The organism is Streptomyces sp. NPDC053432, from assembly GCF_055585365.1.
Map to the genome: position 1 here is coordinate 121313 of NZ_JBVJKF010000010.1, position 57671 is coordinate 178983.

The 57671-nt window shown below is 71.9% G+C and carries 38 protein-coding genes, 2 tRNA genes and 2 pseudogenes (1 of these 42 cut by a window edge); 37 read left to right on the forward strand and 5 right to left on the reverse strand.

What is annotated here, in order from left to right:
- From ACZ6Y1_RS18675 to galE, 12 genes and pseudogenes are all read left to right on the forward strand, one after another.
- Nucleotides 1–726, forward strand: a pseudogene (locus ACZ6Y1_RS18675) (hypothetical protein); the annotation flags it as partial.
- A gap of 110 nt (nt 727–836) precedes the next feature.
- On the forward strand, nt 837–1616 hold the full coding sequence (locus ACZ6Y1_RS18680; RefSeq protein ID WP_469630327.1) for a TIGR03936 family radical SAM-associated protein: 780 nt from the start codon (nt 837–839) through the stop codon (nt 1614–1616).
- A gap of 232 nt (nt 1617–1848) precedes the next feature.
- Nucleotides 1849–5934, forward strand: a complete 4086-nt coding sequence (locus ACZ6Y1_RS18685; protein WP_469630330.1) for an Rne/Rng family ribonuclease — start codon at nt 1849–1851, stop codon at nt 5932–5934.
- A gap of 346 nt (nt 5935–6280) precedes the next feature.
- Nucleotides 6281–7855, forward strand: coding sequence for a VCBS repeat-containing protein (locus ACZ6Y1_RS18690; protein WP_469630333.1), 1575 nt, complete (start codon nt 6281–6283; stop codon nt 7853–7855).
- A complete protein-coding gene (locus ACZ6Y1_RS18695; RefSeq protein WP_469630336.1) occupies nt 7852–11469 on the forward strand; it encodes a LamG domain-containing protein in 3618 nt (1205 codons plus the stop codon). Before ACZ6Y1_RS18690 ends, ACZ6Y1_RS18695 begins: the two co-directional genes overlap by 4 nt.
- A 93-nt stretch (nt 11470–11562) precedes the next feature.
- Nucleotides 11563–18060: an RHS repeat domain-containing protein gene (locus ACZ6Y1_RS18700; protein ID WP_469630341.1), complete on the forward strand. Its 6498-nt coding sequence runs from the start codon at nt 11563–11565 to the stop codon at nt 18058–18060.
- A 4-nt stretch (nt 18061–18064) separates the two neighbouring features.
- Nucleotides 18065–18592 carry a hypothetical protein gene (locus ACZ6Y1_RS18705; RefSeq protein WP_469630344.1) on the forward strand — a complete coding sequence of 176 codons (528 nt, stop codon included), beginning with the start codon at nt 18065–18067 and terminating at the stop codon, nt 18590–18592.
- 188 nt (nt 18593–18780) lie between these two features.
- Complete coding sequence (gene rplU / locus ACZ6Y1_RS18710; RefSeq protein ID WP_015033583.1) at nt 18781–19101, forward strand: 50S ribosomal protein L21; 321 nt, start codon at nt 18781–18783, stop codon at nt 19099–19101.
- Nucleotides 19102–19114: 13 nt separating this feature from the next.
- A complete protein-coding gene (gene rpmA, locus ACZ6Y1_RS18715; protein ID WP_030840805.1) occupies nt 19115–19369 on the forward strand; it encodes a 50S ribosomal protein L27 in 255 nt (84 codons plus the stop codon).
- A 195-nt stretch (nt 19370–19564) separates the two neighbouring features.
- Entirely contained in the window at nt 19565–21010 is a 1446-nt protein-coding gene (gene obgE, locus ACZ6Y1_RS18720) for a GTPase ObgE (protein WP_469630347.1), read from the forward strand.
- A 66-nt stretch (nt 21011–21076) separates the two neighbouring features.
- Entirely contained in the window at nt 21077–22693 is a 1617-nt protein-coding gene (locus tag ACZ6Y1_RS18725; RefSeq protein WP_469630352.1) for a glycosyltransferase family 2 protein, read from the forward strand.
- 37 nt (nt 22694–22730) lie between these two features.
- The gene (gene galE / locus ACZ6Y1_RS18730; RefSeq protein WP_469630356.1) at nt 22731–23756 is read left to right on the forward strand and encodes a UDP-glucose 4-epimerase GalE; all 1026 of its coding nucleotides are present in this window, start codon (nt 22731–22733) and stop codon (nt 23754–23756) included.
- Nucleotides 23757–23872: 116 nt separating this feature from the next.
- Here galE and ACZ6Y1_RS18735 read toward each other — a convergent pair whose 3' ends face one another.
- Together ACZ6Y1_RS18735 and ACZ6Y1_RS18740 are read right to left on the reverse strand one after the other, a co-directional pair.
- Nucleotides 23873–25021, reverse strand: coding sequence for a glycosyltransferase (locus ACZ6Y1_RS18735; protein WP_469630359.1), 1149 nt, complete (start codon nt 25019–25021; stop codon nt 23873–23875).
- Entirely contained in the window at nt 25018–27897 is a 2880-nt protein-coding gene (locus ACZ6Y1_RS18740; RefSeq protein ID WP_469630362.1) for a bifunctional glycosyltransferase/CDP-glycerol:glycerophosphate glycerophosphotransferase, read from the reverse strand. Before ACZ6Y1_RS18740 ends, ACZ6Y1_RS18735 begins: the two co-directional genes overlap by 4 nt.
- 200 nt (nt 27898–28097) lie before the next feature.
- Between ACZ6Y1_RS18740 and ACZ6Y1_RS18745 the strand changes: the two genes are divergently transcribed.
- The 7 genes from ACZ6Y1_RS18745 to ACZ6Y1_RS18775 all read left to right on the forward strand — a co-directional run bounded on the left by ACZ6Y1_RS18745 (nt 28098) and on the right by ACZ6Y1_RS18775 (nt 34634).
- A complete protein-coding gene (locus tag ACZ6Y1_RS18745) occupies nt 28098–29102 on the forward strand; it encodes a glycosyltransferase family 2 protein (RefSeq protein WP_469630366.1) in 1005 nt (334 codons plus the stop codon).
- A complete protein-coding gene (locus tag ACZ6Y1_RS18750; RefSeq protein WP_469630369.1) occupies nt 29099–29527 on the forward strand; it encodes a GtrA family protein in 429 nt (142 codons plus the stop codon). Before ACZ6Y1_RS18745 ends, ACZ6Y1_RS18750 begins: the two co-directional genes overlap by 4 nt.
- A gap of 77 nt (nt 29528–29604) precedes the next feature.
- The gene (proB, locus tag ACZ6Y1_RS18755; protein WP_469630374.1) at nt 29605–30732 is read left to right on the forward strand and encodes a glutamate 5-kinase; all 1128 of its coding nucleotides are present in this window, start codon (nt 29605–29607) and stop codon (nt 30730–30732) included.
- Between the two features lie 44 nt (nt 30733–30776).
- Nucleotides 30777–31238 (forward strand): hypothetical protein, encoded by a 462-nt coding sequence (locus tag ACZ6Y1_RS18760; RefSeq protein WP_469630377.1) that lies wholly within the window; start codon nt 30777–30779, stop codon nt 31236–31238.
- Nucleotides 31239–31505: 267 nt separating this feature from the next.
- Nucleotides 31506–32789 (forward strand): glutamate-5-semialdehyde dehydrogenase, encoded by a 1284-nt coding sequence (locus ACZ6Y1_RS18765; protein ID WP_469630380.1) that lies wholly within the window; start codon nt 31506–31508, stop codon nt 32787–32789.
- Nucleotides 32790–32866: 77 nt separating this feature from the next.
- A complete protein-coding gene (locus tag ACZ6Y1_RS18770; protein ID WP_469630383.1) occupies nt 32867–33421 on the forward strand; it encodes an SCO2584 family spore wall biosynthesis protein in 555 nt (184 codons plus the stop codon).
- A 67-nt stretch (nt 33422–33488) separates the two neighbouring features.
- Nucleotides 33489–34634 carry an SCO2583 family membrane protein gene (locus tag ACZ6Y1_RS18775; RefSeq protein WP_469630386.1) on the forward strand — a complete coding sequence of 382 codons (1146 nt, stop codon included), beginning with the start codon at nt 33489–33491 and terminating at the stop codon, nt 34632–34634.
- On the opposite strand, the gene ACZ6Y1_RS18780 is transcribed toward ACZ6Y1_RS18775, so the two are convergent.
- Entirely contained in the window at nt 34618–35751 is a 1134-nt protein-coding gene (locus ACZ6Y1_RS18780; RefSeq protein WP_469630391.1) for a M48 family metallopeptidase, read from the reverse strand. The two genes, ACZ6Y1_RS18775 and ACZ6Y1_RS18780, sit on opposite strands and share 17 nt — an antisense overlap.
- A gap of 139 nt (nt 35752–35890) precedes the next feature.
- Between ACZ6Y1_RS18780 and ACZ6Y1_RS18785 the strand changes: the two genes are divergently transcribed.
- From ACZ6Y1_RS18785 to ACZ6Y1_RS18850, 14 genes and pseudogenes are all read left to right on the forward strand, one after another.
- A complete protein-coding gene (locus ACZ6Y1_RS18785) occupies nt 35891–36058 on the forward strand; it encodes a hypothetical protein (RefSeq protein WP_376660699.1) in 168 nt (55 codons plus the stop codon).
- 41 nt (nt 36059–36099) lie between these two features.
- Nucleotides 36100–36717, forward strand: coding sequence for a nicotinate-nucleotide adenylyltransferase (gene nadD, locus ACZ6Y1_RS18790; protein WP_469630394.1), 618 nt, complete (start codon nt 36100–36102; stop codon nt 36715–36717).
- A gap of 24 nt (nt 36718–36741) precedes the next feature.
- Nucleotides 36742–38454 (forward strand): LCP family protein, encoded by a 1713-nt coding sequence (locus ACZ6Y1_RS18795; RefSeq protein ID WP_469630397.1) that lies wholly within the window; start codon nt 36742–36744, stop codon nt 38452–38454.
- 108 nt (nt 38455–38562) lie between these two features.
- Complete coding sequence (rsfS, locus tag ACZ6Y1_RS18800) at nt 38563–39009, forward strand: ribosome silencing factor (protein ID WP_328925687.1); 447 nt, start codon at nt 38563–38565, stop codon at nt 39007–39009.
- Nucleotides 39006–39662, forward strand: coding sequence for a histidine phosphatase family protein (locus ACZ6Y1_RS18805; RefSeq protein WP_469630694.1), 657 nt, complete (start codon nt 39006–39008; stop codon nt 39660–39662). Before rsfS ends, ACZ6Y1_RS18805 begins: the two co-directional genes overlap by 4 nt.
- A 125-nt stretch (nt 39663–39787) precedes the next feature.
- A tRNA-Ala gene (locus ACZ6Y1_RS18810) sits at nt 39788–39860 on the forward strand.
- A gap of 142 nt (nt 39861–40002) precedes the next feature.
- On the forward strand, nt 40003–40236 hold the full coding sequence (locus ACZ6Y1_RS18815) for a hypothetical protein (protein WP_344156087.1): 234 nt from the start codon (nt 40003–40005) through the stop codon (nt 40234–40236).
- A 131-nt stretch (nt 40237–40367) separates the two neighbouring features.
- Nucleotides 40368–40440 (forward strand) — tRNA-Ala (locus tag ACZ6Y1_RS18820).
- Between the two features lie 262 nt (nt 40441–40702).
- Nucleotides 40703–43567 carry a leucine--tRNA ligase gene (gene leuS / locus ACZ6Y1_RS18825; protein ID WP_469630403.1) on the forward strand — a complete coding sequence of 955 codons (2865 nt, stop codon included), beginning with the start codon at nt 40703–40705 and terminating at the stop codon, nt 43565–43567.
- A 116-nt stretch (nt 43568–43683) separates the two neighbouring features.
- Nucleotides 43684–44388 (forward strand): hypothetical protein, encoded by a 705-nt coding sequence (locus ACZ6Y1_RS18830; RefSeq protein ID WP_469630406.1) that lies wholly within the window; start codon nt 43684–43686, stop codon nt 44386–44388.
- Between the two features lie 289 nt (nt 44389–44677).
- Nucleotides 44678–45523 carry a DegV family protein gene (locus ACZ6Y1_RS18835; RefSeq protein WP_469630409.1) on the forward strand — a complete coding sequence of 282 codons (846 nt, stop codon included), beginning with the start codon at nt 44678–44680 and terminating at the stop codon, nt 45521–45523.
- 281 nt (nt 45524–45804) lie between these two features.
- Nucleotides 45805–46644, forward strand: coding sequence for a ComEA family DNA-binding protein (locus ACZ6Y1_RS18840; RefSeq protein WP_469630413.1), 840 nt, complete (start codon nt 45805–45807; stop codon nt 46642–46644).
- Nucleotides 46645–46952: 308 nt separating this feature from the next.
- A pseudogene (locus ACZ6Y1_RS18845) lies at nt 46953–49136 on the forward strand (ComEC/Rec2 family competence protein); the annotation flags it as partial.
- A 136-nt stretch (nt 49137–49272) separates the two neighbouring features.
- A complete protein-coding gene (locus ACZ6Y1_RS18850) occupies nt 49273–50154 on the forward strand; it encodes a YceI family protein (protein ID WP_469630417.1) in 882 nt (293 codons plus the stop codon).
- A 68-nt stretch (nt 50155–50222) separates the two neighbouring features.
- Here the strand turns inward: ACZ6Y1_RS18850 and ACZ6Y1_RS18855 are convergent, their stop codons facing one another.
- Nucleotides 50223–50465, reverse strand: coding sequence for a hypothetical protein (locus ACZ6Y1_RS18855; protein WP_469630420.1), 243 nt, complete (start codon nt 50463–50465; stop codon nt 50223–50225).
- A gap of 76 nt (nt 50466–50541) precedes the next feature.
- Here ACZ6Y1_RS18855 and holA point away from each other — a divergent pair, with 76 nt between their 5' ends.
- Complete coding sequence (gene holA / locus ACZ6Y1_RS18860) at nt 50542–51537, forward strand: DNA polymerase III subunit delta (RefSeq protein WP_469630423.1); 996 nt, start codon at nt 50542–50544, stop codon at nt 51535–51537.
- Nucleotides 51538–51728: 191 nt separating this feature from the next.
- Here the strand turns inward: holA and rpsT are convergent, their stop codons facing one another.
- Nucleotides 51729–51995 carry a 30S ribosomal protein S20 gene (gene rpsT, locus ACZ6Y1_RS18865; protein WP_361596746.1) on the reverse strand — a complete coding sequence of 89 codons (267 nt, stop codon included), beginning with the start codon at nt 51993–51995 and terminating at the stop codon, nt 51729–51731.
- Between the two features lie 198 nt (nt 51996–52193).
- On the opposite strand from rpsT, the gene lepA reads away from it, so the two are divergent.
- The 3 genes from lepA to hemW all read left to right on the forward strand — a co-directional run.
- A complete protein-coding gene (gene lepA, locus ACZ6Y1_RS18870; protein ID WP_469630427.1) occupies nt 52194–54059 on the forward strand; it encodes a translation elongation factor 4 in 1866 nt (621 codons plus the stop codon).
- A gap of 203 nt (nt 54060–54262) precedes the next feature.
- Entirely contained in the window at nt 54263–56152 is a 1890-nt protein-coding gene (locus ACZ6Y1_RS18875) for an AMP-dependent synthetase/ligase (RefSeq protein WP_469630432.1), read from the forward strand.
- A gap of 356 nt (nt 56153–56508) precedes the next feature.
- Nucleotides 56509–57671 carry the 5' portion of a radical SAM family heme chaperone HemW gene (hemW, locus tag ACZ6Y1_RS18880; RefSeq protein WP_469630434.1) on the forward strand. Its footprint extends 70 nt past the window's final position, so the window shows 1163 of its 1233 coding nt (coding positions 1–1163); its start codon is at nt 56509–56511; the stop codon falls past the right edge of the window.

Here is a 57671-nt window from a genome sequence, read left to right on the forward strand (position 1 = left end):
ACGTCCCTGCTCGCACCGCTCGCCAAGGGGGGCATGTGGTTCGGCTGGGCCCTGGGCATGGTGCTGTTCGTGTGGCCGTGGGTCGGTCTGTGGCGGTACGTGCTCGTGCCCGTCGGCCAGGGCACCGGATGGCTGGCCGGGGCGGTGTACCGGTACATGCTGACGCCGGTCGGGCGCGGTTTCCTCTGGGTGGTGGCGGCCTGCTACCGGTACGTGCTGACGCCCGTCGGCCACGGTTTCCTGTGGCTGGCCGAGGCGGGTTACCGGTACGTGCTCACCCCCGCCGGGCACGGGCTCGTGTGGCTGCTGGTGGCGGGGTTCCGGTACGGCCTGCGGCCCCTCGGGCTGGGGGTCGCGTGGGTGGCCGGAATCCTGTACCGGTACGTGCTCACCCCGCTGGGGCAGGTCCTCGCGTGGGCCTGGCACGTGGCCGGGGTGATCGCCGGTGCCCTGTGGCGCGGGCTCAAGTGGGTCGGCTGGGCGCTCGTCGGATGGCCCGCTTCCTGGGCGTACCGGCACGTGCTCACCCCCGTCGGCCACGCCGCGCGCGAGGTGTGGCGGACGGGGCGGGAAGCGGTCCGCGAGGCGCGGGCCGCCGTACGGCAGGTGCTCTTCGGTGCTCCTCCCCGGGAACCGGCGAGGTCACGGGCGCGTACTCTGGGTAGTACGACAGCCGCCGACGCGGCACCCGCTGCCGAGATCTCCCTGAGCGAACGCCAGGGGTGAGCCGCAGCGGGTCGACAGACCTCAGGGCGACGCGCGAGCCGCGGAGCCCCGCACAAGGAGAAGAACCACTGGGCAAGCGACAGCCCGAAGGCCCGCCCCCCGCACCGGTGGTGCAGCGCATCCGACTGCGCTACACCAAGCGCGGCCGCCTCCGGTTCACCAGCCACCGTGACTTCCAGCGAGCGTTCGAGCGGGCCCTGCGCCGCGCCGAGGTGCCGATGGCGTACTCGGCCGGCTTCACCCCGCACCCGCGCGTCTCGTACGCGAACGCCGCGCCCACCGGCACCGGCAGCGAGGCCGAGTACCTCGAGATCGGCCTCGCCGAGCCCCGCGACCCCGAGAAGCTCCGTGAGCTGCTCGACGAGTCGATGCCGGTCGGCCTCGACATCATCGACGCCGTCGAGGCCCGTACCTCCGGCCTCGCCGACCGTCTGACCGCCTCCGTGTGGGAGCTGCGCCTGGACGGCGTGGAGCCCGCCGACGCCGAGCGGGCCGTGGAGGCCTTCCTCGCCGCCGACACGGTGGAGGTGCAGCGCCGCACCAAGAACGGCATGCGGACGTTCGACACCCGTGGTGCCGTGGTGAGTCTTGAGATGGTTCCCGCCGCTGGTGATAGGCCGCGCGACAATGCCTGTGCGATACTGCGGCTGGTTGTTCGGCATTTGACACCTGCCGTGCGACCCGACGACGTCCTGTCCGGTCTCCGAGCTGTGGCCGACCTGGCGCCGCCGGTCCCCTCTGCGGTGACCAGGCTGGCGCAGGGGCTCTTCGACGAGGAGTCCGGCACGGTGACCGACCCGCTCGCGCCCGACCGCGAGGCTGTCACGGCCGCCCCACCCACGGCCGCCGTAGCCGCCGACGCGAAGGCGCCGGAAGGTCCCGCCGCGTAGGGATCGTCGTCGTAGCGCAGCCCTGGCACTCGGGAGCCACCTGGGTCGGGCCGCGCACTCACCTGAAGACTTCCGCCAGGCCGTACGGAGAACACGTGCGGAACCGGCGGCCATGAACTGAGCTCCCGTGTGGCGAACGCGCCCCGGAGGCCGGCTCCGCGTACACCGCGGAGCCGTGCTGGACCGGATGTCAGCCGCGGCGCCCGGGAGCGTGACGGGAGAACCGCCCGCAATGCTCAACAACGAGAACGACACCACCAACAACAGCCCCAGCGACAACCTGCCCCCGCGCAGGCGTCGCCGCGCCGCTTCCCGGCCCGCCGGTCCCCCCGGTGGGACCGTCGCCGAGACGACCCCGGTGACCGAGGCCGCCCCGGCCGCCCCCGCGCCCGAGGCCACTGCGGACGCCGCACCCGCCCGTCCCCGCCGCCGCGCGACCCGCGCCGTGGCCGCCACGGCCACCGAGGCCGCGCCGATCGTGGTGGAGGCTCCGGCCGCCGCCCCCGTGGCCGAGGAGCCCGCCGCTCCCGCACCGCGCACCCGCCGCCGTGCCACCCGGGCCGCCGCCGCGCCCGAGGCCCCGGCCGCTCCCGCCGCCGAGGCCGCTCCGGCCGCCGAGGCCGCGCCCGTGGTCGAGGAAGAGGCCCCGGCCGCTCCCGCCCCGCGCTCCCGCCGCCGTGCGACCCGCGCCGTGGCCGCCCCGGCGGCCGAGGCCGTGGAGGCCGTGGAGGCCGTGGAGCCCGCCGCCGAGGCGGAGCCGGTCGCCGCTCCTGCCGTCGAGGAGCCCGCCGCTCCCGCGCCGCGTGCCCGCCGCCGTGCGACCCGCGCCGTGGCCGCCCCGGCGGCCGAGGCCGCGGAGGCCGTCGAGGCCGCGGAGGCCGTGGAGGCCGTGGAGCCCGCCGCCGAGGCGGAGCCGGCCGCCGCTCCTGCCGTCGAGGAGCCCGCCGCTCCCGCGCCGCGTGCCCGCCGCCGTGCCACCCGCGCCGTGGCCGCCCCGGCGGCTTCCGCCGCAGAGGCCGAGCCCGCCGCCGAAGCCGCGCCCGTCGCGGAGGAGGCCCCCAGGGCCGCCGCCCGGACCTTCACCGTGGCCGACGCGCTGGACTCCCCGAAGCGCGGCGGCCGCCGTCGCGCCACCCGGTCCACCACCGCGGCCGCCCCCGCGCAGCCCGCCGTCCAGCCCGCGCAGCCCGCCGAGCCGGCCGCGCCGGCCCGCCGCGCCGCGCGTCCCGCCGTGCCCACTTTCCAGGCCCCGGTCTTCGCCGAGCCGATGTTCCAGACGCCGGAGACCGCCGCCATGGCCGCGGCCGCCGCGCGTGCCGCCGCCCCGGCCGAGGAGGTCGAGGAGGAGGAGCTCGAAGCCGAGGCCGTCGCCGAGGCCCCCGCCGCCCCGCAGCCGGCCGGCCGTCGTCGCCGCCGCGGCCGTGGCACCGCCGAGGCCGCGCCCGTCGCCGAGGCCGCGCCGGTCTCCGTCGCCGACGTGCTCGCCGAGGAGGAGCCGGAGGCGGAGCTGGAGGAGGAGTCCGCCGACTTCGAAGAGGGCGACGAGTCGGGCGAGCGCCCGTCGCGCCGCCGCCGTCGCGGTGGCCGTCGTCGCCGTCGTGGTGAGGCCGCGGAGCTCGACGAGGCCGCCGAGGAGGAGGCCGAGGCCGAGGCCGCCGAGCAGGAGGCCGAGACCGAGGAGGAGGCCGCCGACTTCGACGAGGCCGACGAGTCCGCCCTCGGTTCCAGCTCCAGCCGTCGCCGTCGCCGCCGTCGCCGCCGCAGCGGTGAGCCGGGCGACGTCACCGCCGAGGCGGGCGACGAGGAGGGCGTGCGTACGGTCGTCAAGGTCCGCGAGCCGCGCCCGGCCCGCAAGGAGGCCGAGCCGTCCGACGAGGTCCAGTCCATCAAGGGCTCGACCCGCCTGGAGGCGAAGAAGCAGCGCCGCCGCGAGGGGCGTGAGCAGGGCCGCCGCCGTGTGCCGATCATCACGGAGGCCGAGTTCCTGGCCCGCCGTGAGGCCGTCGAGCGCGTGATGGTCGTCCGCCAGTCCGGTGAGCGCACCCAGATCGGCGTCCTCGAGGACAACGTGCTCGTCGAGCACTACGTCAACAAGGAGGAGGCCACCTCCTACGTCGGCAACGTCTACCTGGGCAAGGTCCAGAACGTGCTGCCGTCCATGGAGGCCGCCTTCATCGACATCGGCAAGGGCCGCAACGCTGTCCTGTACGCCGGTGAGGTCAACTTCGAGGCGCTCGGCATGGCCAACGGGCCGCGCCGCATCGAGTCCGCCCTGAAGTCCGGCCAGTCCGTGCTGGTCCAGGTCACCAAGGACCCGATCGGTCACAAGGGCGCCCGCCTGACCTCGCAGGTCTCGCTGCCCGGCCGCTACCTGGTCTACGTGCCCGAGGGCTCGATGACCGGCATCAGCCGCAAGCTGCCCGACACCGAACGCGCGCGTCTGAAGACCATCCTCAAGAAGATCGTCCCCGAGGACGCGGGCGTCATCGTGCGCACCGCCGCCGAGGGTGCGAGCGAGGACGAGCTGCGCCGCGACGTCGAGCGTCTGCAGGCCCAGTGGGAGGACATCCAGAAGAAGTCGAAGCAGATCACGACCTCTTCGCCGAGCCTGCTGTACGGCGAGCCGGACATGACCGTCCGCGTCGTGCGCGACATCTTCAACGAGGACTTCTCGAAGGTCATCGTCAGTGGTGACGGTGCCTGGGAGACCATCCACGGTTACGTCTCGCACGTGGCCCCGGACCTGGCCGACCGGCTCCAGCGCTGGACCTCCGAGGTCGACGTCTTCGCGACGTACCGGATCGACGAGCAGCTCGCCAAGGCGCTCGACCGCAAGGTGTGGCTGCCCTCGGGCGGCTCGCTTGTGATCGACAAGACCGAGGCGATGATCGTCATCGACGTCAACACCGGCAAGTTCACCGGTCAGGGCGGCAACCTCGAGGAGACCGTCACCAGGAACAACCTGGAGGCGGCCGAGGAGATCGTGCGCCAGCTGCGGCTGCGTGACCTCGGCGGCATCGTCGTCATCGACTTCATCGACATGGTCCTGGAGTCCAACCGCGACCTGGTCCTGCGGCGCATGCTGGAGTGCCTGGGCCGTGACCGCACGAAGCACCAGGTCGCCGAGGTGACCTCGCTGGGCCTGGTCCAGATGACCCGCAAGCGGGTGGGCCAGGGGCTGCTGGAGTCCTTCTCCGAGACCTGCGTCCACTGCAACGGCCGCGGTGTCATCGTGCACATGGAGAGCCCGACCTCGGTCGGCGGCGGTGGCAACGGCGGCAAGCGCGCCAAGCGCCGCGGCGGCCGGGCGGAGTCCGACCACCACGAGCACGAGCACGAGGCCGTCGAGGCGGAGGGCTTCGAGACCGAGACCGAGGCCGAGGTGGCCGCCGAGGTCGCGGCGCCGGTGGCGCTGCCCGAGCCGGAGTTCGTCGCGGGCGAGGAGCTGTACAGCAGCCCGGCCGAGGCCGAGGCGGCTGCGGGCCTGAGCGGCCGTCGCAACCGGCGCCGTGCCACCCGTAAGGCGACCGCCTCGGCGGGCGCCCCGCGGGGTGCGGCCGTTGCCGCCCCGGCTCCCGTTGCCGAGGAGGCCCCGGTGGCCGAGGCCGAGCCGGTGACCGAGCCGGCCGACACCGTCCTGGAGCCGGCCGCCGAGGTCGTCGCGCAGGCCGAGGTCGAGGCCGAGGTCGTCGCGGAGCCGGTGGTGGACGAGGCCCCCAAGGGCCGGACCCGCCGTCGTGCGACCCGTAAGGCCACCGCCCCGGCGGGTGCCCCGGCCCCGGCGGCCGAGGTGGCCCCGGAGCCCGAGCCCGAGCCGGAGCCGGCCGTCGAGGCCGTCGCCGAGCCGGAGCCGGCCGCCGTCGAGCCGGAGCCGGCCGCCGTCGAGCCGGAGCCGGCCGCCGTCGAGCCGGAGCCGGTCGTCGCCGAGCCCGTGGCCGAGGCTCCCGTGGCCGAGGCCGCGCCGGCCCGTCCGCGCCGCCGTGCCACCCGTAAGGCCACCGCACCCGCCGGATCTCCGGCAGGCGCGGCCGAGGCCGCTGTGGTGGTCGTCGAGGCCCCGGTGACCGAGGCGCAGCCGGAGCCGGAGGCCCCGGCCGAGGAGGCCGCCCCGGCGAAGAAGGCCGCCAGGAAGGCTCCGGCCAAGAAGGCGACCGCGGCGAAGAAGGCCACCACCGCCAAGAAGGCGACGGCGGCCAAGAAGACCGTGGCCAAGAAGGCCGCCACGACCAAGAAGACCGTGGCGAAGCGGGCGACGAAGAAGACCGCGGCGGCGGAACAGCAGACGCCGCCGTCCGTCTCCGCTCCGACCGAAGGCTGACCTGCGGTTTCCGCTCCAAAACGGCCCCGCCCGGCACCGAGAGGTGCCGGGCGGGGCCGTTTTTTTGGAAGTTACCACTCCGTTAAGAAGCGACATCACCCGATGTCGGACATCGGCTCTTGTCTTATCAGGCGTGATCAAGCCACTGTGTCCCAACGCTTTCTGTCTGGCGGCTTGTCACGGGTGGGGATCCATGGCGAGCGGGGGGATGGGCTGACGGCTGCGCTCTGACCCGGCGCACGGCCGTCGCTCTGTGTTGCACATCTTTCACGTTCCGTTGTTCGTTCCTGCCTGATTCTCGACTGCCGCTCAGAGGCTTCGGAATCGACGAAAACGGAACGACCACGTGAGCAGAACGACAACCGCGCCGCACGGCGCGGCCAGGCGGCGTGCCGCCAGAGGAGCCTGGGCCCTGACGGCCACGGCCCTCACCCTGGCCCTGACAGCAGGACCGACACCCCTCGCGAACACGGCCGTGGCGGCCACCGGGTGCGCCGGGGCCGAGTCGGACTTCAACGGCGACGGCATCCGGGACACCGCGATCGCGGACCCCGACGCGACCGCCGGCGGAGTGTCCAAGGCCGGTGTGGTGCACATCGTGTACGGCGGCGGCAAGGGCGTCCTCGAACTGACCCAGGAGGCCGCGAAGGCCGGCCCCTCCGAGGCGGGTGACCTCTTCGGCGAAGCCATGGCGGTCTACGACGCCGACCTCGACGGCTGCAGCGACCTCGCGATCGGCACGCCCCACGAGGACATCGGAGCCCAGGTCGACGCCGGCCGGGCCGTCGTCGTATACGGCTCGCCCACCGGCCTGGGCGCCGGCAGGGCGACCGTCGAGTACGTCCAGGGCTCCGGCCCGGTGACCGGTGTCGGCCCCGAGTCCTACGACTGGATGGGCTACTCCATCGCCGCCGGCAAGTCCGCCGCGGGTGTTCCGTTCCTCGCCGTGGGTGTGCCCGGCGAGGACGTCGGCACCACCGTCGACGCGGGCGCATTCCACTACATCTCCGGCACGACCACGGTGACGGCCGCCTTCGTCACCCAGGACTCGGCCACCGCGGGAGCGGTGCCCGACGCCGTGGAGGAGTACGACCGCTTCGGCTCGTCCCTCACGGCCACGGCCACCCACCTCGCGGTCGGCGCCCCGGGAGAGGCGCAGGGCACCCTCGCCGGATCCGGGTCGGTGACGGTCTTCAGCCACGCCCTCACGTCGGGCTCGCCCAAGCCGCTGAGCGTGATCAACCAGGACAGCGCCGGTGTGACCGGTGCCTGCGAGAGCGGCGACGGGTTCGCCACGTCGCTGGCCGCGGTGCCCTACCGCGCCGCCGGAGCCACCGGCATCACCGAATCGCTCCTCGCCGTCGGCATCCCGGGCGAGGACCTGTCGACCACCGTCGACGCGGGCGCCGTCCAGGTGTTCAAGCTCGACGCGGCGGGGGCGTTCACCGAGATCAGCTGGATCGACCAGAACGTGACCAACGTCGGCGGCGAGGCCGAGGCGGGCGACTACTTCGGGCAGCGCGTCGCCGCCTTCAACACCGACACCAACAGCACGAGCACCGGGGCCAACGTGCGCCTCGCCGTCGGCGTTCCGGGTGAGGACTCGCTCGCCGGCGTCGTCGACCGCGGCTTCGTCCACATGTTCGGCATGGTCGGACCGCCCGGCGACTCGGACAAGCTCCTGGAGCCGGGCTCCGAGATCCCGACCCCCACGGCTCCGCGCCTGTACGGCGGAATGAGCATCGGCGGCGGTTCGGCGGGCGTCTACATCGGCATGCCGTACGGCCCGGCCGAAGGCCGCGGGGTGTACCTGTTCCCGTGGACCATCGGCGGCTCGGGCGGGGCACCCATCGAGACCTTCAAGCCCGGCGAGGGCGGTCTGCCCGCCGACGCCAACACCTTCGGAACGGTGGTCCGATGATGCAGACCCAGCCCACGGGGCTGCGCCGCACCGTGCTGCGCCGCGCCTCGCTCGCGGCCGTCACCGCCGGAGCCCTCGTCGCCACCACCCTCGGACTGGACCTGTGGGCCGGCGCGGACAAGCCGGCCTCCGGCCCGCAGCCCGTCGCCGTCGGCAGCCCGGTACAGACGGAGGCCGAGGCGCGGGTCGCCGCCCGCAAGAGCGGCAAGCAGATCGAGGTCCTCGGCCTGCGCACCGAACAGCGGGAGATCTTCGCCGCGCCGGACGGCTCGTACACGGCCCGCGAGTACACCGAACCGGTGCACGCCGTCCAGAACGGCAAGTGGACCGCCATCGACAAGACGCTGGTCAAGCGCGCGGACGGCAGCGTCGTACCGAAGGCGACCACCGTCGCCCTGACCTTCTCCGACGGCGCGGCGGGCAAGCCGTTCGTCACGATGCGCCGCAACACCCACGAGATGGCGCTGACCTGGCCCTACGGCAAGCTCCCCGCGCCCGTGCTCGACGGCGACACCGCCACCTACCCCGACGCCCTGCCGGGCGTCGACCTCAAGGTGCGAGCCGAGGCCAACGGCTTCGGCCACCTCCTCGTCGTCAAGACGCCGCAGGCCGCCGCAGATCCGCGCCTGGCGCGCCTGGACCTGGGCCTCAAGGCCAAGGGCCTGACGTACAAGAAGGACGCGAACGGCGCGGTCAGCGCCGAGGACAGCACCGTCGGCGGCACTGTCTTCCAGTCCGGCGCCCCGTCCATGTGGGACTCGGCCTCCTCCCAGGAGACCGCGGCCCGCGCCAAGGGCGCCAAGGCCGTCGCGCAGTCGCTGTCCGCGGCCCGCGCCGACGCCCCCACCGGCCCGCAAGCCTCGGCTGCGCTCGCTCCGGCCCTCGAAGGTCCGGGCGGCGGCGGCAAGGCCGCCCCGCTCGGCCTGGAAGTGTCCAAGGACAAGCTGACCCTGGTCCCCGACCAGAAGCTGCTGCGTGACGGCGCGACGGTCTTCCCCGTGGTCATCGACCCGATCCAGAAGACCGCCGACCGTTCCGGCTGGCTCGGCGTCATGTCCGGCAAGCCCACGGTGGGCGAGTGGCAGTACTCCGGCAGCGCGGGCGTCGGCAAGTGCCCGACGGACTACAGCGCCGCCTCGTGCGCCGGTGTCGGCGTGCGCCGTGTCGCCTTCCAGATCCCGCTGTCCTTCTACGGCGGCAAGCAGATCCTCGGCGCCACCTTCAGCGCGCGCGTCCAGCACGTGTACTGGGCCGACGCCCGGGCCGAACCCGTCCAGCTCCAGCGGATCGGCGGCAGCACCGCCCACATCGACAGCGGCAGCAACTGGAACAACACCCAGACCGCGACGCTGACGACGCTAGAGACCCTCGACCAGAAGATCCAGCCCACCAGCTGTACGTCCCAGGCCAACATGCACTTCAAGTCCGGTGCCACCGGCGGCCTGACCAACGCCGTGCGCACCGCGGCGACCGAGCGCTGGCCCTCGATCCTCCTCAACCTCCGGGCCCAGGACGAGGGCTCCTTCGGTGGCTGGAAGCGGGTCTGCGGCAACGCGTACCTGAGCATCAGCTACAACACGCTGCCGGGCGCCATCGGCACCGGCTCCATGTCGTCCAACCCCGGCGGCGCGTGCGTCACCGGCACGGGCCGCCCCTACACCGACGTGCCCCCGGTGCTGCGGGTCATCGCGAACGACTCCGACGCGGGCGATCAGGTCAAGGTCCGTTTCAAGGTGGAGTGGAAGGACGCGGCGGGCGCCGCCAAGTCCTACGAGGAGGACACGCTCTACAAGGCGCCGACCACCTCGACCCCGTTCGAGCACACCGTCCGGTCCACGATCCCCGAGAACACGCCGATCTCCTGGAGCGTCGCCGCTCACGACGGTGACGGATGGGGGCCGTGGAGCGGCAAGTGCGAGTTCACGTACGACAAGTCCTTCCCGGGCAAGCCGAACGTGTTCACCACGCAGTACCCGGCCGGCAACGACTACCACGACGGCGTCGGCGCAGCCGGCACGTTCACCTTCTCGCCCAACCCGAACGACTCCGTGCCCGACACGGACGTGGTCAGGTACCGCTACTCCTTCGACGGTGAGCCCAACAAGGAAGTCACCAACACCGTGGGCGGCGGCCCCGCCTCGGTGACGTGGACGCCCACCCGCCCCGGTCCGCACTGGGTCGACGTGGTCGCGGTCGACAAGGCGGCGCACCCCAGCGCCCTCGCCCGTCATTCCTTCTACGTGGCTGCGGGCGCGGCCGCGGCCGCCCAGTGGAACCTCGCCGACGACGTGGGCGGGGACGCGGCCGAGGAGGAGCAGGGCAAGTACCCGGCCGGCTTCGGCCCGGGCGTCACCTTCGGCGTGCCCGGACCGGGCGGGACCATCGACCGCGCGGCCCACTTCGACGGCACCGCGGACAGCTGGGTCGACGCGGGCAGCACGGTGCTGGACACCCTCAAGGGCTTCAGCGTCAGCGCATGGGTCAGGCCCACGGACCTGAGCCGGAACATGACGATGGTCAGCCAGGACGGCACCGGTGAGCCGGGCTTCGTCCTCGGCTACGACGCCACGGCCAAGGCCTGGAAGTTCTCCGTGCCGGCCGGCGACGTCGAGTCCCTCGGAGAGTGGAAGGCCCTGTCCACCGGGGTCACCCCGGTCAAGGACCAGTGGGTGCTGCTCACCGGCATCTACGACGGCGCCGCGGGCAAGGTCCAGCTGTACGTCGACAAGGACCTGAAGGGCGAGACGGTCCGCCGCTCGACGTGGAAGTCCTACGGCGCGCTGCAGATCGGCCGCCACATCGACAAGACGGGCTACGAGGACGCCTTCACCGGCGACCTCGCGGAGGTCCGGGTCTTCAGCCGGCCGCTGCTGCCCGCCCAGATCACCGACATCAAGACGGTGAAGCCGGAGCGCAAGGGCTACTGGCAGCTCAACTCGCACACGTCCGGGGTCTCCCCCGAGACCGGCGGCGGTCAGGGCCTGACGCTGGCGGGCGACGCCACGGTCTACGCCCCGGACCTCTCCGACCCGCTGGCCGACCCGCAGCCCGCGTCCCCCCTGGTCGGGGCGGGCCACCTGGCTCTGGACGGCAACGGGGACTACGCCTACTCGGCGACCGCCCCGGTCACCGGAGCGGCGAGCTTCACCCTCACGGCGCGGGTCCAGCTGCGCTCGCTCGACGCGACCAGCTCGCAGACGGTGTTCTCACTGCCCGGCGCCAATGCCAACCGGGTCCAGGTCCGCTACCAGGCCGCCACCAAGCGCTGGGAACTGGCCGTGGCCGGCTCGGACACCGCCGGAGCCGCTGTGAAGACGTTCTCCGACGACCAGGCGCTGCCGGACACCAACCCCAACGGCCAGCACCTGGCCGTGGTCTACGACGCCTTCGCGGGCCAGATCCGGCTGTACGTCAACGGCCAGCAGGCGGCTTCCGCCCAGGGCGTGGACAACACCACCTGGGCGGCCACCGGCGGTCTGCAGGTCGGCCGTTCGGCGCGCGGCAACGCCGAGTACTTCGCCGGAGCCATCGACGAGGTCCGCGCATACAACGGAGCCGTCGACCCGATGGGCGTCGTCCAGCTCGCCTCCGCCATCGAACTGGCGGACAGCTAGACCCCCCGGACAGGTGTGCCCCGCCCGCGCAGGGCGGGGCACACCTGTCCCCTCCCGCAGTACCTTCCTGACCCTTTTCTGTGGAGTGCACTGATGTCTCTACGCGGCCGATTGCTCAATCGGCGCATACCCCGGCGGACACTGGGCTCGGTCGTCATCGGCCTGAGCCTGGCCCTGTCCGCCACCTCGGTCCAGGCCCTGGAACTGGCCCCCGGCGGCACCAAGCGCCCCGGCGTCCAGAACTTCGGCGACCCCGTCAAGGGAACGACCGCCAAGTCCAAGGGCCGCCCGGCGAACGCCACCGCCAAGGCGGCCGTCAAGAAGCTCGACAAGCCCGTCTGGCCCCGCAGCGGCAGCGCCGAACTGGGCGTCTCCGCGGCCCAGGTGAAGGTGGGCGGCCTGCCCGTCACCGTCACGGCCCCGAAGGAGGCCGGTGCGAAGGCCCCGGCCGGCTCCTTCCGGGCCGCCGCGGTCTCCGGCGGCAAGCAGCCCGGCAAGGTCCAGGTCGACGTCGTGGCCCCCGAGCGGGCCGCGAAGCTCGGCGCGGGCGCGCTGCTGCGCGTCCAGCGGGCCGACCAGGCCGCGGAGGGCGGCCAGGTCCGGGTGAACGTCGACTACTCGGCCTTCGCCGAAGGCTTCGGCGGCACCTGGGGATCCCGCCTCCGGCTCGTCGAGCTGCCGGCCTGTGCCGCGGTCGCCGACCCCGGCACCGCCGCCTGCCCCGAACTGCCCAAGCCCCTCAAGACGGTCAACAACCCGAAGACGAAGACGGTCTCGGCGGACGTGACGGCGCCCGCGCGCACGGCGGGCATGTCCGCCATGGCCGCCGGCCCGGCCGCGAGCGGCACCATGCTCGCCCTCACCGCCGGTGACTCGTCCTCCCAGGGCAACTACGCGGCCACCCCGCTGGCCCCCTCGGCCAAGTGGAACGTGGCCACCTCCTCGGGCGGCTTCTCCTGGTCCTACCCGCTGCGCACCCCGCCCGCCCCCGGCGGCCTGGTGCCCACGGTCGGCCTCGGCTACTCCTCGCAGTCCGCCGACGGCCGTACCTCCGACACCAACAACCAGGGCTCCTGGGTGGGTGAAGGCTTCTCGTACGAGCCCGGGTACATCGAGCGCCACTACAAGCCCTGTGCGAAGGACGGCCAGTCGTCCTCCGCCGAGCAGTGCTGGGCCTTCGACAACGCCACCGTGATGCTCAACGGCTCGTCCACCGAGCTGATCAAGGGCGACGCCGACGGCAAGTGGCGGCTCGCCGCCGATGACGGCTCCAAGGTCGACCAGGTCACCGGCGCCGTCAACGGCGACAACGACGGTGAACACTGGAAGATCACCACGACCGACGGCACCGAGTACTGGTTCGGCAAGAACCGGCTGCCCGGCTGGGCCAGCGGCAACGAGGAGACCGCCTCCGTCTGGACCACCCCGGTCTTCGGCAACAACAGCGGCGAGCCCTGCTACAACGCGACCTTCGCGAACGCCTCCTGCCAGCAGGCCTGGCGCTGGAACCTCGACTACGTCAAGGACCGCCAGGGCAACGTCATGTCGTACTTCTACGGCAAGGAGACGAACCACTACGCCCTGAACGGCAAGACCGACGTCAACGGCACGCCGTACACGGCGGGCGGCTACCTCAAGCGCATCGACTACGGCCAGCGCGAGGCCACCGTCTACTCGGCCAAGGCCCCGGCCCGCGTCGTCTTCACGACGCAGGAGCGCTGCCTGCCGACCGACACCTTCAAGTGCCTCCCGGCGGACTTCAAGACGGCGAACGCGGCCTACTGGCCGGACGTCCCGATGGACCGCTACTGCGCGCCGAGCACCAAGTGCAACGCCACGCAGGTCGCGGCCTCCTTCTGGACCCGCCAGCGGCTGGCCGGCGTCACCACCCAGATCCGCAAGGACGCCACGACCTACGAGGACGTGGACGCCTGGACCTTCACGCACCAGTTCACCGACAACGGTGACCAGTCCAAGACCCTGTGGCTCTCCAAGATCGACCACGAGGGCCGCAAGGGCGGCAGCGCCAAGGTCCCCTCGGTCGAACTGATGGGCACCCAGCTGGCGAACCGCGTGGACGGCCTCGGCGAGTCCATCGCCCCCTTCCACCGCTTCCGCCTCTCCACCGTCCTGAGCGAGACCGGCGCCCAGCTGGACGTCAACTACGCCCCGGCGGAGTGCACCAAGGACGCCCTGCCCAAGCCGGGCGAGTCGACCAAGCGCTGCTATCCGGTGGTCTGGTCCCCGCCGGGGTTCCTGGACCCCATCACCGACTGGTTCCACAAGTACGTGGTGGCGCAGGTCATCGAGACCGACCGCACCGGCGGCTCGCCCGAGCAGGTCACGCAGTACGACTACCAGGGCCCGGCGGCCTGGCGTAAGGCCGAGCCGGACGGCATGACCGAAGCCAAGTACCTCACCTGGGGCGGCTGGCAGGGCTACGGCAAGGTCAAGGTGACCACCGGCGGCGCGACCGTCAAGCAGACCCGCATCGACTACACGTACCTCCAGGGCATGGACGGCGACAAGGACTCCGCCGGCGACACCCGGTCCGTCCAGGTCACCGACTCCGAGGGCGGCACCTACACCGACCACAAGGAGTTCACCGGCCACGAGCTGGAGGCCGCGACCTACGACGGCGACAAGCTCGTCTCCAAGGTCATCAAGACCCCGATGCGGCACTACACCGCGACGGACACCAACACCTGGGGCACCAGCCACGCCTCGCTCACCAAGACCGTCAAGACGCGCGGCTACACGGTGACCGAGGGCGGCGACGGCCGCCGCGAGACCGAGTCGAACACCACGTACGACCTGGCCAACGGCACCGGCCGGATCCTCACCTCCGAGGACCTCGGCGACCTGTCCACCACGGCGGACGACACCTGTACCCGTACGTCCTACGCGGACAACACGGCCACCAACGTCCTCAGCCTCACCTCACGCGTCGAGACCGTCTCGGTCAAGTGCGCCACGACCCCCGACCGCAGGACGCAGGTGCTCTCGGACGAGCGCACCTCCTACGACAACCTGGCCTTCGGGGCCGCGCCCACCGTGGGCAACGCGACGAAGACCGAGCGGATGACCTCCCACAACGGGACCACCGCCACCTACCAGGTCACCGGCACGACGGCCTACGACGGCTTCGGCCGCCCGACCTCCCAGACCGACGCCTCGGGCGCCGAGACCAAGACCGAGTACACCGACGTCAACGGCCTCATCTCCCAGGCGAAGGTCACCAACGCCCTCGGCCACGTCACGACCACGGACTACGCCCCGGCATGGGGCCAGTCCCTCGGCCAGACCGACCCGAACGGCAAGCGGACCGACCTCGCGCTCGACCCGCTGGGCCGCCTGGTCTCGGTGTGGCTGCCGGACCGCTCGAAGGCGGCCGCGCAGACCCCCAGCATCAAGTACGGCTACAACTTCCGCCTCGACAAGCCGGTCTCCGTCAAGACGGAGAAGATCGAGATCGACGGCTCGTACGGCGCGGAGTACCAGCTCTATGACAGCCTGCTGCGCCCGCGGCAGAAGCAGACCGAGGGCCCGTCCGGCACCCGCATGGTGGCGGACACCTTCTACACGCCGACGGGCAAGGTCGCGAAGGCCAACGCCACGTACAACGCGGCGGGCGCTGCTTCGGACGAACTGCTGATCGTCCGTAACGGTGACGTCGGCGCGCAGACCCAATACCAGTACGACGGCCTCGGCCGCACCACCGCCGAGATCTTCGCGGTGGCCGGCGGCGAGCAGTGGCGTACGACGTACGTCCACGGCGGCGACCGGGTCCACATCGACCCGCCGGTCGGCGGCACTCCGACGACCACGCTGATGGACGCGCAGGACCGTACGACGGAGGTACGCCACTACAAGGGCGCGGCCCCCGTTCCGGCCGGACCCACGTCCGGGTACGACACCACGAAGTACGCGTACGACTCCGCGGGCAGGCTGTCGCAGCTCACGGACGCCGCGGGCAACATCTGGACGTACAAGTACGACCAGCTCGGCCGTATGACGGAAGCCGTGGACCCGGACTCGGGCAAGCGGTCCACCGCGTACGACGAGGTGGACCGGCCGGTCTCCGTGACCGACGCGCGCGGCAAGACCGTCTCGACGGTCTACGACAAGCTCGGGCGGACACTGACGACGTGGGACGGTCCGGCCACCACCGGCACCAAGCTCACCGAGAACCGGTACGACAAGGCGGGTTGGCTCGGCCGGAGCTGGGCGTCGCTGCGCTACATCAACGCGACGGAGTACTTCGCCACGGTCGTCCAGGCGATGGACGAGTTCTACCAGCCGCTGAAGACGGCCTACACGGTTCCGGCCTCCTCGGGCACGGGCCTGGCGGGCACCTACGTCTACAGCACCGCCTACAACCGGGACGGCACGACGCAGAGCGACGGTCTCCCGGCGGCCGGCGGGCTGCCCGCCGAGGCGCTGACCTATGGCTACGACGACCTCCAGCGACTGAAGTCCATGACGGGCACGACGTCGTATGTCACCAACGCCATCTGGTCCGGCCGGACGCTGCTCCAGCAGCTGGAGCTGAACAACGGCGGCAAGAAGGTCTGGGAGACCTTCCAGTACGAGACCGGCACCGACCGGCTGATGCAGTCGAAGGTGGACGTCTACGGCTCGACCACCGGTCCGGCCAAGGAATCGAACTACTCCTACGACCAGATCGGCAACGTCAGGTCCATCGCGGACACGGCCGGTTCGGGCACGCCCGACCTGCAGTGCTTCGCGTACGACCACCAGAGCCGGATGACGGAGTCCTGGACCCCGGCGACCACGAAGACGGCGGCCGCGGCTGCCGGCACGGTCGGCAGCCAGGTCCCGGTCTCCGGCTCGGGCCCGGCGGCCTGCGACCAGGCTCCCGGATCGGCGGCCCTGGGCGGTCCGGCGCCGTACTGGAACTCGTACACCTTCGACGCCGTCGGCAACCGGCTCTCGGAGACGGCCCACGACTCCGCGCTGAACGCGGCGAAGGACGTCAAGCGCACCTTCACCTACAAGGCGGGCACCCACCGGGTCGAGAAGGTGGTGGAGAACAGCCCGGCCGGCGACCGCCAGTACACCTACGGCTATGACGCGGCGGGCAACACCGAGAAGCGCACGATCGGAGGCACCACCCAGACCATCGAGTACGACGTCCTGGGCAACGCCGTACGCAACAGCCAGCCCGACGACGTCACGACGACGGGCAAGAACGAGGCGTCGGAGACGACGTTCCTCTACGGGGCCGACGGCAGCCGCATCCAGCGCAAGGACGCCACCGGCACGACCGTGTACCTGCCGGGCATGGAGCTGCGCCTGGACGCGGGGGCGACGACGGCGAAGGCCACGCGCTACTACTCCTTCGCGGGCCAGAGCATCGCCATCCGCACCCCGGACAACAAGCTGTCCTTCATCGCCTCGGACCACCACGGCACGGGCGAGCTGGCCATCGACGCGACGACCGGAGCGGTCACGCAGCGTCGGATGGACCCGTACGGCAACAAGCGCGGCACACCGCAGGGCACCTGGCCTGCGGAGAAGGGCTTTGTCGGCGGCACGATCGACGCGTCCACCGGTTTGACGACGATCGGCGCCCGTGAGTACGACCCGTTCCTCGGCAAGTTCATCACCCCGGACCCGGTCGTCGACACGAACGACGCCCAGCAGCTCAACGCCTACGCGTACGCCCACAACCGCCCGGTCTCGGCGAGCGACCCGACGGGCCTGTACGACCCGGACGAGCGCGCGTACTGCTCGAAGCACCCGAGCAGCTGCACCAGCGGCAAGGTCAACACGAACACGACGCCGGAGCAGCAGGACGTCAATGACGCCACCGACGACCTGAACCAGGCGGAGGGCAACCTCAACAGCGCCAAGGGCAAGGTCAAGCAGGCCGTCAAGCAGATCACCAAGATCCTCATGGACGAGCTCGGTGTGACGGCCGCGCTCGACTGTTTTTCCAGTGGTGATCTGGGCTCCTGCGGCGAGACCGCGCTGAACATCGCGGGCAGCTTTGCCGGTGGCCTGGCGGGCAAGGTGCTCGCCAAGTACGGCGCTCCGTGGAAGTGGGAGAAGGCCGCCAAGCTGATCAAGCGGCTGGCCGGTCTCGCGGGCGACCTGATCGACGGGGCCAAGGCCTGGTGGAAGGCCGCGGACGCCGTCGGCAAGGCCAAGAAGACCCTGGCGAGCGCCAAGGAGGCACTGAGCAGAGCCCCGAAGTTCAACGAGGACGAGCTGCTGCAGGAAGCGAACCGGCTGCGGGACGGGAAGGTGGCAGAGCTGTCCGCAGGGCCGTCGAAGATGCGCTCGGAGCACTCCGTCGTCGTCGGCGCCTACAACGTCAAGACGGGCAAGACGGCCTGGGGCGTCAGCTCCAAGCAGCTGAAGGAGTGCGCGGAGGCCTGCGCCGCGCGCAACGTGGGCGGCGACCTCAAGGACGTTCGCTTCACCCGGGCCCAGCGCCCGCGCGGCTCTGGCCGGCCGCCGTCCGACCAGCCCGTCTGCTCGGCCTATTGTGAGCCGACGTACGGAAGGGGCGCGTTCCCCGACCCGGAGACCACCTACCAGTCCGACCTCCAGGGAGGGAACTGACGCCATGCAGAACGAGGAGGCCGTGCGGGCCCTGGCCGGGGCACCGGACACGGACACCGCCGAACGCTGGATGCAGACGGTCGAGGAGCTTGCCGTCCCCGTGAACGGTCCTCTCCGTCCGGAGGCGGAACGGGTGGCCGCGGCACTGGTGCGGGAGCTCCCCGCCGCCACCGAGGCCGCACGGCCGGAGATGCTCTCCGTTCTGGTGCAACTCGCCCACGGCGCCGTGGACGCGGAGGACCCGGTGGTGGCAGCGGCGCTGGGCCGTGAGATCGAGGGCGGTCTGACCGCCTTCGAGCGGATCGCACGCAGCGGCTCCCGCGAGGAGCAGTTCGTGTGCGTGGACCTGTTCTCTGCCTGTGCGCGGCTCAGCAGAGCGGCCTTCGACCGGGCGCTGCCCGTGCTCGACTTCCTGGCCGCGGCCGGGCCGGACCTGGGCCGGGCGGTCGCCGTGGAACGCGACGACCTCGCCGACTCCGGCTACCCGTCCCTGTTCGGTGCCCCGCCCGACGGAGAACCGGCAGGTCACTGACCGACGGGGGCCCGGTTTGACCTCTCAAACCGGGCCCCGTAACCTTGACCGTCGGCGTGTCTACGTGCACGCCATCCACTGAGCACCTCACCTCCCGTACCGCCTCGCGGCGCGGGGGAGGCCGGTCTGCGGGTTCCCGCGGGGCCGGCTGGCTTCAGGGGTTCCCATCGAGTGAGAGAGAGATCCGCGTGTACGCCATCGTGCGCAGCGGTGGTCGCCAGCACAAGGTTGCTGTCGGCGACATCGTTGAGGTTGACAAGATTTCCACTGCCAAGGTTGGCGACACGGTCGAGCTCTCGACCCTGCTCGTTGTCGACGGCGACGCCGTGACCAGCGACCCGTGGGTCCTGGCCGGCATCAAGGTCACGGCCGAGGTCGTGGACCACCACAAGGGCGCCAAGATCGACATCCTGCGCTACAAGAACAAGACCGGCTACCGCCGTCGCCAGGGTCACCGCCAGCAGTACACGGCGATCAAGGTCACCGGTATCCCCGCGGCTGCGAAGTAAGAGGGACTGAGACATGGCACACAAGAAGGGCGCATCGTCCACCCGGAACGGGCGCGACTCCAATGCCCAGCGGCTCGGCGTGAAGCGCTTCGGCGGTCAGGTCGTCTCCGCCGGCGAGATCCTCGTCCGCCAGCGCGGCACCCACTTCCACCCGGGCTCGGGTGTCGGTCGTGGTGGCGACGACACGCTGTTCGCGCTGCAGGCCGGTTCGGTCCAGTTCGGCACGCACCGTGGCCGCAAGGTCGTGAACATCGTTCCGGCCGCCTGATCCAGCTTCTGCTGATCGAGCGTTCGTAACTTCCCGAGGGCGGATCTCAGCTCTTCCCGGCGCCAGCCGGGAAGAGAGGTCCGCCCTCGGCGCGTTGTCACAGAGACACGCCCCGCCCCACCGGGCACGTTTAATGGGCAGCAAGGTCTGCCACCGGACATTCCGGACCATCCCGCTGTATCTGGAGGAACAACCATGACCACCTTCGTGGACCGCGTCGAGCTGCACGTCGCCGCGGGTAACGGAGGCCACGGCTGCGCCTCCGTTCACCGGGAGAAGTTCAAGCCGCTCGGCGGCCCCGACGGCGGCAACGGCGGCCGTGGCGGTGACGTGATCCTCGTGGTGGAGCAGGCGGTCACCACCCTGCTGGACTACCACCACAGCCCGCACCGCAAGGCCACCAACGGCAAGCCCGGCGAGGGCGGCAACCGCTCCGGCAAGGACGGCCAGGACCTGATCCTGCCCGTGCCGGACGGCACCGTCGTCCTCGACAAGGAGGGCAACGTCCTCGCCGACCTCGTCGGCCAGGGCACCACCTACGTCGCCGCCGAGGGCGGCCGCGGCGGCCTCGGCAACGCCGCGCTCGCCTCCGCCCGCCGCAAGGCGCCCGGCTTCGCGCTCCTCGGTGTCCCCGGCACCACCGGCGACATCGTCCTGGAGCTCAAGACCGTCGCCGACGTGGCGCTGGTCGGCTTCCCGAGCGCCGGCAAGTCCTCGCTGATCTCGGTGCTCTCCGCCGCCAAGCCGAAGATCGCGGACTACCCCTTCACCACGCTGGTCCCGAACCTGGGCGTCGTCACCGCCGGCTCCACGGTCTACACGATCGCCGACGTCCCCGGCCTGATCCCCGGCGCCAGCCAGGGCAAGGGCCTCGGCCTGGAGTTCCTGCGCCACGTCGAGCGCTGCTCGGTCCTGGTGCACGTCCTGGACACCGCCACCCTGGAGTCCGACCGCGACCCCGTCGCCGACCTCGACGTCATCGAGGAAGAGCTCAAGATCTACGGCGGCGGCCTGGAGAAGCGCCCCCGCCTCGTTGTGCTCAACAAGGTCGACATCCCCGACGGCCAGGACCTCGCCGAGATGGTCCGCCCTGACCTGGAGGCCCGCGGCTACAAGGTCTTCGAGGTCTCCGCGGTCGCCCGCACCGGCCTGAAGGAACTCTCCTACTTCCTCGCCGAGGTCGTCGCCAAGGCCCGCGCCCGCAAGCCCAAGCAGGAGGCGACCCGCATCGTCATCCGCCCCAAGGCCGTGGACGACGCCGGCTTCACCGTCACCTACGACGAGGCCGAGGACGTGTACGTGGTGCGCGGCGAGAAGCCGGAGCGCTGGGTCCGCCAGACCGACTTCAACAACGACGAGGCCGTCGGCTACCTCGCAGACCGCCTCAACCGCCTCGGTGTCGAGGACGCGCTGAGGAAGGCCGGCGCCCGTGCCGGCGACGGCGTGGCCATCGGCTCCGACGACAACGCGGTCGTCTTCGACTGGGAGCCGACCATGATGGCCGGCGCCGAGATGCTGGGCCGCCGCGGCGAGGACCACCGCATGGAGGCCCCGCGCCCCGCCACGCAGCGCCGCAAGGAGAAGGAAGCCCGTCGCGGGGACGCGGCGCAGCAGGAGTACGACGAGTTCCGGCCCTTCTGATCCACCCCACGGGAACGGAGGGCGGCTTTGAAGTGATGTTTACCCGGGTCGGCTAGTGTCCACCGGGTGAGCAGCACGTACCCCCCCTCCGTTTCCGTTGTGGTGATCGCGTACAACGACGCCGGGCTCGTGGCCGAAGCCGTGGAATCGGCTCTCGCCCAGGGCCCGGTGGTCGCCGAGGTCATCGCCGTGAACGACGCCTCCTCCGACGGCACCGCCCGGGTGCTCGACGAGCTGGCCGCCCGCCACCCGCGCCTGAAGGCCGTGCACCGCACGGAGAACAGCGGCGGCTGCGGCACCCCGCGCAACGACGGGATCGCCGCCGCGACCTCCCCGTACGTCCTGTTCCTGGACAGCGACGACGTACTGCCCCCCGGCGCGGCCGAAGCCCTGGTGGGCGCGGCGGAGAAGCACCGGGCCCCGGTCACGGTCGGCGCGTGCGTGCGCCGCGAGCTTCCGCTCCACCACGACGTGCCGTGGATGCCGGGGCTGTACACCGCCGGCGACGTCATCGAGCGGCCCGCGGACCGGCCCGAACTGGTCCGCGACACGCTCTGCGTCAACAAGCTGTACGCCAAGTCCTTCCTGGACGAGCATGCGATCCGATTTCCCGACGGTCGCTTCATCTACGAGGACTTCGTCTTCACCGCGCGCGTCCTGGCCGCCGCCCCCCGCGTCGCCGTGATCGACGACCTCGTCTACATCTGGCACGTGCGCCGCGACGCCGCGCAGGTTTCGATCTCCCTGGACCGCAAGGACGTCGGCAACTGGCGCGCCCGCATCGAGGCCCACCGCACCGCCGCCCGCACGCTCGCCGCCGCCTCCCCGGCGCTGGGCCACGCCTGCCACGTCAAGTTCCTCGAGTACGACCTGCGCATGTACCTGCGCGAGCTCGGCAAGGACCCCGAGTACCAGGCCGCCTGGTGGACGACGACCCGCGAGTACCTCGCCACCTTCGACGAGGCCGCCGTCGAGGCCGCCGCCCCGCACGCGCGCTGGATCGTACGCGTGCTCCGCGCCACCGACACCCCGCCCGCCGACGTGGAGCGGCTGACCCGCTTCGCCGCCGAGCCGCCGCGGCTGCTGCCCCCGTACGCCACCGGCCCCGACGGGGCGCCGGTGTGGAGCGAGGAGCTCCCGGTCGAGCTGGACGGCCTGCGCGAGCTGCCGATCGCCGCGCTGCCGGTGACCATGGACGCCGAACCCGCGGGCAACGGCTCGGTACGGCTGCGGCTGCACGACCTGTACGGGCGGCTGGCCGAGGCGGGCCCGCGGACCGTGCGGCTGCGCTTCCTGCCCCGGGCCGGCGGGGATCCCGTACTGGCCAAGGCGATGGACCTGGCCCCGGACGGGGACGGCGGCTGGTCGGTGGTGCTTCCGTTCCGCCTCGGTGACCTGGCCGCCACCGGCCGCAGGATGGGCCTGCGCCGACTGCAGGCCTGGCACGTCGAAGCGGTCGTCGAGTGCGCCGACGGGAGCTCCCTGAAGACCTCCCTGCGCCCCCGCGGCGGCCTCCTGCGCCGCCGCGCCCTGCCCAGCAGCCGGTACGGTGTCCTGCTGACGCAGCCGTACCGCACGGGTTCGGGCTCGCTCGCCCTGCGCCTCGCGCCGGGCGCCGCAGGCGCGATGTACCTCGTACGGAACCGGATCGACCGCGCCAGGGCAGCGTGCGCGTCGCACTGAACACAGCAAGACAAAACGACAGGACCAGGAGTTACACATGACCTTTCTGATCACCGGTGGAGCCGGATACATCGGGTCGCACGTCGTCCGCTCGATGGTGCTCGCGGGGCAGAAGGTCGTCGTCTTCGACGACCTCTCCACGGGCGACGAGGACCGTGTGCCGGAGGGTGTCCCGCTGGTGGTCGGTTCGGTCCTGGACCGCCTGGCCGTGGACGCGGTCATCCGCGCACACAAGATCACCGGCGTGGTGCACCTGGCGGGCAAGAAGCAGGTCGGCGAGTCCGTCGAGAAGCCGCTGTACTACTACCACGAGAACGTGCAGGGCCTCACGGTCCTGCTGCAGGCCGTGGCCGACGCGGGCGTCCGCAACTTCCTATTCTCCTCCTCCGCCTCCGTCTACGGCATGCCCGACGTGGACCTGGTCACCGAGGACACCCCGTGCCTGCCGCTGAGCCCCTACGGCGAGACGAAGCTGGCCGGCGAGTGGCTGGTGCGCGCCGCGGGCAGGGCGCACGGCATCTCCACCGCCTGCCTGCGCTACTTCAACGTGGCGGGAGCCGCGACCCCCGAGCTCGCCGACACGGGCGTGTTCAACCTCGTCCCGATGGTCTTCGAGCGGTTCGACCAAGGTGAGGGCGCGCGCATCTTCGGCGACGACTACCCGACGCCGGACGGCACCTGCATCCGCGACTACATCCACGTCGAGGACCTCGCCGAGGCCCACGTGGCGGCGGCCCGCAAGCTCGCCGAGTGGGCCGCGGCCGGGGAGTACAAGGACCTGACCGTCAACATCGGCCGCGGTGAGGGCGTCTCCGTCGCCGAGATGGTCGACCTCCTGAACAAGGGCACCGGGCACACCTACGCCCCGGTGATCAGCCCCCGCCGCCCCGGCGACCCGGCGAAGGTCGTGGCCTCGGCCGACAAGATCACCAGCGTGCTGGGCTGGAAGGCGCGGCACGACGTCCAGGAGATGGTCACCTCCGCCTGGGCCGGCTGGCAGGCCAACAAGGCGGCGAAGGCCGCCGGGCACAAGGACCGCCACAAGGACGTCCACGAGGTCTGACCGGGCCCGGCACCGCCCGGCACCGCCCGGCACCGCCCTGTGCCGTCCCGTACGCACGAAAGCCGCCCGCTCCGGATTCCTCCGGGGCGGGCGGCTTTCGTTCCCGCGTGGCGGGATCAGCGCTCCAGGAAGGAGAACAGCTCCTCCCACCGGTCGGTGATCTCGGCGCTGGAGTAGCGCTGCACCGAACGGAACGCCGTGTCCCCGAGCCGGTCGCGGAACGCGCCGTCGCTCATCAGCGCGTCCAGATGACCGGCCAGCTCCATCGTGTTGCCCAGCCGCGCGAGCAGTCCGTCCTCACCGTGCCGGACGATCTCCCGTACGCCCGGCGCGCAGTCGAAGGCCGCGACCGGCAGGCCGGCCGCCATCGCCTCCAGCAGGGTGATCGGGAAGCCCTCGGCCCGCGACGCCTGGGCGAAGACCGAGGCCCCGCGCAGCGCGCCCAGCACGTCGTCGGTGCTGCCCATCCACTCCACGGACTCGTCCAGCCCCAGCGAGGTGCAGTGCGCCCGCAGCGCCGGCTCCTCCACGCCCGCCCCGTAGATCCGCAAGGTCCAGTCGGGGTGGTGCGGAGAGGCCTCCGCCCAGGCGTCGAGCAGCAGGTCGACGCCCTTCTCGAACGCGAGGCGGCCGACGCACGCAACGACCTTCCCGGTGCGCGGAGCGGGGGAGTCCGGCATGAACGGCAGCGGGTTCGGCATGCTGCCCACGTTCTCCATGCCCGACCGGATCCAGAGGTCCGCGTCCTCCGGGGTCAGCACCAGCAGCCGGTCGACCTCCGGGTAGTACCGGCGCACCCGCGCACCGCGGGTGGACTTCTGGCTGGCCTCGTAGGACTCGTGGCTCATCCCGACGACGGTGTGCCCCTTGGTGTCGGCGAGGGCCACCCACTCCATCGCCCAGACCTGGGTGACGATGACCACGCCGCCCGGGCGCGCCGCCCGGAACAGCTCGCTGAGCCGCTCCGCCTTGACCCGCATCTTCGCCCGCCGGGCCGCCTGCCGGCGCCGCTCGGGCGCGTTCAGCCGGCCCTTGATCCCGTGCAGCCTGCGCGCCGCCGGCGGGTGGGCCTCGTACAGGGTGGTCATCTCGTACGGCAGGTCCTGCGGCAGCTTCTGGCGGATCTCCTCGGCGACCGGGGCGATGCCGACGATGTGGACCTTGTGGCCGCGCTCGGTGAACAGCCGGGCCATCTGGTGGGACCAGGTGGTCACGCCGCCGAGCTCGTCGACGCTGTTGGAGACGATGAAGATGTCCCGGCTCACTTGCCGCTCCCGGTGAAGAACTTCTCGACGATCTGGCGGGCGGCGTCCCCGCGGTCGTACTCGCCGAACTCGGTCAGGAAACGCTGCCGGGCCTCAGCGAACTTGGCGTCGGCCTCCTCGAAAGCCGACAGCGCCTGCATGAGCTCGTCCGCCGTGGCGACCACCGGGCCCGGCGCCTTCTCCTTCAGGTCGAAGTAGGTGCCCCGGATGTCGTTGGCGTACTTCTCGTAGTCGTACGCGAAGAACACCATCGGCCGGTCCAGCACGGAGTAGTCGAACATCACGGACGAGTAGTCCGTGATCAGCCCGTCCGCGAGGGCCAGCAGCGGAGTGATGTCGTGGTGCCGGGACACGTCGATGACGCGGCCCTCGACCGACGGCGGCAGCGAGACGCTGTTGAGGTAGTGCGTGCGCACCAGCAGCGTGAAGCGGTCGCCGAGCCGCTCCGCGAACTCCTCCACGTCGAAGGGGAACACGAAGCCCTCGACCGTGCCGTCGGCCGCAGCCCGGAAGGTCGGCGCGTACAGCAGCACCTTCTTCTCCGGGTCGATGCCGAGCTCGGCCGCCAGCGGCCCGCGCACCCGCTCACCGCTCTCCGCCTCGCTCAGCTGCGCCTCGACGAGGGCGTCGTTGCGCGGGTAGCCGCTGCGCAGCAGCACCTCGTCGCGCAGCCGGAAGCCCTTGGCGAGGGTGCGGGCGTCGTGCTCCGACCGGATCAGGAAGTGGTCGAAGCGGTCGACGGCCGCCTGGAACTTGGCCTGCCCGGCCTTGCCCTGCGCCTTGGTGCGCGGCTCGTGGAAGCCCATCCGCTTGAGCGCGGAGCCGTGCCAGGTCTGGATGTACGTGGTCCCCGGCCGCTTGGCCAGCGCCAGCGGGAAGCCCTGGTTGTCCACCCAGTACTCGGCCTGGGCGAGCGCCCGCAGGTACGCCCAGCTCCAGCGGCGCACCAGGGTGGCCTCCTTGGGGAAGCCGGTGGGCTTGCCGCCCGCGTACGACCAGATCGCCTCGAACGGCACGCCCTGGCGCACCATCTCCTCGTAGATCGCCTTCGGGCTGTCGCTGTACTGCTTGCCCATGTGGCTCTCGAAGACGACCGTGCCCTTCTTGACGGGCAGCTTCGAGAAGACCTCGTGGTAGACCTTCACCTTCTGCTCGCCGGAGCCGATGTTCCGGCGCACCCGCAGGGCCTTGCGCAGGCCCCGCTTGACCACGTTGGCCGCCTTGCCCTGTATGGCGTTGTCGATCAGCGACCGGGTGCGGACCGCGGCGGCGCCCTCGGCGGTGAGGACGTAGGACAGGTTGCCCTTCTTGGTCACCTCCGGCTCGAAGCGGTCGGAGACCAGCCGGGTCAGCCGCGGCCGCACGCGCAGCCGGGCCGCCTTCTCCAGGTCGACCCCGCCGACCGAGACCCGGGTGGTGATCTTCTCGCCCCCGGCGGTCAGCTTGAGACGGACGTCCCAGACGGCGTCGATGATGCCGAGCGGGCGGACGGTCGAAGCGATGTCGGCGCTGCCGCTCCACTCGATCGTGTCACCCGCGTGGCGCACGGTTGCCACCGGGAAGCTGAAGGAGCGCACGCCGATCTGCCGGCGGGCCCGGAACTCCAGGGACGCCTTCAGCTCCGCGTCGGCCGGGATCCGGCACAGCGGGTTCACGACGGCGCCGGACAGCGTGACGGTGCCGCGCCCGTCGTCCTCGTACGAGGTGAGGCGGTTGCCCAGCTGGAGGGAGGGGAGCGGGGTGGTGTGGAAGCCCTGCTCGGTGACGTCCAGTATCCGCCGGGCCTCGGCGGCGTCCGCCCCGTCGAGGTGGTCGCCGCACCAGTAGACGCGGCCGTCGCGCTCGGCGAGCGGGGAGGAGAGCCGGCCCTTGTTGGTCATGGCGTCGGCGGCCGGGAGCAGGTTGTCCCAGTCCTCCTTGCCCAGCAGGTAGGCGCAGATCGCCTGGAGGTAGGTGACGTTCTCGTACGCCGCCGGGTCGATGCCGGCCAGGTAGCCGTTGGCGAGGCGGGCGAACTCCTGCCGGTACTCGTCGCCGAGCAGGGGCAGGTCGCGCAGGTGCAGGACCAGGTCGTGCTTGAGGAACTTGGCGTCCTTCGCGGACTTGATGTCCGCGTGGCCCTTCGAGGCGAGCAGCTCGTCGACGCGGCGGTGGATCTCCATCCGGTGGACGAAGTTCGCGATCTCGTGGCGCCGGTTGCTGATCGACTTCGCCGCGGCCCCCTCGGTCACGTTCCAGAAGTAGACGTGGTTGGGGATCAGCGTGATGCGGCGGGCCGCCACGTAGGCCTGGGCGGAGAACAGCAGGTCCTCGTAGTGGATCCCGACGGGGAACTCCAGGCCCTGCTCCAGCAGGAACGCCCGCCGGTAGCACTTGTTCGTGGAGAGCGTGTCGTAGACCAGCAGGTCCGGGAAGTCGGTGATCGATTCCAGGGTGCGGGTGCGCGAGTAGATCCAGGGGTACCACTCGGTGGTCTTGCCCCACCGGTTGTCGAGGTGCACGCGGACGCACATGCCCGAGACCAGGTCGGAACCGGTGCGCTCGGCCGCGTCCAGCATGTTCCGGCAGGCGTTGCGCTCCAGCACGTCGTCGCTGTCCAGGAACATGACGTACGTGCCGGCGGCCTGCTGGATACCGTGGTTGCGGGGCGCACCGCATCCGCCGCTGTTCTCCGGCAGCCGGAAGGCGCGCACTCTCCCCGGATGCGCCGCTTCCAGTTCCTGGGCGACCGCGTACGAGCGGTCCTTGCTGCAGTCGTCGACGATCACGACTTCGACCCCGTGCAGGGTCTGGTCCAAAACCGACTGGACTGCTGTCGGCAGACGCTCTGCGTCGTTGTAGACGATGACGACCACGGAGACGTCGGGCACGTGCACCTCGATCCCTTCGTTTCGTTTCGTTTCGTTCAGCTCATTCCGCTTATCTCGTCAAAGCTACCGTGTGCCGCCCTCCACTCCCGCAGGCCGACCCGGCGGCCGGCCGCCGGCCGACCGTCGCCGTGCATACTTCTAAGGAAGAGGTGAGTGGCGGGTCCGGTCGCCCACAATCACCCGTTCGGAGCCAGCAGGAAGTGTCCATGACGAAGCTGTCCGTAGTTGTCCCCTGCTACAACGAAGAAGCCGTCATCGACAGCTTCGACGCCGAGATCCGCAGGGTCCTGGACTCCCTCCCCGTCGAGTACGAGGTCTGCTACGTCGACGACGGCAGCCGCGACGGCACCCTCGGCAAGCTCCGGAAGATCGCCGCCGAGCACGGGGAGCGGACCCGGTACGTCTCCTTCAGCCGCAACTTCGGCAAGGAGGCCGGCATGCTCGCCGGCCTGCGCGAGACCACCGGCGACGCCGTCGTGATCATGGACGCGGACCTCCAGCACCCGCCGGAGCTCATCGCGACCATGCTCGAATACCACCGGCAGGGCCACGACCAGATCATCGCCCGCCGCACCCGCGAGGGCGACAAGAAGGTCCGCAGCGCGCTCAGCCGCCTCTACTACCGGGGCGTGAACCGCTGGGTCGACGTCGAGCTCACCGACGGGGTCGGCGACTTCCGCATGCTGTCGCGCCCGGCCGTGGACGCCCTGCTGTCGCTGCCCGAGTACAACCGCTTCTCCAAGGGCCTCTTCTCCTGGATCGGATTCGACACCGTCCACTTCGACTACCGCAACGCCCAGCGCGAGGCCGGCGAGACCAAGTGGAAGTTCGGCTCCCTGCTGAACTACGCCATGGACGGCCTGATCTCCTTCAACAACCGGCCGCTGCGCATCGGGATCTGGCTCGGCGTCTCGCTCGTCGCGCTGACCTGCCTGTACGCGCTGTGGATCACGGTGATGGCGATCACCAACGGGGTCGAGTCGCCGGGCTACGTCACCCTCGTCGCCATAATCACGGGCCTGGGCGGCGTACAGATGATCATGCTGGGCTTGATCGGCGAGTACATCGGACGCATCTACTACGAGACCAAGCGCAGGCCGCACTTCCTGGTGAAGGAGTCCCACGGGGTGGACGCGCTCGGCCGGCCCGCCGCCGCGGCGGCGCAGCCCGAGGCCGTGGAGCCGACGATCGTGGAGCGCAGCTCCCGATGAGCGGACGAGAAAAGCTGGGGCAGGTGTTCCGCTTCGCCCTCGTCGGCGGGGTCAACACCGGCACCTTCTTCGGGCTCTACCTGCTGCTGCACCCGTGGATGCCGTACTTCGCCGCCTACTCGCTGGCCTTCGTGCTGGCGATGGTCGGCTCCTTCTTCATGAACACGTACTTCACGTACCGCACCCGGCCGACGTGGAAGAAGTTCCTCCTCTTCCCGCTGACGAACGTCACGAACTACGTGATCCAGTCGGTCGGCCTCTACGCCCTGGTGGCCTGGGCCGGGATGGACACGCGCATCGCCCCGCTGGTCGCGGCGGTCGTGGCCATCCCGTTCACCTTCGTCATCTCCCGCAAGATCCTCATCCCGGGGGCCGCCGGACCGGCCGGGGAACGCGAGCCGGTCGGGACCTCGTCCACGGTCTGAAACCGCTGCGCGGCCGCCCGGCGCGACACCGTAGATTGAGACGGCATGCATTCCGCCAAGGGGCAAGGGGACAAGACGTGTCAGCGGCTAGGCAAGGTGTCGTGGACGCCCGCAGGATCGTGGTCAAGGTCGGCTCCTCCTCCCTGACCACGGCGGCCGGCGGACTCGACGCCGACCGGGTGGACGCGCTCGTCGACGTCCTGGCCAAGTCCCGCAGCGGCGGCGAGAAGGAGATCGTCCTGGTCTCCTCCGGCGCCATCGCCGCCGGGCTCTCCCCGCTCGGCCTGGCCCGCCGCCCCAAGGACCTGGCCCGCCAGCAGGCCGCCGCCAGCGTCGGCCAGGGCCTGCTCGTCGCCCGCTACACCGCCTCCTTCGCCCGCTACGGCGTCCGCGTCGGCCAGGTCCTGCTCACCACCGACGACACCAGCCGCCGCGCCCACTACCGCAACGCCTACCGCACCCTCGACCAGCTCCTCGCGATGGGCGCGCTGCCCGTCGTCAACGAGAACGACACGGTCGCCACGGACGAGATCCGCTTCGGCGACAACGACCGGCTGGCCGCCCTCGTCGCCCACCTCGTGCGCGCGGACCTCCTCGTCCTCCTCTCGGACGTGGACGGCCTCTACGACGGGGACCCGTCCCTGCCCGGCACCACCCGCATCGACGAGGTCCGCGGGCCCGAGGACATCGCCCACGTCTCCATCGGCAGCGCCGGCAAGGCGGGCGTGGGCACCGGCGGCATGGTCACCAAGGTCGAGGCCGCCCGGATCGCCGCCGCGGCCGGCATCCCCGTCGTCCTCACCTCCGCCAGCCAGGCCGCGGACGCCCTGGCCGGACGGACCACGGGCACCCTCTTCCACGCCACCGGACGCCGCTCCGCGGACCGGCTGCTGTGGCTCCAGCACGCGTCCACCCCCCAGGGCCACCTCGTCCTCGACGAGGGCGCCGTCCGCGCGGTCACCGAACGCGGCAGCTCGCTGCTGCCCGCGGGCATCGCGGCCGTCGAGGGCGACTTCGCGGCCGGAGACCCGGTCGAACTGCGGTCCGCCGACGGCCGGCCGATCGCGCGGGGCCTGGTCAACTTCGACGCCAAGGAGCTCCCGCAGCTCCTCGGCCGCTCCACCCGCGAGCTCGCGGCCGAACTCGGACCCGAGTACGAACGGGAGGTCGTCCACCGGGACGATCTGGTCCTGCTGCAGGGCTGAGCTTCGGTAAAACCGCCGCGCGGCGGGCCGGGGACTGGTCAACTGTGAGAGCCCGGGCGGACACGCGTAGCGGAGACAGGAGGCGGCTGGTGAGACGAGCGCTGACCAGCGTCGGCACAGGGGACGGTGACGGCGGAGCCGGCAACAACGACGTGCGGAACGAACCGTCCCGCCTCTGGCACGTCACCCTGAGCGTCTCCGGCAAGCCGGCGCCGCTGTCGGAGGTCCGGCGCGGGCTGGAACAACTGGCCCACGACCACCCCTTCCTCCTGACCAGCCGCTACGCCGACGACCATGCGGAGATCCGCTACTGGGAGGAGGCCCGCGACCTCCACGACGCGGCGGCCGTGGCCCTGCGGCTCTGGGGCGAACACCGCTCCTCGGCGCAGCTCCCGCCGTGGGAGATCGTCGGCCTGGAGGTCATCGACCGCGCCACCTACCACCAGCGGGTCGCGGAAGGCTACGGCCCGCCCCCGGCCCACCCGGTGGGCGTGCACCCGTACTAGCCGCTCTCGATCCAGCCACGCCGGCGTTTGAGGCGCGGGTCCGGGCGGAGCCCCCACCCTAGCGTCGCCGGCGTTTGAGGCGCGGGGTCCGGGGCGGAGCCCCGGGGAACGGTGGAAGGGCGGGTAGGGGACCGGCCCGCGCGGCCGCAGCCGCAGCCGCAGCCGCAGGCGCTGCCGGGGCCGGGTCCGCCGGGCCGGAGGCCGGAGGCCGTCTCGCGGGGTGGAAAGGCCATCGGCGAGGGGCGGCCCGGGGACTACCCTGGGCGCATGACCTCGCTCGACGACGCCACCGCCACCTCGCCCGTCCTCACCACCGCGGCAGCGGCCCGCACCGCCGCCGCCACCATCGCCCCACTCCCGCGGTCCGCCAAGGACACGGCCCTGCTGGCGATCGCGGACGCGCTGGAGGCCCGTACGGCCGAGATCATCGCCGCCAACGCCGTCGACACCGACAAGGCCCGCGCCGCCGGCACCAGCGAGACGGTCATCGACCGCCTCACCCTCACCCCCGAGCGCGTCGCTGCCATCGCCTCCGACGTGCGCGACGTCGCGGCCCTGCCCGACCCCGTCGGCGAGGTCGTCCGCGGCAGCACCCTCCCCAACGGCATCGACCTCCGCCAGATCCGCGTCCCCCTCGGCGTCGTCGGCATCATCTACGAGGCCCGCCCCAACGTCACCGTCGACGCCGCCGCGCTCTGCCTCAAGTCCGGCAACGCGGTCCTCCTGCGCGGCAGCTCCTCCGCCTACGCCTCCAACACCGCCCTGGTCGGCATCCTCCGCGACGCCGTCGTGAGCGCCGGCCTGCCCGCCGACGCGGTCCAGCTCGTCCCCGGCGAGTCCCGCGACTCCGTCCGCGAGCTGATGCGCGCCCGCGGCCTCGTCGACGTGCTCATCCCGCGCGGCGGCGCCTCCCTCATCAAGACCGTCGTCGAGGAGTCCACCGTCCCGGTCATCGAGACCGGTACCGGCAACTGCCACGTCTACGTGGACGCCCAGGCCGACCTGGACATGGCCGTGGACATCCTCATCAACTCCAAGGCCCAGCGCCCCTCCGTCTGCAACGCCGCCGAGACCCTCCTCGTGCACCGCGACATCGCCGACGCCTTCCTGCCCCGCGCCCTGGACGCCCTCGCCGACGCCGGCGTGACCGTCCACGCGGACGACCGCGTCCTCGCCGCCGCCGCGAACACCAAGGCCAAGACCCTTCCCGCCACCGACGAGGACTGGGCCGCCGAGTACCTGTCCTACGACATCGCCGCCGGCGTCGTGGACTCCCTCGACGACGCCGTCGCCCACATCCGCCGCTGGACCTCCGGCCACACCGAGGCGATCGTCACCACCTCGCAGGCCGCGGCCCGCCGCTTCACCCAGCTGGTCGACTCGACCACGGTTGCCGTGAATGCCTCCACCCGGTTCACCGACGGTGGTCAGTTCGGTTTCGGCGCCGAGATCGGGATCTCCACGCAGAAGCTGCACGCCCGGGGCCCCATGGGGCTCCCCGAGCTCACCTCCACCAAGTACATCGTCACCGGCGACGGTCACATCCGGTAACCGCACGGCCAACTCGGTGTGGCCGGATTTCGGCGCACACACTGCCCAAAGGTGCCCCCCAGGTCTAGGCTGTTCCTGTGCCGGACGACGTGGGGGGCAAGCCGTTCCCGGACGACGGGGAGCCCGACGACGACCGCGGAGGCGCGGATCAGGACTTCGCCTCCGTGGTGTTCGACGAGGCCTTCGTCCGGAACGCCGAGATCCATGAACCGAGTGCCGCCGAGCGCCAGCGGGCGGCCGACCGGGCGCGCGCGGAGGCCGAAGCGGCCCGAGCCGTCGCCGGCGGCTGGACGGGCGACGACGACTACGACGGGTACGGCTACGGCCGGCCCGACGGGTACGACGCCGACGAGCCGGGCTGGGACGACGAGCGGGGCCGGTACCACTACGACGGCCCGTACGGGGCCTACGGCGGCAGCCTGCGCCCGTACCGTGGCCGCTCGCCGTGGCTGCGCCCGGTCGCCTGGGTGCTCGCCTTCGTGATGGGCCTCGGCATGATCGCGCTCGCGTTCAGCGCCGTGTACCGCAGCGCCTCCGGCGAGGCGGACCCGGCCCCGGCGCCCGCCAGCACCCCGCTCAAGGAAGTCACCGGCGTCGGCGCGTTTACGTACCCCTCCGGCCGCCAACCCTGAAGGTACGACCCCACTCGCATCTGCCGGAGCTGGGGGCTTCTCTGAAGCGGGGACAGCGGGAGAAGCGATGGCCGTTCCAGGAGATCCACCCAACGGCACCCCCGACGGCATGGGCGGGGGCGACGACGAGTTCCGCGCGGACGAATACCGGTCCGTCGTGTTCGACGAGGACTTCGTACGGGCCGCCAGGCTCCAGGAGTACTCGGCCCAGGAACGCATGGGCGAGCACGCCCGGGCCGTGCGCAGCCGCTCCATCTGGTCGGGCGGCGGCTCCGCCTCGGGCACCGGCACGCCCGGCCGGGGCGCCCGGCAGGGCATGCTCCTCGTGCTGCTCATCGCCTGCGCCTTCGCGGCCGCGGTCTACATGGGGCTGCGCAATCCGTACGTCCCGCCGGCCGGCGGGGCCGCGGCGGCCCTCAGCAGCACCGTCGTTCCGCTGGCGCCCGCGGCGGCCGTGCGCGGCGGCCGTCCGGCGGACCTGTACGCGAGCAGCCCCGCGGCCGACTACCGCGTCGGGGCGGCCGGGATCACTCTCCCGGCCGTGCGCCGCACGGATCATTTCACCGAGAGCGAGGTCGTCGCCGCGCTGTCCGTCGCCAAGGACTACCTGGTGCAGTCCTCGCTGGACCCGGACATCCTCTCCGGTTCCGCCTCCCGGCCCGTGCGGGTGCTGCTCGACCCCGACCAGCTGGACCAGTTCGACCGCAGCATGAGCTCACCCTCCGGGGACGGCCGCCACGCGGCCACCGGCTGGTTGGTCCGCTTCGACCCGGGCACCGCCGTCATGGCCGACTCCAGGGTCCGGGTGAACGGAACCCTCGCCTTCGAGGAGGTCGCCCCCGACGTGCTGGAGGTGACCACCGACCACACCTTCGTCTACGCCGTCCGACCCGCCACCGGAGCCCCGGCCGCCGCCGACGGCGCCTCGCTCTTCACCGTCCGCCGCGAGCTGCGGCTGCGCTTCGACCGGGAGGACCTCACGGCCCGCCGGGCGGAGCTGCTGACGGCCTATGTGATGGCCGGACCCCAGGACTGCTCCCAGGACCCGGCGGCCGCCTTCCGCCCGGTCCTCGCCGGAGCCGGCCCCACCACGGTGGGGCCGGCCGCCACCGACCCGTACGCCAGCGGCAGTCCGAGGCGCTCCGCCGGGCTGTGCGGCGTACTGGCGCAGCCCTCACCCCCGGCGGCCACCCCGGTCAGCCCCGGCCCGTAGCCCCCGGCCCGTCCTTCCCCCCGGTGTCCTTTCCGGCGCCCTCGCCCCCGGCCGGCCCGCCGGCGGCACCCGTGCCCGCGGACGATCCGCCGCCGGCGGCCGCGGCGAACTTGTCGCGCAGCTTGCCGCCCAGCTCGTTCGCCCCGCCCGCGAGGTCCCCGACCAGCTTCATCAGAGGGTCCTTGCTGGTGCGCACCGAGTCGGCGTAGTGCGAGGCGGACTGCCGGAAGGAGTCGGTCACCGAGGTGTCCTTGTCCTCCTCGCGCCGCGGGTAGTGGCCGTCCATGATCCGCTGGAAGTCGCGGTGCTCGGACCACTTCTTCAGCTCGGCCGCCCGGACCGTGGTGAAGGGGTGCGTGCGGGGCAGCATGTTGAGGATCTTCAGCACGGAGTCGCGCAGGTCGCCGGCCGCCTCGTACTCCTCGGCCTGGGCGAGGAAGGCGTCCACGTTCATCTCGTGGAGGTGGTTGCCGCCGGCGATCTTCATCAGTCCGCGCATCGAGGCCTGCACGTCCTGTCCCACCAGCAGCCCGGCCCGGTCCGCCGACAGCTCGGACTTGCGGAACCACTCCCGCAGACCCGTCACCAGCGCCGTGATCGCCACATTGCCCAGAGGGATCCACGCCACCTTCAGTGCCAGGTTCGTCAGGAAGAGCAGGATCGTGCGGTACACCGAGTGCCCCGACAGCGCGTGGCCCACCTCGTGGCCCACCACCGCCCGCATCTCCTCCTCGTCGAGCAGCTCGACCAGGCCCGTGGTCACCACGATGATCGGCTCGTCGAGCCCGATGCACATCGCGTTGGGCCGCGGATCCTGCTGGACGTACATCTGCGGGACCTTCTCCAGGTCCAGGATGTAACAGGCGTCGCGGAGCATCGCGTGCAGGTGCGGGAACTGCGTCTCGCCCACCCGCACCGAATCCGACAGGAACAGCAGCCGCAGGCTCCGCTCCGGCAGCAGTGCGCTCAGGGCCTTGAAGGCCGTGTCGAAGCCGCTCAGCTTGCGCAGCGCCACCAGCGCCGAGCGGTCCGCCGGGTGCTCGTACGCCCTCGACGAGATTCCGGGAAACCTCCTGCGGTTCCTCGCCGGTGACTGTCCGAGCCCTGTCTCCGTCATTGCGCCCTCCCCTGGTCGACCTGACTGGCGTTGCGTCTATCCTCTCCAACGCCTGAGTCGGCGTGAGCGTGCCCCAGGCCCCCGCATACGATGTGAGCGAAGTCTCCGCCCGCTCCCCGACTCGATAGGTACCTGCCTGATGAGCCTCGCCTCCACCGCCCACAACCTGGTCGTCCTCGCCTCGGAGGAGGTTGAGCAGCACGGCGGCAACCACGACAGCCTCAGCCCTTACCTGACGGGCGGCGCCGCCCTCGGCATCCTGCTGCTCATGCTCTGGGTGACCACCCGCCTCAACCGCGACCGCTAGGCCGCTCCGGCGCGTCCGCCGGGCCAGTAGGCTCTGCGCTCATGGGAGAGCAGGAAGTGCCTACGGGCCCGGTCAAACGCCGACTCGGCGTGATGGGCGGGACGTTCGACCCGATCCACCACGGACACCTGGTGGCCGCCAGCGAGGTGGCCGCTCTTTTCCACCTCGACGAGGTGGTGTTCGTACCGACGGGCGAGCCGTGGCAGAAGTCCCAGCGGGCCGTCTCGCCCGCCGAGGACCGCTACCTGATGACCGTCATCGCGACCGCGTCGAACCCCCAGTTCTCGGTGAGCCGCATCGACATCGACCGCGGCGGCCCGACGTACACGATCGACACCCTGCGCGACCTGAAGGCGCTGAACGACGACGCCGACCTGTTCTTCATCACCGGCGCCGACGCGCTCGCCCAGATCCTGACCTGGCGAAACGCCGCCGAGCTGTTCTCGCTCGCCCACTTCATCGGAGTCACCCGGCCGGGCCACGTACTCACCGACGACGGACTGCCCGAGGGTGGCGTCTCCCTCGTAGAGGTCCCCGCGCTGGCCATCTCCTCCACGGACTGCCGTGCGAGAGTGGCCCAGGGGGATCCCGTCTGGTACCTGGTGCCCGACGGTGTGGTGCGCTACATCGACAAGCGTGAGCTGTACCGGGGAGCCTGAGCTTCCGGAGAGAGGGGCCCCGCGGTGAACGACCGACAGGATCCGTACGACCCGTACGGTGTCGCCCAGGAGCAGCAGCTCATCGGCTACGACGCCTACGGGCGGCCGGTGTACGGCCAGGCGCCCGCGCGCCCCGCCCAGCCCGCCCCGCAGGCCCCCCAGTACGAGCAGTACGACACGTACGGACAGCAGGGCTACGGCTACCAGGGCTACGGCGAGCAGCAGCAGTACTACCCGCAGCAGCAGCCCGCCCAGGAGTACGGCGGCCAGGGCTACCAGCAGGACCCCGGCTACGGGTACGACACGCAGGCGACCCGGCAGTGGATCCCGCAGCAGACCGCTCCGGAGCCCCCCGCGGCCGCCGGGCAGCCCGCGCCCCAGGCCCCGCCGGCCACCGCCGAGCGCCCGGCCGTCCAGGTCCCCGAGCCGCGCCGCCCCCGGTCCGAGCCGGGCTCCGGGTCCGAGGAGGACCGGGACTACCGCACCGAGATGTTCGCCTTCATCGACCAGCCGGACGAGGAGTCCGACGACGTCATCGACTGGCTGAAGTTCACCGAGAGCCGCACCGAGCGCCGTGAGGAGGCCCGCCGCCGCGGCCGCAACCGGGTGGTGGCGCTGATCGTCGTCCTCGCCGTCTTCGTCGTCGCCGGTCTCGGCTACCTCTGGTACGCGGGCAAGCTGCCCTTCCTCGACGGTCCGGGGGAGAAGAAGAACGCGGCGACCGCCGACGCCGGGGCGCAGAAGCGCGACATGATCGTCGTCCACCTGCACAACACCAAGAAGGGCGGCACCGCCTCCGCGCTGCTCGTCGACAACGTCACCACCAAGCAGGGGGCCACCGTCCTGCTGCCGAACACCCTCGGCGTCCCCGGCCAGGACGGGACGACCACGCCGCTCGGCAAGGCGGTCGACGAGGGCGGCCTCGGCACCCGGGAGGCCCTCGACTCGGTCCTCGGCACCCACATCGGCGGGACCTGGCGGCTGGACACCCCCTTCCTGGAGAACCTCGTCGAGCTGGTGGGCGGCATCGAGGTCGACACCGACACCGCGGTCCCGGCGGACGACGCGGCCAAGGCCCCGGCCGTGGCCCAGGGCCAGAAGCAGAGCCTGAGCGGCCCCATGGCCGTCGCGTACGCCACGTACCGCGCCCAGGGGGAGCCCGAGACCAAGCCGCTGGAACGCATGGGCAAGGTCCTCCACGCGGTCCTGCGCAAGATCCCGAGCGACCCGAAGGCGGCCGCCGTCACGGTCGAGAGCATGGGCCAGATCCTCGACCCGGGCCTGAACGCGCAGACCCTCGGAGCCCTGCTCTCCCGGCTCGGCGCGCACGCCAAGGTGGGCGCCTACCGCACCGACCTGCTCGGGCTGAAGGCGGACGGCACCCTCACCGACGAAGCCAACAAAAAGGTGGTCAAGGAGGTCCTGGGCGGCACGGCCTCCGCGGCGCAGCCCGGAGCGGCCCCGCGCGTCGGCCTCAAGGACGCCACCGGTGACGACAAGGTCCAGGGCGCGGCGAAGGCGGCGCTGCTGAACGGCGGCTACACCTTCGTGGACGGCGGCAAGGCCGACAGGACGGCCGCCACCTCGCAGATCACCTACCAGGACGACGCGACGAAGGACCGGGCGATCGACGTCGCCAAGACGCTGGGGCTGCCGGAGACGGTCGTGAAGAAGGCCGAGAACGCGGTGAACGCCGACGTCGTAGTGATCCTGGGCAAGGACTACAAGCCGTCCTGACCCGGGCTCCGGGGGCGGCGACGCCCGCGCGGAACATTCCGCGCGGGCGGTGACGGCGGTACGTGAGACCCTTGTATGGATCTGCCCGCCAACCCGAAAGCATGGCCAGTGACCGCCACGGACCGCTCCATCGAGCTCATCACCACCGCCGCCCAGGCGGCGGCCGACCGGCTCGCGCACGACATCATCGCCTACGACGTCAGCGACGTGCTGTCGATCACCGACGCCTTCCTGCTCGCCTCGGCCCCCAACGACCGCCAGGTCAAGTCGATCGTGGACGAGATCGAGGAGCGCCTCCTCAAGGAGCTCGGCGCCAAGCCGGTGCGCCGCGAGGGCGACCGCGACGCCCGCTGGATCCTGCTCGACTACGTCGACATCGTCGTCCACGTTCAGCACAGCGAGGAGCGGGTCTTCTACGCGCTGGAGCGCCTGTGGAAGGACTGCCCCGAGATCGAGCTGCCCGAGGACGCCAAGCTCACCATCGGCAAGGCCGAGGAGCACGCCAAGCTGCGCGAGGCCGCCGGTGACGACGATCTGGACGGTGATCTGTTCTGAGCACGACCGACACGGGCCGGACCGGCCGCAAGATCGTCCTGTGGCGGCACGGCCAGACCTCGTGGAACCTGGAGCGCCGCTTCCAGGGCTCCACGGACATCGAGCTGACCGAGACGGGTGTGGCGCAGGCGCGCCGCGCGGCCCGGCTGCTCGCCTCCCTGAGGCCGGACGCCATCGTCGCCTCGGACCTCCGCAGGGCCTCCGCCACGGCCGGCGAGCTGTCGGCCGTCACGGGCCTGCCCGTGACGCACACCGAGGCGCTGCGCGAGACGTACGCGGGTGAGTGGCAGGGCCTCACGCACGACGAGATCCTCGAGAAGTACGGCGAGCAGTACGCGGCGTGGAAGCGCGGCGAGCCGGTCCGCCGCGGCGGCGGGGAACTGGAGACCGAGGTCGCCGACCGGGCCGCGCCGGTGGTGCTCGAGCACGCCGACGGACTGCCGCAGGGCGGCACGCTCGTCGTGGTCAGCCACGGCGGCACCATCCGTACGACCATCGGCCGCCTGCTGGGTCTGGACTCGAACCACTGGGAGAGCCTGGGCGGGCTCTCCAACTGCTGCTGGTCCGTCCTCGGCGAGGGCGCACGCGGCTGGCGTCTGCTGGAGCACAACGCCGGCACCCTGCCGGAACCGGTGCTCGGCGACGACGACTGAGAGCGGCTCCCTGCCGCTTCCCGACCGGGCTCCGACCCGGATTTCACTTTCCGGCTGGTCACAGGCTAGAGTTCTTCTTGTTCGCAGCGAAGAACACCGGAAACGGGGGAAGCGCAGCGGAGAGCGGGGCTATAGCTCAGTTGGTAGAGCGCCTGCATGGCATGCAGGAGGTCAGGAGTTCAATTCTCCTTAGCTCCACAATCAGGATCCCGTCCCCAACAGGGGGCGGGATCCTTGTTTTTGTACCCTTTGCGCATACTGACCAGCTGCGCACGGCGTGGCAGAATCGGACCGCCGGAGGGGGAGTCGACGGCCCGACGCGGGAGGGAGTCGCTGACGGATGGGTGCACACCGGCGGCGGTGCGACTGGTGCAACAACGGCACGCCGATCGTGCGGGACATGGAACCGGTCAACGCCGACTACCAGTACTGGTGCGAGGAGTGCGCGCGGGCGCTGATCATAAAAGGCGACCCGATCGAGACGTACCGCGAGCTGGAGGGCGAGCCGATCTACGGCCGCCTGCTCGACGAGCACTGCACGCTCAAGCGGTTCTACCAGTTCGCCAGAGCGTGACGAGATGGGTCAAATCGGGCATGGCGCTTGGTCGATGGAAACCGATTTTTGGACCAGGGCCATGACCGTGTAATGTTTGGGATGTCGCCAGGGGGAACCGGCAAGGGAAACCGAAGCGGCAAGCAAGGCAAGGGGCTATAGCTCAGTTGGTAGAGCGCCTGCATGGCATGCAGGAGGTCAGGAGTTCAATTCTCCTTAGCTCCACAGTGAAGAAGCGGGCCACCCGAACGGGTGGCCCGCTTCTCGTTGTGCCGCCGTGTCGACGTGTGGAACGACCGGGCACCGGCGGTGGCCCCTGCGGTACCCTGACGCCATGCGTGCCGTACGCCTTCTGCTTACCGAGCCGCGCTGATCAGCGCCGACCCACGAGACGGTCGGCATCGGCGCGGCGTCCCCTCCTGTGCGAGGGGCTTTTTCGTTTGGGCAGGCAGAGACGGCAGAGACGATCGATGGAGCTTCAGGAATCATGAGCGAGACGAACACCCCGGCCCCCGAGGCGGCCGAGGCGCACCGTTACACGGCTGCCATGGCCGCCGACATCGAGGCACGCTGGCAGGACGTATGGGACGCGCAGGGCACGTACGAGGCCCCGAACCCGACCGGTGACCTGGCCGGTGACCCCGCGGTGGTCGCGCGGCCCAAGAAGTTCATCATGGACATGTTCCCGTACCCGTCCGGTGCGGGCCTGCACGTCGGTCACCCGCTGGGGTACATCGCCACCGACGTCTACGCCCGCCACCAGCGGATGACCGGCCACAACGTCCTGCACACCCTGGGCTTCGACGCCTTCGGCCTGCCGGCCGAGCAGTACGCCGTGCAGACCGGCACGCACCCGCGCGTGTCGACCGAGGCGAACATCGAGAACATGAAGGTCCAGCTGCGCCGCCTGGGCCTGGGCCACGACAAGCGCCGGTCCTTCGCGACGATCGACCCGGACTACTACAAGTGGACCCAGTGGATCTTCCTGCAGATCTACAACTCCTGGTACGACGCCGACGCGAAGAAGGCCCGGCCGATCACCGAGCTGGTCGCCGCCTTCGAGGACGGCTCCCGCGAGGTCCCCGGCGGCCGCGCCTGGGCGGAGCTGACCGCCGGCGAGCGGGCCGACGTGCTGAACGGCTTCCGCCTGGCCTACTCCTCGGACGCGCCCGTGAACTGGTGCCCCGGTCTGGGCACCGTACTGGCCAACGAGGAGGTCACCGCCGACGGCCGTTCCGAGCGCGGCAACTTCCCCGTCTTCAAGTCCCGGCTGAGCCAGTGGAACATGCGGATCACCGCGTACGCCGACCGGCTGCTGGACGACCTGGACGGGCTGGACTGGCCCGAGGCCATCAAGCTGCAGCAGCGGAACTGGATCGGCCGCAGCGAGGGCGCCCGCGTCGACTTCGCCCTGGGCGACGAGGCGATCACCGTCTTCACCACCCGTCAGGACACGCTGTTCGGCGCGACCTACATGGTGCTGGCTCCGGAGCACCCGCTGGTCGAGAAGTTCATCCCGGCCGCCTGGCCCGAGGGCACGCACGAGGTGTGGACCGGCGGGCACGCCACCCCGGCCGAGGCCGTGGCCGCGTACCGCGCCTTCTCCAACGCCAAGTCGGACGTCGAGCGGCAGGCCGACGCCAAGGAGAAGACCGGCGTCTTCACCGGCGAGTACGCGGTCAACCCCGTCAGCGGCGAGAAGATCCCCGTCTTCATCGCCGACTACGTGCTGATGGGCTACGGCACCGGCGCGATCATGGCCGTCCCGGCGCACGACGCCCGCGACTTCGAGTTCGCGCGCGCCTTCGAGCTGCCGATCCGTTGTGTCGTGCAGCCCTCCGACGGGCGCGGCACCGACCCGGCCGAGTGGGACGACGCCTTCGCCTCCTACGACGCGAAGCTGATCAACTCCACGGGCGAGGGCATCTCCCTGGACGGCATGGGCGTCGTCGAGGCGAAGGCCGCGATCACCGACTGGCTGTCCGAGCGCGGCATCGGCGAGGGCACGGTCAACTTCCGGCTGCGCGACTGGCTGTTCAGCCGCCAGCGCTACTGGGGCGAGCCCTTCCCGATCGTCTACGACGAGGACGGCGTCGCGCACGCGCTGCCCGAGTCGATGCTGCCGCTGGAACTGCCCGAGGTCGAGGACTACTCGCCGCGCACCTTCGAGCCGGACGACGCCGCCTCCAAGCCGGAGACCCCGCTGTCCCGCAACGAGGCGTGGGTCAACGTCGAGCTGGACCTGGGCGACGGCGTGAAGTCGTACCGCCGCGAGACCAACACCATGCCGAACTGGGCCGGTTCCTGCTGGTACGAGCTGCGCTACCTGGACCCGCACAACTCCGAGCGGCTGGTCGACCCGGAGATCGAGCAGTACTGGATGGGTCCGCGCGAGGGCGCGCCGCACGGCGGCGTCGACCTGTACGTGGGCGGCGCCGAGCACGCGGTGCTGCACCTGCTGTACGCGCGTTTCTGGTCCAAGGTGCTGTTCGACCTGGGCCACGTCTCCTCGGCGGAGCCGTTCCACAAGCTGTTCAACCAGGGCATGATCCAGGCGTACGCGTACACCGACGAGCGCGGCGTCTACGTGCCGGCGGCCGAGGTCGAGGAGCGCGACGGCGGGTACTTCTACGAGGGCAAGCCGGTCAAGCGCGAGCACGGCAAGATGGGCAAGTCCCTGAAGAACGCCGTCACGCCCGACGAGATCTGCGAGGAGTACGGCGCCGACACGCTGCGCCTGTACGAGATGGCGATGGGCCCGCTGGACGTCTCGCGTCCGTGGGACACCCGCGCCGTCGTCGGCCAGTACCGGCTGCTGCAGCGCCTGTGGCGCAACATCGTCGACGAGTCGACGGGCGCCGTCACCGTCGTCGACGCCGAGCCGGCCGAGGACACGCTGCGCGCGCTGCACAAGGCGATCGACGGGGCCGGTTCGGACATGGCCGGGCTGCGTTTCAACACCGCCATCGCCAAGATCACCGAGCTGAACAACTTCCTGACCAAGGCCGGCCGCCCGCTGGAGCGCTCGGTCGCGGAGCGGCTGGTCCTGCTGATCGCCCCGCTGGCCCCGCACATCGCGGAGGAGCTGTGGCAGCGCCTGGGCCACCGCGAGTCGGTGGTCCACCAGGACTTCCCGGTCGCGGACCCGGCGTACGTGGTGGACGAGACCGTGACGTGCGTGGTGCAGGTCAAGGGCAAGGTCAAGGCCCGGCTGGAGGTGCCGCCGACGATCTCGGACGCGGAGCTGGAGAAGCTGGCCGTCACGGACGAGGGCGTCGTCGCGGCGCTGGCGGGCGCGGAGATCCGCAAGGTGATCGTGCGCGCGCCGAAGCTGGTGAACATCGTCATCTGATCTCGGGGTATTCCCGTACGGGCAGGTTGGGGGTTCGAATGGAACCCCTGGCCTGCCCGTGGCGTTTACGGTTGAGGGGACGGACAAATGCTTCGGGGACCGGGGAAGGGGCACAGATGGAGGTCGCGTTGATCATCTTCGCGCTGATGGTTCTCACCTTCCTGGGCCTGGGCGCGTACCTGACCGTCAAGGTGGTGCAGGCGGCGAAGCGCGGCGTGGACCGGACGATCACGCACGCGCGGCGGACGGTCGAGGACACCACCCTGCGGGCCAAGAGCCTGGGGCAGGTCGGGGTCACGGCCTCGCTGGCGCAACTGCGCATCGACCTGAGGACGTCGATGCGCTCCACGCAGCAGGCGCTGCACGACGGGGTCCGGGTGGACGCCTCGCTCAAGGAGTCGATCGGACTGTTCGAGCGGCTGAGCGCGCACGGACACGAGCTGGACGACGAGCTGAGGCGGCTGGAGCAGGAGCCCGACCGCAAGCGCATCGCTGAGCTCCTGCCCGACCTGCGGGAACGCACGGCCAAGATCACCCAGTCCGCGGACTCGCTGCGGTGGGCGGCGCGCGACCGGGCCCGCCGGTTCGCCGAGGACGACCTGTCCGTGCTCTCGGAGCAGATCGAGGTCGAGTCCGGAGCGCTGAGGGACTGGCACCGCCCGCCGGTGGACGACCTGGCGGCAGCGGCGGCGGCCTGGGACGCGGCGCAGGACCAGGCCCCGGCTCCGTCCCCGGCACCTGCACCGACGGCGCTGAACCCGGCGACGCCGACGACGCCGTACCCCTGGGAGAAGGCGCGCCGCCCGGAAAGCACGACGTAGCCCCACGGCCCCGGCGGCGGGCCGCCTTGTACGGCCGCTCGGGGCGCTGCCTCGGGCCGAACCCGGGAGCGGGGGGCCGGGGCCCCGGGCGGCAGCCCGGGACGGGGAGCTGGGGTTTGGGGCGGAGCCTCGCCCGGTGGCCCTGGGGTTGGGAGCCCCCGGTTCTCGGGAAGGGGCGGGGCGGGGGAGGAGCCCCGCAGGGCCGCCGCAGCGCCCGGCAGGGGACAGACAGGGCCCCGGCGAGGGGTCAGGCTGCCGCCGCGCCCCCACTGGCGGTAACCTCCGGCTCATGTCCCGCCATGTCGCCATCGTCACCGATTCCACGGCCTACCTGCCCCGACCGGCCATGGCGCGGCACGGAATCACCTCCGTCCCGCTCACCGTCGTACTGGGCGGCGAGGCGCTGGAGGAGGGCACCGAGATCTCGGCGCGCAGCCTGGCCCTGGCCCTGCAGAAGCGCCGTTCGGTCACCACCTCCCGCCCCAGCCCGGAGGAGTTCGTCCGGGCCTACCGGGCGGCCGCCGACGCCGGGGCCGCCGGGATCGTCAGCCTGCACCTGTCCGCCGAGTTCTCCGGCACGTACGACGCGGCCGTGGTCGCCTCGCGGTCCGCGCCCGTGCCGGTGAGGGTCGTCGACACGGGCATGGTCGCGATGGCGCTCGGCTTCTGCGCGCTGGCGGCCGCCGAGGCGGCCGAGGCGGGCGGTTCCCTGGACGAGGCCGTGGCCGCCGCGGAGAAGCGGGCGGCGGACATGGCCGCGTACTTCTACGTCGACACCCTCGACTACCTGCGGCGCGGTGGCCGGATCGGGGCCGCGCAGGCCCTGCTGGGCTCGGCGCTCGCGGTGAAGCCGCTGCTGACGCTGGACGGCGGGCGGATCGAGATGCTGGAGAAGGTGCGCACGGCCTCGAAGGCCATCGCGCGGCTGGAGGAGTTGGCCGTAGAGCGCGCCGGGTCGGGCAGCGTCGACGTGGCGGTGCACCACCTGGCGGCTCCGGAGCGGGCCGACAAGCTCGCCCAGCGGCTGCGCGAGCGGATTCCGGGCCTGGCCGAACTGCACGTCAGCGAGGTCGGTGCGGTGATCGGCGCGCACACCGGGCCGGGGCTGCTGGCGGCGGTCGTCTCGCCCCGCTGATCACCGGTACGGGTGACCGGGATATCCACAACGGGTCCGCTGTCCACCGGAATTGGGGGTTCCGAACGGGATTCCGGCCGGGCCCCTACGGTCGTGGCATGACTCTTCGAACGCGTATCCCGTCCCGGTCGGGCGCCGGGAGCGGCCCTGGCCGTAACCGTCTCTCCGGCCACCGTCTCTCGGACCCCCTCCTCTCGGACCCCCGTCTCTCGGACCGCCGTGTCTCGGACCGCCGTGTCCGGCACCGGCGCGGGCGGTATCGCCGGTCCCGTGCTCCGCAGGTGGACCCGGAGGTGCTGCGCCGCCGGGCCGAGGCCCTGCTGGGCGGCAGCAGTCCACCGCCGGCCGGGCAGCCGCTCCGGGAGCCGGCCGGGCAGCCGCCGTCGGCCGAGCTGCTCGACGGGGCCGCGCCGGGCGGGCCGACGAGGAGCGGGCCGACGAGGGGCGGGCCGACGAGGAGCGGTCTGGCCGTGCGGGAGCGGCTGCCGGTGTGGCTCCAGGCCCGTTGCGGGGTGGAGCCGCGCACGGTGGGCGCCGTCGCCGTAGTGCTGGTGGCAGCCGTCGGCTTCGCCGCGCAGCAGTACTGGTCAGCCCGGCCGCGCGCGGTGACCGCTCCGGCGGTGGTCGCCCCGGCGTCGGCGGTGGCGCCGGCTCCGGCTCCGGCAGCAGGCGCCGCGCGGATCGTCGTGGACGTCAGCGGGAAGGTCCGGGAGCCGGGGGTGCGGCGGCTGCCCGCCGGTTCGCGGGTGGAGGACGCGCTGGCCGCCGCCGGGGGTGTGCGCCCGGGTACGGACACCACGGGGCTGAACCGGGCCCGGGTGCTGGTGGACGGCGAGCAGGTGCTGGTGGGCGCCCCGGCACCGCCCCAGGGGGCGGGCATGACGTCGGGCGCGGGTCCGGGCGCGGGCTCGGCTGCGGGCTCGGCTGCGGGTCCGCTCAGCCTCGGATCCGCCACCGTCGACCAGCTGGACGGGCTGCCCGGGGTGGGGCCGGTGCTGGCGCAGCACATCGTGGACTTCCGCACCGCCCGCGGCGGCTTCCGGTCCGTGGAGGACCTCCGGCAGGTCGACGGCATCGGAGAACGGCGCTTCGCCGACCTGCGCGCCCTGGTGCGGCCGTGAACCGCCCCGGGGCGCGGGGCGGGGCGGACCCCGGCGCGGCGGGCGTCGGCGCCGGGGACCCGGGCGCGGAGACCGCGGGGCCCGTGGATCGGCGGCCGCGGGACCTGCGCCCGGTGGACCCGGACCCCGACGGGAGGCGCCCGGCGGATCTGCGGCTCGTGGTGCCGGCCCTGGCCGCGTGGGGAGCGGCGGCCCTCGCGCTGGGCGCATCCGCCGTGCGGACCGGCGTCGCGGTGGCTGTGCTGGGCGCGCTCGGTGCCGGGCTGCTGGTCCTCGCCGGGTTCCGGCGGGCCGGGCCGCGCTGGGGGATGGCCCCGGCCGTGGCCGCCGTCCTGCTGTGCGCGGCCGCGGGGGCCGGGGTGGCCGGACTCCAGCGGGCCGAGGCGCGGGCCGGGCCGGTCGAGGGTCTGGCCAGGGAGCACGCCCGTGTTCTCGCGGAGCTGACGGTCGGCTCCGATCCGCAGGTCTCCCGCGGCGGCAGCGGGCCGCCGCTGGTGCTGCTGGACGCGGTGGTGACCCGGGTGACCGGGCCGGACGGGGCGCGTACCCGGGTGGAGACGCCCGTGCGGGTCCTCGCCGGACATACGGGATGGGCCCGGCTGCTGCCCTCCACCAGGGTGGAGGTCGTCGCCCGGCTGGCACCGGCGAGGGGCGGGGAGCGGGCCGTGGCGGTGCTCCGTCCGGCCGGTGAAGCCCCGCCCGGGGTGACCGGCGGCCCGGACGCCGCACAGCGGATCGCGGGGCGCTTGCGGGCGGGGCTGCGGGAGGCGAGCGACGGGCTCGCCCCGGATGCGCGGGCCCTGCTGCCGGGGCTGGTCGTCGGGGACACCTCCCGGGTGCCGGACGACCTCCGTGAGGCCTTCCGGGCCACCGATCTGCTGCACCTGCTCGCCGTCTCGGGGTCCAACCTGACGGTGGTGCTGTTCCTGCTCGTCGGGCCCCCGGCCCGCGCGCAGCGGGCCGAGCGGCGGGGGCTGGCGCCCCGGCTCGGGCTGTCGCTGCGGGGGACGGCCGTGTGCGGTGCGTCGCTGACGCTCGGGTTCGTGGTGGTGTGCAGACCGGAACCGAGCGTGCTGCGGGCCGCGGCGTGCGGGGCCGTGACACTGCTGGCCCTCGCGACGGGGCGGCGCAGGTCCCTGCTGCCGGCGCTGGCCGCCGCCGTCCTGCTGCTGGTGCTGTACGACCCGTGGCTGGCCCGCGGATACGGGTTCCTGCTCTCCGTCCTGGCGACCGGGGCGCTGCTGACCCTGGCACCCCGGTGGAGCGGGGCGCTGCGGCGGTACGGGATGCCGCCCCGGCTCGCCGAGGCGCTGGCGGCCGCCGCTGCCGCCCAGGCGGTGTGCGCGCCGGTCGTCGCCGTGCTCTCGGCCCGGGTCGGCCTCGTCGCCGTGCCGTGCAACCTGCTGGCCGAGCTCGCGGCGGGTCCGGCGACGGTGCTCGGCTTCGCGACCCTCGCGATGGCCCCGCTGTCGATGCCGGCCGCGGAACTGCTGGCCCGGTGCGCGGGGGTGCCCGCCGGGTGGATCGCCGCCGTGGCCCGGGCCGGGGAACGGATGCCGGGGGCGGAGCTGGCCTGGCCGGGCGGGCTCGGCGGGGGTGTGCTGCTGGCCGCCGTGACGCTCGCGGGCGTGGCGCTGGCGGCGCGGTTCGGCCGCCGTCGGTGGGTCGTCTGCGTCCTGGCGGTGGTGCTGCTCCTGGCCGTGCTGCGGCCGCCGCAGCTGACCCGTACCGTTACGGGCTGGCCGCCGCCGGACTGGAGTTACGTCCAGTGCGCCGTGGGCCAGGGGGACGCCGCCGTCCTGGCCGTGGGGCCGGGGGAGGCCCTGGTGGTGGACGCCGGCCCGGAGCCCGGCCCGGTGGACGCGTGCCTGCGCGCCCTGGGGGTCCGGCGGGTGCCGATGCTGCTGCTGACGCACTTTCACGCCGACCACGTGGCGGGCCTGGCCGGGGTGCTGCGCGGCAGGTCCGTGGGGGTGATCCAGACCACCGGTCTCGAAGAGCCGCCCGCACAGGCCGAGTTCGTACGCAGGACGGCGGCCGCCGCCGGGGTGCCGGTGGTGCCCGCGGTGGCGGGGGAACGGCGCCGGGCGGGGCCGCTGGAGTGGCAGGTGCTCTGGCCGCCTCCGGCCGGACCGCCGCCCGAGGGGCCCAACGACGCGAGCGTGGCCCTGCTGGTGCGCGGCGCGGGGCTGACCCTGCTCCTGCTCGGCGACCTGGAACCACCGGCCCAGCGGGCGCTCCTGACGAACCATCCGGAGCTGGGTCCGGTGGACGTCCTGAAGGTGGCCCACCACGGGTCCGCGCACCAGGACCCGCAGCTGCAGGCCCGGATCCGGCCGCGGCTCGCGATCGTCCCGGTCGGCGCCGGCAACCGCTACGGGCACCCCGCACCCCGTACGCTCGCGGGGCTCCGGGAGCTGGGGGCGACCGTGCTGCGGACCGACACCGACGGCTCCGTCGCGGTCACCGGATCGGGGGTCCGACTACGGGCGTTTCCAGCCATGCGGAGGCGGATCCGCCGGGTCCATACCGGGCGCGAGCACTCTGTTTGCCCACAACCCGACAGCATGATCGAATGCGTCTTCGCCAACACGGTCACAGTCCACACAGCACGGGGGTGCATCAGCCATGTTCGGTCGCCGAAGGGGGATGGATACGGCGGGGGGTTCCAGTCCGCAGACATCCGCGACACTGACGCTGCCGCCGACGGCGCAGCTGCTCAGCTGTCGTGTCCTCGACAGTGTCCACCAGCCGATCAGGCAGGCGAAGTTCGAGGTCACCGACCCGATCGGGCGGCGGATCGTGAGCGGCGAGACCGACCCGTACGGCGCGTTCACCGCGACCGTGCCGGAAGGGGAGTACCGGCTCTCGGTCAGCGCCGAGGGGTACGCGCCGTTCCACGGGGCGACGCTGGTGGGCGGTCCCGCGCAGCCCGGCACCGGGGAGATCGTCCTGGACGTCGTGGAGCCGCCGCTGCTGCCGAAGCCCGGGCACTGGGAGCTCGACCCGGCGCATTCGACGATCGGCTTCACGGCCCGTCACATCGGCATGGCGCGGATCCGCGGCCGGTTCAGCACGTTCGCCGGCGCGGTCCGGATCGCCGAGCGCATGGAGGACTCCTCCATGCACGTGCGGATCGACGCGGCGAGCATCGACACCGGACTGCGGATGAGGGACGACCACCTGCGTTCGGCGGACTTCCTGGACGCGGCCCGCTATCCGACGGTCGAGTTCTACAGCGAGCGGTTCATCCACCGCAGCGGCCGCCGCTGGGCCGTCGCGGGCGCCCTCACCCTGCACGGGGTGAGCCGTTCCGTCACGCTGGACACCGAGTACCTGGGTCTGGGCGCGGGCCTGGAGGGCGAGCCGCGGGCCGCCTGCCGGGCCAGTACGGAACTGCAGCGCGAGGACTTCACCCTGAACTGGCAGTCCGTGCTGGCGCACGGGATCGCGGCGATCGGATCGAGCGTCGAGGTGACCCTGGACATCCAGGCCGTCCACAAGGCCTGAGCGCCCGGCGGGACCTGAAGGGCCCGGGAGGGCCGGGCGGCCGGGGAGAGCGGGGGCGGTCCCGGTGCCTAAGGGGTCTCCAGCCACCCCTCGTACTCGTCGGCGAGGGCGTCCAGCACGGTGGGGTCGAGACGTTCCCGCGGGTCCTCGACGACCACCAGCCACTGGGCGTCCTCGGCGTCGTCCTCGCCGGCCAGGGCGTCGCGGACCAACTGCGGCTCCTCCGGCAGGCCGAAGCGGTCCACGACCTCCTGCGCCACCTCCTCGGCGGCGTCGCGGTCGGGCAGGACGAGTACATGTCGCACGTTCACGCGACCATTGTCGAGTATCGGGCCGCAGGGCCCGTGCGGCGGTGGGCTGTCAGTGCGGCGTGGGATGCTGGAGGCGATGGCCACCAGGAAGAACTCAACCGACGATCCGCTCGCCCCGATCACCCTCGCGGTGGGGCAGGAGGACCTGCTGCTCGACCGTGCCGTGCGGGAGGTGGTGGCGGCCGCCCGTGCCACCGACGCCGACACGGACGTGCGCGACCTCTCCTCCGAGCAGCTCCAGCCCGGCACGCTGGCCGAGCTGACGAGCCCCTCGCTCTTCTCCGAGCGCAAGGTCCTGGTCGTGCGCAACGCCCAGGACCTGTCCGCGGACTCCGTCAAGGAGGTCAAGGCCTACCTCGACGCGCCCTACGAGGAGATCGTCCTCGTCCTCGTCCACGCCGGCGGGGCCAAGGGCAAGGGCCTGCTGGACGCGGCCCGCAAGGCGGGCGCCCGGGAGGTGGCCTGCCCGAAGATGACCAAGGCGGCCGACCGCCTGGCGTTCGTCCGGGGAGAGTTCCGCGCGCTGGGGCGCTCGGCGACCCCGGACGCCTGCCAGAACCTGGTCGATGCGATCGGCAGCGACCTGCGGGAGCTGGCGAGCGCCGCGGCGCAGCTGTGCGCGGACGTCGAGGGCACGATCGACGAAGCCGTGGTGGGCCTCTACTACACGGGCCGTGCCGAGGCCTCCAGCTTCACGGTCGCCGACCGGGCGGTCGAGGGGCGGGCGGCGGAAGCCCTCGAAACCCTGCGCTGGTCCCTGGCCACCGGGGTTGCACCGGTCCAGATCACCAGCGCGCTGGCCCAGGCGGTGCGTGCGATCGGCAAGCTCGCCTCCGCCCCGCGCGGCGCCCGTCCCGGGGACCTCGCCCGGGACCTGGGCATGCCGCCGTGGAAGATCGACCGGGTTCGCCAGCAGATGCGCGGCTGGTCCGCCGACGGGGTCGCGGACGCCCTGCGCGCCGTGGCCGCGGCCGACGCGGGAGTGAAGGGCGGCGGCAGCGACCCCGAGTACGCCCTGGAGAAGGCCGTGGTGGCGGTGGCCCGCGCGGCCCGCCCGCAGCGCCGCCCGTAGGGCAAGTGGGGCAACGCGAAGGCCCCGGCCGCCACCCTGGGGAAGGGTGGGGGCCGGGGCCTTCGGTCACTGCTTGAAGATGCTTGCGCCGCACCCGCGTGGCGAACGCAGGCCGCGTGCGGCGCGGTGTGCCGGTGAGGGAGCGGATGAGAGGGCCCGCTGGGTCCCTACCGGCGATTCACATCGAGAGCTCAGCCCTGGAGGGTGGCAACCTTGGCAGCCAGCGCCGACTTCTTGTTGGCGGCGGCGTTCTTGTGGATGACACCCTTCGAGACAGCCTTGTCGAGCGCACGCGCGGCGGCGCGGGAAGCCACGGTGGCCTTCTCGACGTCACCGGCGAGGACAGCCTCGCGGGCCTTGCGGATCGCGGTCTTGAGCGAGGACTTGACGGCCTTGTTGCGCAGGCGCGCCTTCTCGTTCGTCTTGTTCCGCTTGATCTGGGACTTGATGTTCGCCACGAAAGAGCCTTTTCAGGTTCAGAGTTTGATCTTCGGATTGCGTCCCGACAGCTGAGAGGGCATACGAGACACAGCTGCCCAGGCTACCAGGCACGCTCCTGGCGGCCCAAACCGAGCGCACTGCCCCGTCCATGGGACCATGGGAGGACTTCAGACTTCGTTCCGCGTTCCGACTGCGACCGAGAATCAGGACACTGCGTGCCCGCGATCCCCAGCCACGTGCCCGAGCCGAGCCGTACCGACCCGGCGCTGATCCGCAATTTCTGCATCATCGCGCACATCGACCACGGCAAGTCGACCCTTGCCGACCGGATGCTCCAGCTCACCGGTGTGGTCGACCAGCGGCAGATGCGCGCCCAGTACCTCGACCGCATGGACATCGAGCGTGAGCGCGGCATCACGATCAAGTCCCAGGCGGTCCGGCTGCCCTGGGCCCCCACCGCGGGCGAGGGCCAGGGCAAGACCCACATCCTCAACATGATCGACACCCCCGGGCACGTCGACTTCACCTACGAGGTCTCGCGCTCCCTCGCCGCGTGCGAGGGCACCATCCTCCTGGTGGACGCCGCCCAGGGCATCGAGGCCCAGACCCTCGCCAACCTGTACCTGGCGATGGAGAACGACCTCGCGATCGTCCCGGTCCTGAACAAGATCGACCTGCCGGCCGCACAGCCGGAGAAGTTCGCCGAGGAGCTCGCGAACCTGGTCGGCTGCGACCCCGACGACGTGCTGCGCGTCTCGGCCAAGACCGGCATGGGCGTCGACGCCCTGCTGGACAAGGTCGTCGCCACCGTTCCGGCCCCGGTCGGCGTCAAGGACGCCCCGGCCCGCGCCATGATCTTCGACTCGGTCTACGACTCGTACCGCGGTGTGGTCACCTACGTCCGTGTGGTCGACGGCCAGCTCAACAAGCGCGAGCGCATCCGGATGATGTCGACCGGCGCCACCCACGAGCTGCTGGAGATCGGCGTCTCCTCGCCCGAGATGACCCCGGCCGACGGCATCGGCGTCGGCGAGGTGGGCTACATCATCACCGGCGTGAAGGACGTCCGTCAGTCCAAGGTCGGTGACACCATCACCAGCCTGAACAACGGCGCGACCGAGGCCCTCGGCGGCTACAAGGACCCGAAGCCGATGGTCTTCTCGGGCCTGTACCCGCTCGACGGATCGGACTACCCGGACCTGCGCGAGGCCCTGGACAAGCTCCAGCTCAACGACGCCGCGCTCGTCTACGAGCCGGAGACCTCGGCGGCGCTCGGCTTCGGCTTCCGCGTCGGCTTCCTCGGCCTGCTCCACCTGGACGTGGTCCGCGAGCGCCTGGAGCGCGAGTTCGGCCTCGACCTGATCGCCACCGCGCCCAACGTGGTCTACCGGGTGGTCCTGGAGGACGGCAAGGAGGTCACCGTCACCAACCCGAGCGAGTTCCCCGAGGGCAAGATCTCGGACGTGTTCGAGCCGGTCGTCCGGGCCACGATCCTCGCGCCGAGCGAGTTCATCGGCGCGATCATGGAGCTCTGCCAGACCCGCCGCGGCACCCTCCTCGGCATGGACTACCTCTCCGAGGACCGCGTCGAGATCCGCTACACCCTCCCGCTCGCGGAGATCGTCTTCGACTTCTTCGACCAGCTGAAGTCCAAGACGCGCGGTTACGCCTCCCTCGACTACGAGCCCACCGGCGAGCAGTCCTCCAGCCTGGTCAAGGTCGACATCCTGCTCCACGGCGACAAGGTCGACGCCTTCTCCGCCGTCTGCCACAAGGACGCCGCCTACGCCTACGGCGTGCGCCTGGTCGCCAAGCTGCGCGAGCTCATCCCGCGGCAGGCCTTCGAGGTCCCGGTCCAGGCCGCGATCGGCTCCCGCGTCATCGCCCGCGAGACCATCCGCGCCATCCGCAAGGACGTCCTCGCCAAGTGCTACGGCGGTGACATCTCCCGTAAGCGGAAGCTGCTGGAGAAGCAGAAGGAAGGCAAGAAGCGGATGAAGATGGTCGGCTCCGTGGAGGTCCCGCAGGAGGCCTTCATCGCGGTGCTGTCCAGCGACGATTCCGGCGGCAAGAAGAAGTAGTCCGGCAGCGGCGTTGCGTACGAAACAGGCCCCCGAGGCGATGCCCGGGGGCCTGTTTCGTTATGAATCGGCCGCTCGGAGGCTCTTACGCACCGGCCGGAGGGCCCCTACTCTGATCACTGCTCGATGGTTACTCGCCAGTTACAAGCCCTGAGTCACCGCCCCTGAATGACAGGCCCTGCCGCGTGGTCCGGAGGACGTCCGTGAGCGACACACAGACCTTGATCGAGAACCGCCCGCCCACCGTGGCGGCCCTCTTCCTTGAGCGCGTCGCGAAGACGCCCGATGCGGAGGCGTACCGGTTCCCGGTGCCCGCGGCCGGCGGCCAGGGCCCCGACGACTGGAAGTCGCTCAGCTGGGGCCAGGCGGCCGAGCGGGTCTTCGCCATCGCCGCGGGCCTGATCGACCTGGGGGTCCAGCCGGAGCAGCGCGTCGCGCTCGCCTCCAACACGCGGGTCGAGTGGATCCTGTCCGACCTCGGCGTGATGTGCGCGGGCGGCGCCGTCACCACGATCTACCCCAGCACCAACGCGGACGAGTCCGCGTTCATCCTCTCGGACTCCGAGAGCCGCGTGCTCATCGCCGAGGACGGCAAGCAGCTGGCGAAGGCCCGCGAGCGCCGCGCCGACCTGCCGCACCTCGCCCACGTCGTCGTCCTGGAGGCGGCCGACGCGATCGCCGTCGACGGCGACCCCGAGGGCTGGGTGCTCTCCCTCGCCGACCTGGAGAAGCGCGGCGCGGCGTACCTCGCCAAGCACCCCGGCGCGATCAAGGAGCGGATCGCGGCCATCACCGCCGACCAGCTCGCCACGCTCATCTACACCTCGGGCACCACCGGCCGCCCCAAGGGCGTACGGCTTCCGCACGACAACTGGTCGTACATGGCCAAGGCCATGGTCGCCACCGGGCTGATCGGCAAGGACGACGTCCAGTACCTGTGGCTGCCGCTGGCCCACGTCTTCGGCAAGGTGCTGACCTCCGGCCAGATCGAGGTCGGGCACGTCACGGCCGTCGACGGCCGGATCGACAAGATCATCGACAACCTGCCGATCGTGCAGCCGACCTACATGGCGGCCGTCCCGCGCATCTTCGAGAAGGTCTACAACGGCGTGGCCGCCAAGGCCCGGGCCGGCGGCGGCGCCAAGTACAAGATCTTCCAGTGGTCGGTCGGCGTGGCCCGCGAGTACGCCAAGGTCACCCAGGACAACTTCCGGCGCACCGGCCGCAAGACCGCCCCCTTCGGCCTCACCACCAAGCACAAGATCGCCGACGCGCTCGTCTACTCCAAGCTCCGCGAGGCCTTCGGCGGCAAACTGCGCGCCGCCGTCTCCGGCGCCTCCGCCCTGGCACCCGAGATCGGCTACTTCTTCTCCGGCGCGGGCATCCACATCCTGGAGGGCTACGGCCTGACCGAGTCCAGCGCCGCCTCCTTCGTCAACCCGGGCGAGGCCTACCGCACCGGCACGGTCGGCAAGCCGCTCCCCGGCACCGAGGTCCGCATCGCCGACGACGGCGAGGTCCTGCTGCGCGGCCCCGGCATCATGCAGGGCTACCACGGGCAGCCGGAGAAGACCGCCGAGGTCCTGGAGTCCGACGGCTGGCTGCACACGGGCGACATCGGCGAACTGTCGGCCGACGGCTACCTGCGGATCACCGACCGCAAGAAGGACCTGATCAAGACCTCGGGCGGCAAGTACGTCGCCCCGGCCGAGATCGAGGGCCAGTTCAAGGCGATCTGCCCGTACGTGTCGACCATCGTCGTCCACGGCGCCGACCGGAACTTCTGCTCCGCGCTGATCGCGCTGGACGAGCCGTCGATCATGGGCTGGGCCGCGGAGAACGGGCTGGAGGGCAGGACGTACGGCCAGGTGCTGGCCGCGCCGGAGACCGCGCGGCTGATCGAGACGTACGTGCAGACCCTGAACGAGGGGCTGCAGCGCTGGCAGACGATCAAGAAGTTCCGGATCCTGCCGCGGGACCTGGACGTCGAGCACGGGGACCTCACGCCGAGCCTGAAGCTGAAGCGGCCGGTGGTCGAGCGTGAGTTCAAGCACCTGATCGAGGAGATGTACGAGGGATCGCGCGAAGCCTGATCCCTGCCGGGGGCCCGCCCAGTTCCGAATGCCCGGCGGGGCCGCCCCCGTGCCGTCGGGGTGCCCACTCCCAGGGCGTCGGTGCGCGTCCCGGCGCCGCGGCCCCTCGCGCGGGCCGGGGCTCCGCCCCAGACCCCGCGCCTCAAACGCGGGCGGGGCTGGATCGGGCCCCGCCCGAACCCGCGCCTCAAACGCCGGCGGGGCTGGATCGGGCCCCGCGCCCGAACGCCGGCGGGGCTGGATCGGGGGCCCGCCCGGGCCCGGAGTCGTGCGGCGGGCGGGCTGGGAAGCCGGCCGGACCAGGGGGCTGGTGCCGGGCGGGCCCGATGGCGCGGCCGGTGCGGGATGATGGGGGTATGCCTTCCGCACTGCCCGACGGTGAACCCATGCCCGAGGACGGCTCGCTGCCGCCGCACGCCCTTGCCGGGGCGGGGGACCGTCCGCTCGGTTTCTACCTGCACGTCCCCTACTGCGCCACGCGCTGCGGGTACTGCGACTTCAACACCTACACGGCCACCGAGCTGCGGGGCACCGGCGGTGTGCTCGCCTCGCGGGAGAACTACGCCGACACCCTGACCGACGAGGTCCGCCTGGCGCGGAAGGTGCTCGGGGACGACCCGAGGGCCGTGCGCACGGTCTTCGTGGGCGGCGGCACGCCGACCCTGCTGCCGGCCGCGGACCTCGTGCGGATGCTCGCGGCGATCCGGGACGAGTTCGGCCTGGCCGAGGACGCCGAGATCACCACCGAGGCCAATCCGGAGTCGGTGAATCCGGAGTACCTCGCCGAACTGCGGGCCGGCGGGTTCAACCGCATTTCCTTCGGCATGCAGAGCGCGAAGCAGCACGTCCTGAAGGTGCTGGACCGCACACACACCCCGGGCCGGCCCGAGGCGTGCGTCGCGGAGGCGCGGGCCGCGGGGTTCGAGCACGTCAACCTGGACCTGATCTACGGGACCCCGGGGGAGACCGACGACGACTGGCGGGCCTCGCTGGACGCGGCGCTCGGCGCGGGACCGGACCACATCAGTGCGTACGCGCTGATCGTCGAGGAGGGCACTCAGCTGGCCCGGCGGATCCGCCGGGGCGAGGTCCCGATGACGGACGACGACGTGCACGCCGACCGGTACCTGATCGCGGACGAGGTCATGGCCGGGGCCGGATACTCCTGGTACGAGGTCTCCAACTGGGCCACCTCGGAGGCCGGACGCTGCCTGCACAACGAGCTGTACTGGCGCGGCGCGGACTGGTGGGGCGCGGGGCCGGGCGCCCACTCGCACGTGGGCGGGGTGCGCTGGTGGAACGTGAAGCACCCCGGCGCCTACGCCGGCGCCCTGGCCGAGGGGCGGTCGCCCGGGGCCGGGCGCGAGCTCCTGTCGGACGAGGACCGGCGGGTGGAGCGGATCCTGCTGGAGCTGCGCCTGGTGGACGGCGTGCCGCTGTCCCTGCTGGCGCCGGCCGGACTGGCGGCCTCCCGCCGGGCGCTGGCGGACGGGCTGCTGGAGACCGCGCCGTACGAGGC

Coding starts and splice junctions, on each gene's coding strand:
- ACZ6Y1_RS18685 (WP_469630330.1), top strand. CDS start 1,849: ATGCTCAACAACGAGAACGACACCACCAACAACAGCCCCAGCGACAAC.
- obgE (WP_469630347.1), top strand. CDS start 19,565: ATGACCACCTTCGTGGACCGCGTCGAGCTGCACGTCGCCGCGGGTAAC.
- ACZ6Y1_RS18705 (WP_469630344.1), top strand. CDS start 18,065: ATGCAGAACGAGGAGGCCGTGCGGGCCCTGGCCGGGGCACCGGACACG.
- ACZ6Y1_RS18780 (WP_469630391.1), bottom strand. CDS start 35,751: ATGACGGAGACAGGGCTCGGACAGTCACCGGCGAGGAACCGCAGGAGG.
- ACZ6Y1_RS18815 (WP_344156087.1), top strand. CDS start 40,003: ATGGGTGCACACCGGCGGCGGTGCGACTGGTGCAACAACGGCACGCCG.
- rpmA (WP_030840805.1), top strand. CDS start 19,115: ATGGCACACAAGAAGGGCGCATCGTCCACCCGGAACGGGCGCGACTCC.
- holA (WP_469630423.1), top strand. CDS start 50,542: ATGGCCACCAGGAAGAACTCAACCGACGATCCGCTCGCCCCGATCACC.
- ACZ6Y1_RS18850 (WP_469630417.1), top strand. CDS start 49,273: ATGTTCGGTCGCCGAAGGGGGATGGATACGGCGGGGGGTTCCAGTCCG.
- ACZ6Y1_RS18775 (WP_469630386.1), top strand. CDS start 33,489: ATGGCCGTTCCAGGAGATCCACCCAACGGCACCCCCGACGGCATGGGC.
- ACZ6Y1_RS18700 (WP_469630341.1), top strand. CDS start 11,563: ATGTCTCTACGCGGCCGATTGCTCAATCGGCGCATACCCCGGCGGACA.
- galE (WP_469630356.1), top strand. CDS start 22,731: ATGACCTTTCTGATCACCGGTGGAGCCGGATACATCGGGTCGCACGTC.
- ACZ6Y1_RS18830 (WP_469630406.1), top strand. CDS start 43,684: ATGGAGGTCGCGTTGATCATCTTCGCGCTGATGGTTCTCACCTTCCTG.
- nadD (WP_469630394.1), top strand. CDS start 36,100: ATGGGAGAGCAGGAAGTGCCTACGGGCCCGGTCAAACGCCGACTCGGC.
- ACZ6Y1_RS18765 (WP_469630380.1), top strand. CDS start 31,506: ATGACCTCGCTCGACGACGCCACCGCCACCTCGCCCGTCCTCACCACC.
- ACZ6Y1_RS18695 (WP_469630336.1), top strand. CDS start 7,852: ATGATGCAGACCCAGCCCACGGGGCTGCGCCGCACCGTGCTGCGCCGC.
- leuS (WP_469630403.1), top strand. CDS start 40,703: ATGAGCGAGACGAACACCCCGGCCCCCGAGGCGGCCGAGGCGCACCGT.
- ACZ6Y1_RS18785 (WP_376660699.1), top strand. CDS start 35,891: ATGAGCCTCGCCTCCACCGCCCACAACCTGGTCGTCCTCGCCTCGGAG.
- ACZ6Y1_RS18835 (WP_469630409.1), top strand. CDS start 44,678: ATGTCCCGCCATGTCGCCATCGTCACCGATTCCACGGCCTACCTGCCC.
- ACZ6Y1_RS18745 (WP_469630366.1), top strand. CDS start 28,098: ATGACGAAGCTGTCCGTAGTTGTCCCCTGCTACAACGAAGAAGCCGTC.
- ACZ6Y1_RS18750 (WP_469630369.1), top strand. CDS start 29,099: ATGAGCGGACGAGAAAAGCTGGGGCAGGTGTTCCGCTTCGCCCTCGTC.